The organism is Pseudonocardia halophobica, from assembly GCF_050948485.1.
In the GTDB taxonomy this organism is placed as follows: domain Bacteria; phylum Actinomycetota; class Actinomycetes; order Mycobacteriales; family Pseudonocardiaceae; genus Pseudonocardia; species Pseudonocardia halophobica.
The window spans coordinates 5953626-6008820 of record NZ_CP192046.1 but is presented as its reverse complement, the minus strand read 5'-3'; the positions used below and the strand labels follow the sequence as shown (position 1 = coordinate 6008820).

The window sequence follows — 55195 nt, the reverse complement described above, 5'->3', positions numbered from 1 at the left end:
GGATCGAGCCCGACCCGCGCCAGCGCCTCGGCGACGCGGTCCGCGATCTGCGACGATCCGCGCACCTCGAGGGCCTCTCCGACGGAGCGGCCGAGGGGCAGGTCGGGGTCCAGGCTCTGCAGCGGGTCCTGGAAGACGTACTGCACGGAGCCGGCGCGCCGGAACGCCCGCAGGGCTCCGCCGCGGAGGCCGCCGACGTCCGTCCCGGTGACCGAGACGGTGCCGCGGTCGATGCGGTTCAGCCCGAGCAGGCTGCGGGCCAGCGTGGTCTTCCCGGACCCGGTCTCGCCGATCAGCCCGACGATCTCGCCGGGCCGGACGGTGAGATCGACCCCGTGCAGGATCTCCCGACGGGCCCGCCCGCGGCCGAGCGACACGGCGAGGTCCCGGACGTTCACCAGGTCAGACACGGTGGGCCTCCCGGACGTGCTCGATGCCGAAGCGGGAATGCGCCTCGACGAGCGAGCGGGTGTACTCGTGCTGTGGTGCGCGCAGGACCTGCGCGGCCGTGCCGCGCTCGACGATCCGCCCGGAGCGCATGACCACCACCTCCTCGCACACCTGCGCGACGACGGCGAGGTCGTGGGAGACGAGCACGAGCGCGAGGCCGTGCCGTTCCCGCAGGTCGGCGAGCAGGTCGAGCACCTCGGCCTGGACGGTGACGTCGAGCGCGGTGGTCGCCTCGTCGGCGATCAGCAGGTCCGGGTCCCGGCAGATCGCGATGGCGATCAGGACCCGCTGCAGCATGCCGCCGGACAGTTCGAACGGGTACTGGCCGGCGACTCGGCCGGGCTCACGCAGCCCGACCTCGGTGAACAGCTCGACGGCCCGGTCGCGGGCTTCCCGCTTGCGCAGGCCGCCGCGGACCCGCAGCACCTCGGCGAGCTGGCGCCCGACGGGAACGGAGGGGTCGAGGTACGAGCCGGGGTCCTGGAAGACCGCGCCGATGCGGTCGGCGCGGTAGGGCAGCCAGCCCGCGGTGTCCAGTTCGGTGATCTCGACGCCGTCGAACCGAATCGAGGTGTCCGGGCCGGTGTGCAGCTCAGGCGGAAGGATGCCGAGCACGGAGCGGCAGGTCAGCGACTTGCCGCTGCCGGACTCCCCGACGATGCCGAGGGTGCCGCCGCGGTACAGCGTGAGATCGACGCCGGAGACCAGCGGCTGATCGAGGTGCCCCGGATCGAGGCTGATGGTGAGGTTCCGGACCTCAAGCAGCGGCACGGGCCTTCTCCTTCCGCGACGATCGTGCCGACACCCCGGTCACGTCCCGGAGCGTGTCGGCCAGCCCGTTGCAGGCCCCGACGGTGAGGATCACCATCAGGGCGGGGGCCAACGGCGCCGTCGGCCGCTGGAACAGGTACTCCAGCGAGGTGGCCAGCATCCCGCCCCAGGTGGGCTCCGGTGGCCGGATCCCGATCCCCAGGAAGGTCAGCGAGGACACGATGACCAGGCTGCTGCCCAGCGTCGCCGCGGTGGTCACGGCGACGGCGGGCAGCACCTTGGGCCAGACGTGGCGGCGCAGCACGAACCAGGCGGGCGCTCCGGTCAGCCGGGCGGCCTCGACGTACTGCGAGCCCGCCACCGGGAACGCCGCGGCCCGGGTGACCCGGTAGAACGCCGGCGACACGAGGATCCCGACGGCGAGCATCGCCTGGGTCAGCCCGTTGCCCAGCAGCGCGGTCATGGCGACGGCGAAGACGAGGAACGGCAGCGTCACGAACGCGTCCATGACCCGCAGCGTCGTCCACTCGAACGCGCGCCCGAGGTAGACCGACAGCAGGCCCGGAACCGTGCCGAGCACCAGCCCGACGACGACCGCCTCCAGCGCCGCGAGCAGCGACAGCCGCGCCCCCGCGAGCAGCCGGGACAGCTCGTCGCGCCCGAGGTTGTCGGTTCCGAGCAGGTGCTGTGCAGAGGGGCCCTGCAGCAGGGCGTCCTGGTTCTGCTGCAGCGGGTCGTACGGCGCGAGCAGCGGGCCGAACACCGCGAGGAGGGCCATGAGCACCAGGAACGTCACGGACACGGCGCCGATGCGGTGGCGCAGCACGGCCCTCATCACGACCCCCGCTGTGCGGCGGGCCGCAGCCGGACGAGCGCGGCGTTGACCAGCAGGTTGAACAGCAGCACGACGACGATCGCCACGACCAGCGTGCCCTGCACGACCGGGACGTCCCCGCGGACGGCGCCGTCCGCGGCGAACCGGCCGAACCCGGCCATCCCGAAGATGCTCTCGGTGACCACGGCCCCGCCGATCAGCATCGGGACGCGCAGACCGAGGACGGACAGGGCGGGCCCCGAGCCGTTGCGCAGCACGTGCCGCAACAGGATCCGCCGCGGCGGGAGCCCGCGGACGACCAGCCCGACGACGTAGTTCTCCCGCTGTGCGGCCACGAGCCCCGTGCGGAGCTGGCGGGCGATGTCGGACACCGCGTCCAGCGAGAGCGCGATCGCGGGCAGCGTGATCAGGGTGAGCCACGCGCTCGGGTCCTCCGTCGGCGAGACGTAGCCGGCCGACGGGAACAGCGGGATGAGCACGCAGAACACCACGATCAGCCCGATCGACACGACGAACGGGGGCAGGGTGGAGATCAGTGTGCAGAAGGCGGTCACGGCCCGGTCGACCCAGCTGCCCTGGCGCACGGCGGCGAGCACAGCGAGCGCAGTGCCGACGACGATGCCGATGACCAGGGCGAATCCGGCGACCGACAGGGAGACCTCGAGTCGCTGGCCGATCTGCTCGGCCACACCGACGCCGTTGAGCCAGGAGGTACCGAGGTCCCCGCGGACGACGTGGCCGAGCCAGCCGACGTACTGCACGAGCACGGGCCTGTCGAGGCCGAGCTGGGCGTTCACCCGGGCCACGTCCTCCGGCGTGGCGGCGTCCCCGAGCAGCTGCCCGGCCGGGCTCAGCCCGCTGAACGCGCCGAGCAGGAAGGTCACCAGGGTGGCGAGCAGGAACACCGGGACGGTCACGGCCAGCGTCCGGCCGAGCCGGGCGAGGAGAGCGAGACCCGGCCGCCGGCGCACCGGTGCCTGCGGCGCGACCGAGGTCGTGAGGGTCGGCTCGGCGGTGAGCGGTTCGGTCAGCTGAGCCGTCATGCCCGGCTCCCGGGCGCGGCCACCGTCACGCCCTCCCAGCGGTACTGCGAGAGGAAGTGCGGCAGGGGCGAGACGCGCGGGTTGCGCACGGCGATCCGCGGGCTGGTGCCCAGCGAGAAGCTGGGGGACATCTCGACGCCGAGCTTGACGGCGTTCTGCAGGACCTCGGGGTAGCGCGGGTCGTAAAGCGGCGTCCTGCGGACCTCGTCGAGCGCGGCGAGGAACTCCGGCGACGCCTCCTTCGAGGTGTTCATCAGCCCCTGCGGCCCGTAGACCACGCCCAGGTTCTGCACCGGCGACTCGCGCCCGACGGTGCCGTCGAGGGCGAACTGCGCCTTGCGGCCCAGGTAGACCTCCTGCTGCCAGGTCGACGAGCCCGGCGGCACGACCTTGATCGTGGCGTTCACCCCGACGGCCTGCAGCTGCTGCTGGACAAGCTCGGCGGTGGACTGCGCAACGGAGTTCACGGTGACGGTGAGGGAGAGGCTGCCCGGCGCGTAGCCCGCTGCCGCGAGCATCGACTTCGCCTTCGCCGGGTCGTAGGCGTACGCCTGGTCCAGGGCCTTGTTGTAGGCGACGTAGCCCTGCGGGAACGGCTGGTACGTGACGTTCCCGATGCCCCCGTTGGTGACGTCGAGGATCGCCTGCCGATCGACGGCGTACTTGAGGGCGTCGACGACGCGGCGGTCGGTCAGCGGTGCCAGCCCGGAGTGCACGTCGACCTGGTTGACGGTGAACGAGTCGACGACGTCGACCTCCAGGCCGGCCGCCTTGGCCTGTTCGACCTGCCTGCCCGTGATCGTGGCGACGTCCAGCGCGCCGGACTGCACCGCGGCGATGACGGAGGTCGGGTCGGTCCCGGCCGTGAGCTCGAGGCGCTCGATCTCGACGTCGCCCGCGTCCCAGTAGTCAGGGTTCTTGACCAGGGTGGCCTTGGACTCGGGGACGAAGCTCTCGAACTTGAACGGGCCGGCTCCGACCGGCGCGGTCGGGATCGCGCCGGGATCCTTCGTGAATGCGGCCGGGCTGACGATCGCGCCGGTCTTGCCCGCCAACAGGTTCGGGACCTGGTAGTCCGGCGCGACGAGGTGCAGCGTGACGTGCGTCGGGTCGTCGGCGGTGACGCCGGAGATCGTCGCCAGCTGGTCCTTGAGCAGCGAGTTCTCCTGCGTCTTGCCGCGGAGCAGGCTCTGCCGGACGGCGTCGGCGTCGAGCGGGGTGCCGTCGGTGAACGTCAGCCCGGGCCGCAGCACGAACGTCACCGCGGTGCCGTCCGCGTTGTAGGTCCAGGACTCGGCCAGGCCGGGCCCGGCCGTCCCCTTCTCGTCGAGCTGGGTCAGCGACGCGTAGACGAGGCTGATCGTGTTGATGTCGTTGCCGGTGCTGGACGTGACCGGATCCCAGCTGGTGGGCAGGTTGAAGCCCCACTTGAGGGTCTGCGAGGAGGCGCCGGCGTTCGCGCCCGCGCAGCCGGCCAGGGTGACGACCAGGACGGCGAGGGCGGCAGCGAGCCGGATGAGGCGGGACATGGGGTGTGGGTCTCCGGGATCAGGCGGGGACGCGAACGGAGGCCCGCTCGCGCGCTGTGTTCTCTGCGCGCTCTCGCGCGACGGCATGGGTGTTGCGGGGGATCGGTAGCCCGAGGTTGCCGCGCAGGGTGGTGGCCTCGTAGGAGGACCGGACCACCCCGCGGTCGCGCAGGATCGGCAGGACCTCGCCGGTGAAGCGGGCGAACTCGCTCGGCACGGTCACGTGGACGTTCAGCCCGTCCAGGGCACCGGCCTCGAACCACTCCTGGATCCGGTCCGCCACCGTCGCCGGGGACCCGACGAACGGCGCCGGCGTCGAGGTGCTGAACCGGTGCACGGTCTCGCGCAGCGTGAGGCCCTCCGCGCGCGCGACCTGCTTGATCCGGTCCGCCTGCGTCCGGAAGCTGTCGTTGCCGAGATCACCGAGCTCCGGGAACGGGGCGTCGAGGTCGTAGCGGCTGAAGTCGTGCCAGCCGAACGGGCGGCCGAACTGCGCCAGGGTCTTCGCGAAGTCCTTGTTCAGGCGGGTGTCCTGCTCGATCGCCCGGGCCTCGGCGTCGGTGTCCGCGATGACCGGGGTGATCCCCGGCATGATCACGATCTCGTCGGGGTTGCGGCCCTTGGCCCGCGCCCGGCTGCGGATGTCCCGGGCGAACGCCACCCCCTGCTCGACCGTCGCGGAGTGGGTGAAGATCCCCTCGCCGACGGCCGCCCCCAGGTCACGGCCCTCGTCGGAGTCACCGGCCTGGAAGATCACCGGCTGGCCCTGCGGCGACCGGACGATGTTCAGCGGGCCACGGACGTGGAAGTGCTCGCCGACGTGGTCGAGCCGGTGCTGGCGGGTCGGGTCCACGAACACGCCGGTCTCCGGGTCGCGCGGGAACGCGTCCTCCTCGTAGGAGTTCCACAACCCCTGGCAGACCTGCACGGACTCCAGCGCGCGGCCGTAGCGGGAGGGATAGTCGTAGTGCTCGTCGCGGCTGTAGTTGGCGGCGGTGCCGCCATCCCCGGTGGCCACCACGTTCCAGCCGGCGCGACCGCCGCTGATCAGGTCCAGCGAGGCGAGCCGCCGGGCGAGGTTGAACGGAGTGTTGTAGCTGGTGGTGAGCGTGCCGACCAGCCCGATGTGCGTGGTGGACACCGCCACCGCGGACAGCAGGGTCAGCGGCTCGAGCCGGTTCAGGTAGTGGGGCGGCGAGTCCGGCGTGATGAACTGGCTGTCCACGATGAACACCAGGTCGAACAACGCGTCCTCGGCCTGCCGGGCGCGGGCGATGTACCAGCGGATGTCGACGCTGGCGTCCCCCGGGATCTCGGGATGACGCCAGACGTCGTGCTGGCCGGGACCACCGGCGCCCATCAACACGGCGCCGAGCTTCAACTGTCGACCCATGGGTCGGTCCTCTCACACGGTGGAGCGCGCACGGACCGACCGGGTCCTCGTGAGGCGGGGACGACGGGCGGCGGGCGCGCGGATCAGAGCCGTCCGCCGCGGAGCACGGCGGGGCCGAGGGGTGGAGCGGGTCTGCGATCAGACGCAGAACGGCCCGCGACGACACGTCGCGGTCGAGGTGCGGCCGAGGTCGACCGCGAGCCGGCGCGTCAGGCCGGGGGCCCCGACACGGAAGGTGATCACGACGGCAGGGACGCCACCCGCGCAGGGGTTCGCCACGCACTGCTCGTCCGTCGTCACGCCAGGGATCGTGACACTCCGCTGCGCGGAACGTCCAACTCGGGAATCCGATCACAGTTGATAGAGAAGCTCTATCGGTCGTGCTGCACTGGCGCGGTGACTCATGCCGTGACCGCCCCGAACCGGACGCTCGACGTCGTCGCGCTGCGGAGCTTCGTCGCGGTCTGCGACCACGGCGGCTTCCATCGCGCCGCCGAGGTCCTGCACGTCAGTCAGCCGACCGTGAGTCACCACGTCCGGCGGTTGGAGGCCGCCTGCGGCCAGACCCTGTTCCGCAAGGTGGGACGGGCATCGCGGCTCACCGCCGCCGGGGAGGTGCTGCAGCCCGAGGCACGCCGGATGCTCGCGCTGCACGACCAGGTGCTCGCCCGGCTCTCGGCCCCGGCTCCGACATCGCTGACCCTCGGCTCCACCGAGCACGCCGCGGACCTGCTGCTCCCGCGCCTGACCGGGGTGCTCGGGGGCAACGTGCGCTTCCGCCTCGATCGCGGCGTGAACCTGCGCGCCGCGCTGGACCGCGGTGACCTGGACCTGGCGCTGGTCATGGGCGAGGCCGTGGACGACCGGTCCGCCGACGCAGGCGAACTCGACCTGCGCTGGTTCGCCGCGCCGGGGTGGCGGCCACCGGAGGGCGCGCTCCCGCTCGTCGCGCTCGACGAACCCTGCGCCGTGCGCGACCGTGCCCTGACCACCCTCGCCGCGGCGGCGCGTCCGGTCACCGTGGCCTGCGAGGCCGCCTACCTCGCCGGGGTGCTCGCGGCCGCCCGCGCCGGGCTGGGGGTCGCCCTGCTCGCGACCATGGACACCACCCCCGAGGGCCTGGTCCGCCGCGACGACCTACCACCCGTCCCCGCCCTGCCGATGTCCGTCCGCTGCCGTGTCGGGATGCCCGCCGAGACGCTCGCGGGCGTCGCCACCGCCGTCGGAACGGCGCTGATCGATTGACCGGTCCTTTCGGTCGGGGCAGCAAATGTCCGAACACATCCACAGGGCAGGAGCCGCAGACAGCGGTCGGGCTTCTCGGTACGGGAAGCGGCCCAGCTCGTGGAGTGACGCGAGCTGGGCCTGTGGTGTCGGGAACGGCTTCTGAAGGGTTGCCTTCGCCGGCGGACCGCCTCGGACGTGGCGGTCGGTCGGCGCGGACCGAACGGCGGGTCTTCCTACGCGACGAGTCCCTGCGTGGGGCTCGCCGCCGCAGGCTCGCCCTCGACGGCCATCGACATCGTCAGCTCCGAACCATGGCGACGCACCTGCGTGACGGGGAAGGCGCGGCGCACGGCTGCGTAAGCGGCCGCGTTCACCACGAGCATCTCGCCGACGAGCTCGCGGTAACCCAGTTCGGCAGCCCTGTTCCGGGCGGCCTGCAGCAGCCGGGTGCCGACGGCACAGCCCTGCCAGCGATCCACGACCTCGACGGCGAGCTCCCCGCGCCCGTCCTCGAGGTCCATGATCCGCACGATGCCGATCGGACAGTCCTGGACGAAGGCCGCGAGCGCGACGTGAGTACGGCCGTCGAGCGCGGTCAAGCTGCGGCGGGTGGCTGCCGAGAGCTCGGCGATCGGGGCTTGGAAGCGCAGATAGCGGCTGTGTGGGGACAGTCCGGCGAAGACCACGTCGACGACGTCGCCGTCGCCGCGGCCGAGCTCACGGATGCGGACGAGGTCGCCAACACCGGTAGCGGGCTCGGCATCGTGGCTGATCGCGGTGTTGTCGGCAGTGGCGGTGGTGGCAGCGTCCATCGAAGGTTCCCTCCTTGATTCCCGGGGCATTTCCCCGCGGGCTGAAGGGTGGGCGTGACCGCCCGCTCGCACCGTCGGTCGACCGGGCCCTTGGTTGGAGGGTCCTGCTGTCCCCCGATCGACCGAGCGCGCACGACAGACGTACGGATCCTCGATCAGGTCGTCAGGTTCTCCTGTCTGCCGCCGAGCGCGAGGTGGCCCCAGGTCTGTGTGCAGACCCTCCAGGCCGGCGACGACACCGTCGTGCGGGCCACCGGTCACCACAGGCGCCTCGACGGAGCACCCGTGGCTCTGGACTACATCTGGTTCATCACCCGCCGGGACGGCAAGGTCACGCACCTGCAGGACTACGCGAACCCGTATGCAGCGGAGCGGCGATGACCGGGTTCGCCGGCGGCCGAGGCGGGTACCTTCATGCGCGTCCGTGCACGGCCCGGCCGGGACCCGCCGACGCAAGGACCGAGGAGATTCTCATGCCGACGTCACGACCGTCCGGATCGGTGGGCCGCACAGCCGCAGGTTCTGATCGACCTACGGGCTCCGGAGCCGAGAACTCCGGCACCGAGGCGATCCGCGGCGTCGTCGACGACGTGCGCGAGCTGTTCCAGCAGGAGCTGCGCACCGCGGGCTCCAACACCGAGGCGATCCGCGGCTTCGTCGACGAGATGCGCGAGCTGCTCCAGCACGAGCGGCGCACCGCGCAGGAGGAGTTGGCCGGCAAGGCGCGTACTGCCTTCGAGGGGGTGCTGTTCCTCGGCGCCGCCGTGGTGCTCGGGGCCCTGGCCGCCGGCACGTCCACTGTGCTGATCATGCGGATGCTGGAGAAGGTTCTCCCCCCGACGATGGCGGCCGCGGTCGTGACGGTCGTTCTCGCCGCGGCCGCCGGGGTGCTCGCCGTGATGGGGCTCGCGGAGGTCCGACGCGCGCTGCCGTTCGTTCCGGAGCGGGCCCTCGACGAGCTGCGCGAGGAGATCCGCGAGGTGATGCCGGGCTGAGCGACCCCGGGCCGGCCGAGGAGCGTCCTCGCCCTATCCCGTCGAGTCCTTGGCGACCAGCACCTCGCCCTCGAGCCCGTCCGGGTCGCGGAAGAAGAGGCTGTGGACCCGACCGAAGTCGTTGACGGTGCCGTCGCTCGCGCCGGCGTCGACGAGTCGCCGGCGGATCGTCGCGAACGCCTCGGGTGAGGCCGCCTGGAGGCCGACGTGATCGATACGGCCGCGGCCCCACATCGGTGTCTGGCGCCGGGCCTCGGTGTTCCCGGGGATGACGAAGATGTTCAGCTCGGTGTGGGGGCCGATGCGGATGACGGTCATCGTCTCGCGACCGTCCTCGCCGTGCGGGCGGGTCGCGCCGACCTCGGCGTCGAAGACCTCGGAGTAGAAGCGTCCCAGGCGTTCGACGTCCTCGGAGATCCAGGCGATGTGGTTGACCCCGTCGAGCAACACTCTGTCCCCCTGTTCCATCGGTGTCGGATCAGCGCATGTCAGTCCCGGGCCCGGGAGGCGTCCTCGCCGCGGTGACGGTCGTCCTGTCGCCCGTGGTCCTGGCGGGATGCGTCGTACGGATCCGCCCGGCAGAGGGTCAGCCACGCAGCCGGGCTTGGTCCACCCAGGCGCTGACATCGATGCCGTGCCGGGCAGCCATCTCGATGAGGTCCTCCAGGCGCGCGCGGTGCCGCGCCGCCTCGTACGGCTGATCGGCTTCGACGGCGGCGGCGAGGCGCTCCTGGGCCGCCGTGATCTGTATCCGCAGCTCCTCGATCACGATCGTCTTCCTCCTTCCGTGCGACGACGTGCGCGTTCACTGTCGCGGATCGCGGCGGGAGGTCAGTCGGAGCGTGCCGACTGCCGGACCAGCACGTACGACTCGGACCGGGGAACGGTCGTACCGGCTCGTACCGCGGCGTCCGTCGGCAGTTCCTCGAGGAGGGCGTCCGCGCGGTCCGCCGCATCCTCGTCCGCCCAGGTGGTCACGAGCAACAGGCTGCCGCTCTCCCGATCGACGAGCATCTCGGAGCTGCAGAGACCGGAGCCGGCGACCATACGGTGCAGGAGCTCGTCCCGGACGAAGGCCAGCCCGGCGTCGATCCTCGCCGGCTCGAGCTGCACACGGGTCATCCGCACCGCCGCGCCCGGAGCGGGAACCGCGGGTCGTTCGGCGCCGACGACCTCGAAGCTCTCGGCGACCAGCTCACCACCCGCCGCCACCGCGGCGCTCTCACGGGCCCGGGTCAGGACGACCTCCGAGGAACGCTGCGGATCGTCCCAGTAGGACACCGCGACGATGACGCCGCCCTCCCGGTCGACGAGCGTCGTCAGGCCCCGGTTCCCGTCCACCGCCTCGACCGCTCTCCGATCGGACTCCTCGATGCGGGCGACGCCGGAACCGACCTTGGCCCGCGACCCGAAGATGGTGTTGACCCGCGCGTACATCAAGAGCCTCCTCGCGCCCCACCGCGATGTGGGACCAGCTCACTGTCGCCCTTGAGTGCACGCCTTCGACAGAAGGCGATAGACCCTGCTGATGTGCCGTGCACCACAGGAACGTGGTGACACCCGCGGCGGCCCGGGCGCACACGGATCCGACATCCGGGGCGGCCGGCCCGCGTGGAAGGGGTTCTCGCGGACCGGCCACCGGGTGACGGCCCCAGGGCACGAGGCCGTCGCGGTCGGGTCGCATCCGCGGACGCGGCGTTACCTGCCGTTGACCGACAGTTCGACCGCGAGATCTCGACCTGCCGGATGTCGCCAGGTCAGGGTCGTGTGGTCCGCTACGCAGGTGGTGGTTGAGCATGCAATCGAAGGCGGACGTGTCGACAGGCCTGAAAGGCAGCAGGCACCTGACTGCCGAGCACCACTCCGTCGGCACGGGGCGAAGGAGCCGGATCCGGGGGCACCACGGGCTCGGCAACACGGCAGAGGCGTGCTGCCGGCGCGAGGGACGCAGGAACTCGTGCGTAACACCGGCCGGTCGTGAGGACTCCGACCCTGCAGCCGGTCCGTGGGGACCGGTTGCTGGAGGAGGGCGGCACATGACGGAACCCGGGGCGCAGTATCGGATCCGCACGGCCCGGCCGGCGGAGATCGGCCGGCTGCGCGAGATCGAGGACGAGGCGGGCACCATGTTCGCCGGTCTGGACCTCGTCGACGACGCACTCGACGTGTCGTTCCCACTGGACGAGCTGGCACGGCTCCTGCGCGACGGGCAGGTGTGGGTCGCAGCCGACGGCGTGGACCGGCCGGTGGGGATGGTGATCGTGTCGGTGCGCGACCACGTCGCCCATGTCGAGGAGATGGACGTGCTGCCCGAGCACGGCCGGCGAGGGCTGGGGTCCCGGCTGCTCACCCGGGTCGGCGAGTGGGCGCAGGAGCGCGGATACGCCGCGATCACCCTCTCGACCTTCCGCGATGTTCCGTGGAACGGGCCGTTCTATCGCCGCAACGGCTTCCGTGATCTTCCTCGGGACGAGTGGAGTCCGGGCATGGAGGCGGTCCGGGCCGCCGAGGCGCGCCACGGGCTGCGGGTCGACGCCCGGGTCTTCATGAGGCGCGAGCTGCCCCGCAGCGACCGGCCCGGTATGCAGGTCCGGGTGGCCCGCCAGACCCGTCGGCTCGCCGAGGTCGTGGCGTTCTATCGCGACGGCCTCGGGCTGCCCGAGATCGACCGGTTCCGGGGCCACGCCGGCTACGACGGCGTCATGCTGGAGCTGCCCGGCACCGGCGCGCATCTGGAGTTCACCGCGACCGAGCACCTGCGGCCGCCGACCGCGCACCCGGAGAGCCTGCTGGTGCTCTACCTGGCCGACCACGCGGCAGTCGACCGTGTGCGCGTCCGGCTCGCCGTCGACCCGGTGCGCAGCGTCAACCCGTACTGGGACGAGGCCGGCGTGACCGTCGTCGACCCGGACGGCTTCCGGGTCGTGCTCGTCGCGGGCAGCTCGAGATGACGACGTCGTCGTCCGGCCACGAGCGGATCGTCCGGCTGGTCCGGCTCGCGGCCGGGCGTCGGTCCGGCCTGGTCACCTGTGTCGTGCGCCCCCGGAGGTCAGCGCGGTCGGAAGCCGACCAGCGGCAGCTCGCGGGCGAGCCGCCACCGTTGGGCCGGGGTCCCGCGGTAGGTCCAGCCGACGAGCGCGGAGAGGACCCGGTGCACGAGGGGTGCGACGAGCCGGTTGCGGTGCTCGTAGCCGCCGAGCACGACCACCGCCTCGTCGAGCTCGAGATCGCGGGCCCGGGCGCGGAAGGACCGCCGGCCGACGGTCACCGCGACCGGGCCCGAGGCGTGGATGTTGCGGTACCAGTCCGCCTCCCGCCCGAAACCGGACACGACCACGTACTCCCCGGTGTCACGGTCGTGGTGCACGACCTCGAGGACGGTGTCGTACCGGCGGCCACTGTGCCGACCGGTGTGCGTCACCTGCAGGAATCGTGAGCCGAGGAGTCCGCCGAGTCCGTGCGCGTAGAGATGTCGCGGCAGTCCGAGGAGCAGGCGGACCCAGGCGGGTGGCCGGGCGGGGCGGGCGTTCAGAGCGGGCCACCTCTCGGTCCGGGGGAGGGACGAGCGGAGGATAGGGGTCTGTCCGCCCCGACGCGGCACCAAGCGGACCGCTTCCCGGCGGGCTACGCCTGCGCGAGGTCCCGACTCCTCAGGCCCGGTCGTCGACCAGCTCGCGTGCGATGCGCTCGGCGGTGGCGGTCAGCCGGGCGACCCACTCGGGGAGCCGGTCGCGGCGGTAGCGCGCCGTGGGCAGTGCAATCGACAGGGCCGCACGTGCGGCGACTCCGCCGGCGGTCGGCGCGGGGATCGCGGCACCGATCGCGGTCACCCCGGTCTCGGTCTTCTGGTCGTTGACCGCGAAGCCCCGCCGGCGGACCCGGCGCAGGTCGCGCAGGAGGGCGTCGACGTCGGCGACGGGTGAGCCCGCGCGCTCGTAGAGCGCGCGCACCCGGTCCTCGTCCAGGGACGCGAGCACGGTCCGGCCGCCCGACGCCAGGTGTGCGGGCAGTACCCGTCCGGCCCGGTCGCCGACCCGCAGAGCCTGGTGGCCCTCGGCCGATGCCACGAACCGCGCCTGGTCGCCAACCACGACGATCAGGTTCGTGGTCTCGTCGATCGCCTCGGTGAGGGCCTGCAGGTGCGGCAGCGCGACGCGGCACAGCTCGGTGACCGGTTCGGGGGCGTCGGCCCGCCGCAGCACCGGGCCGGCGACGTAGCGGCGGTCCTCGCGCTGCTCGGCGAAGTCGCGGTAGACCAGCATCGCGAGCAGGCGGTGCGCGGTCGAGCGGGCCACCCCCAGTCGCTCCGCGGCCTCGCTGAGCCGTAGCGGCCCCTCCTGCGCCAGCAGCGCCGCGAGGTGCAGGGCGTGGTCCACCGACTGGATGCCGTAGACCGGCTTGTTCTTCACAGCAGAAGAGTAGCGATGCTCTGTGCAGAACGGCGGTAGCGTCCGGGGCGAGAGGACGCGGCGAGCGAGGAGAGTCCGGATGGCCCAGTTCTACGTCGACGGCTACGCGCCGGGGGACCCGTTCGTCTCCGCGCCGCACCCCGCGGCCGCCGAGCGCCCGCCGTCGGTGCCGGAGACCGCCGACGTCCTCGTCGTCGGGTGCGGTCCGGCCGGGCTCGTGCTGGCGGCGCAGCTGGCGAACTTCCCGGACATCGACACGGTCGTCGTCGACCGCCGGGACGGGCCGCTCGAGGTGGGGCAGGCCGACGGCGTCGCCTGCCGCACCGTGGAGATGTTCGAGGCGTTCGGGCTGGCGGACCGGCTGATCGGCGAGGGCTACCAGGTCAACGAGGTCAGCTTCTGGCGCCCCGACCCGGTCGACCCCGGGCGGATCACGAGGACGGGCCGCATCCCGGACGTCGAGGACGGGCTGTCCGAGATGCCGCACATGATCGTGAACCAGGCGCGGATGCTCGCCTACCTGCGCGACCACATGGCGCGCTCGCCCCGCCGCCTCGAGCCGTACTACGGCCTGCACCTGAGCGGGATCGAGATCGATACCAGCGGCACGGCGGAGTATCCGGTGACGGTCACCCTCGCGCACCTCGCCGGCGGCGAGGGGACCGGCGCTTCCTCCACGGTCCGCGCCCGCTACGTCGTCGGGTGCGACGGTGCCCGCAGCAGCACCCGGGCCGCTCTCGGGCGCGAGCTCGTCGGCGACCCGACCGACTCGTCGTGGGGCGTGATGGACGTCCTGGCGGTCACCGACTTCCCCGACATCCGGCGCAAGTGCGCCATCCGGTCCGTGGGCGAGGGCAGCATCCTGATCATCCCTCGCGAGGGCGGCTACCTGGTGCGGCTCTACATCGAGCTCGACAACGTGCGCGACGAGGAGATGCTGCTCGGGCGCAGCGTGACCCCCGAGAAACTGACCGCGGTCGCCAACCGCATCCTGCACCCCTACACGCTCGACGTGCGCGACGTCGGGTGGTGGTCGGTCTACACGATCGGCCAGCGCCTGTGCACCCGTTTCGACGACGTGCCCGACGGACCGGACGACGGACCGGGCGACGGGCCGGGCCGGCTGCCGCGGGTGTTCATCGCGGGCGACGCCTGCCACACCCACAGCGCGAAGGCCGGGCAGGGCATGAACGTGTCGATGGCCGACACCTGGAACCTCGGGTGGAAGCTCGGCGCCGTGCTGCGGGGGACCGCCCGCCCGGAGCTCCTGCACACCTACTCCGCGGAGCGGCAGCAGGTCGCGCACCAGCTGATCGACTTCGACCGCGAGTTCGCCGCCCTGTTCAGCGCCGCCTCCGGCTCGGCCGGCGGGGACCCCGACCCCGAGAAGTTCCAGCGTTACTTCCGCGAGCAGGGCCGATTCACCGCGGGGGTCGCCGTCCGGTACCCGTCGTCGATGATCACCGCGGCGGAGCCGGCCCAGCACCTCGCGCGGGGCTTCGAGGTGGGCACGCGGTTCCACTCGGCGCCGGTGGTCCGCCTGGCCGACGCCAAGCCGCTCCACCTCGGGCACGTGGCGCGCGCCGACGGCGCGTGGCGCCTCTACCTCTTCGCCGACCGGCGGCACCCCGGCGAGACGGACACCCCGTTGCGACGCCTCTGCGACCACCTGGCCTCGGTCGCGTCGCCCCTGCGCGGGTACACCCCGGAGCGCGCCGAGCCCGACTCCGTGATCGACGTCCGGGCGGTGTTCCAGCAGCACCACCACGACCTGGAGGTCACCGACCTGCCGGCGGTCCTGCTGCCCCGCAAGGGCCGGTTCGCCCTCGTCGATCACGAGAAGGCGTTCTGCCCCGACCCGAACGCCGAGGACGTCTTCGACCTGCGCGGTATCGACCGCGACGCGGGCTGCGTCGTCGTGGTGCGCCCGGACCAGTACGTCGCCCACGTGCTCGGGCTCGACGACCATGCCGGACTCGACGCCTTCTTCGCCGGAGTGCTCACCGAGGCGGGCTGACGGGCGAGGGGAGTAGCCGCCGGGAGACGTTGCTGAATCACCGGAGCGTGGCGGTTGCTCTTTCCCGACGGGACACTGCCGATGGTGTCGAGTCGTGGGGGACCGTCATGCGTGTGGCTGTCGTGGGAGCCGGGCCGACAGGGCTGTTCACCGCCATGGCGCTGGCCAGGCGCGGTCACCGGGTCACCGTGGTCGACCGGGACACCGGACCTCGGCCGGACGGGTCGTGGCCCCGGCGCGGGGTGATGCAGTTCCACCACCCGCACGCCCTGCGCGCCCAGGTGGCCGAGGCGCTGCAGGCGGAACTGCCCGACGTGTGGGAGGAGCTCCTCGCCGCGGGCGCGGAACCGGTGACCGTCGAAGGCGCGGACGGGTCCCGGACGTTGATGGCGGTGCGGTGCCGCCGGTCGACCTTCGAGCAGGTCCTGCGGGCGGCGGCCGAGCGCCAACCCGGAATGGACCTGCATACCGGGCACGTCGACGAGGTGTGCACCTCCCGCGGCCGGGCCACCGGTGTCCGCACCGACGGTGCGATCCTGGACACCGATCTGGTGATCGCGGCCACCGGTGCGCCGGCCGGCTCGGCCAGGACCGGCGCGCCCCGGCACGGGGCGGGGACTGCGGCATCGCCTACGTCTCCCGCCAGTACCGCCTGCGCCCAGGCGCGCAGCCGGGGCCGATGAACTTCCCGCTCGGCCAGACCGACGTCTACCCGGGCGGCTACCAGTCCATCGTGTTCCTGCACGACAACGGGATCTTCTCCACCGTCATCGCCCGCTCCAGCGACGATCGGGCCCTGGCCGCCCTGCGCCTGACCGAGGTGTTCGAGGCCGCCGCCGGGGCCATCCCGGCGCTGGCCGCCTGGACCGACCCCGGCCGGGCGCTCCCGTTCACACCGGTCCTGCCGGGCGGGCGCCTGCGCAACACCTACCAGGGCCAGCTCGACGACACCGGCGCCGTGGCCCTGCCCGGGCTGGTGTTCGTCGGCGACGCCGTGTGCACCACGAACCCCTCCGTCGGGCGGGGCATCACCACCTCGCTGCTGCAGGCCCGGCAGCTCCTCCACCTGCTCGACGACGACGCACACGACCCCGTCGGTCTCGGCCTCGCCTTCGACGCCTGGTGCTCCGACACCATCGCGCCGTGGTTCGAGGACCACCTCTACTGGGACGCCGAGCTGATCCGCCGATGGGCCGGCGCCGACATCGACCTCACCCGGCCGCTGCCCTCCGACCTGGTCGTCGCGGCCGCCCAGGCCGACCCTGCGCTGTTCCCCCTCATCGGGCCCTATCTCGGGATGCGGGCCCTTCCGGTGAGCCTGGACGCCGCGCGAACACGAGCCGCGGAGATCTACGCGAGTGGCTGGCGGCCACCGGTACCGCAGGGCCCCAGCCGCGACGAACTCGCCGACCTCGCCGCTGCGCACGGCGCGCGCACGAGCGGACGCTGACGGCGGACCAGCTCGTCCGCATCCCCCCGACCCGGCCGGCGTCACCCGGGCCGAGGCCGGGTGACGCCGTGCGACGTCACGGACGGGTCTCGACGGCCCCGCCGGTGGTCACCGACGGCTCCGTGGCCGGCGCCGCCTTGGCCGCCACGGCCTGGTGCACCCGTACCTCGCGGGAGAGGAGGACCGGGATGATCGCGAGCGCGAACACGATCGCGCCCACGATCCACACCGTGTCGAGCTGGGCGCGCCCCTCCGCCGCCGAGTTGATCCACTTGCCGCTCTGGTCGGTGAGGATCCAGCCCACCGCGACCTGCATCGCCGCCGACGCGCCGTTGAGCGTGCCGGTGACCTCCGGACGGGCGATGCCGGACCAGTAGCTGTTCACCGTGCCCCAGAACATCGGGTCGCAGAGGAAGGCGAAGGCACCGATGAAGAAGCCCCACAGGACCCAGCTGGAGTCGTGCAGCACCACACCGAGCGCGAAGCCGATCGCCCCGCAGGCCGGACCGAGGACCAGCCACGGCCGCGTCCGGCCGCCGAAGAACCGGGCCACCAACGTGCCGTTGACCAGCCCGAACAGCACGGGGACGGCGGCGATCAGCGGGCTCACCCAGGCGACGGTGTCGGGGTTGACCTTCTCGAGGGTGATCAGTCCGTAGGGGAGCCACGGCCCGGAGAGCCAGGTCGGGGTGGTCGCGAACGCCGTGGCGATGATCATGGTGAGCACGCTGCGGTTCTTCAGCGCGGTCAGGAGCTCGCGGAAGGTCAGCTTCTCCCGCACGGTCGCGCCGCGGTGCTCCTGCTGGATGAGGGCGATCTCCTCGGCGCTGATGCCGCGCAGCTTCTCGGGCTTGTTGGAGGTGAACAGCACGAGCATGATCAACGCCGGGATGCCGAGCGCGGCGACGATCAGGAACGCGTCACGCCAGGACAGGTGGTTGGCGAGCGGCAGCGCGATCGCCGGTGCGATCACGCCGGCCACCAGGCAGGAGCTCATCCAGACGGACGTGGCCCGGGCGTTGAGCGCTCCCGGGAACCAGACCGCGAGCAGTCGTTGCGACGGTGCCCAGAGGAACCCGAAGAAGATGCCGAAGAAGAAGTTGCGCCACCACATCTCCTCGTAGGTGTGGACGAACGCCATCGTCGCCGACAGCACCGTCACCCCCACGATGCAGATGACGAGCATCAGTTTCGCGCCGATGCGGTCGGCCATGATCCCGGCGAGCAGCAGCAGCGGGAAGTACCCGAGCAGGTAGCTCGCCGTGGCACCGGAGATCTGCGTGGGCGTGAGGTGGAGATCGGCGGACCAGAACGGGTTGAGCAGGCTGAACTTCGCGCTGTCGAGCCAGACGACGAAGTTGAGGAGCAGGATGCTGACGAGCATCAGCCCCCTGCGGCCTGCGAACAGGCGCATCGGAGGCGTGGCTGCGGTGAGCGACATGGGTGTCCTCGGGTCGTGCCGGCGACGTTGCCGGCGTGGGCTCACGGCCCGGGCGGCGCGGGAGCCGGTGTGCGCCCACACCCCGGCCGGGCCCCGGTCGTGCCGGGGCCCGCGCAGGTGACCGTCCGGGTGTCGTCCTCTGCGGACCGTGCGGCGCGGCGGTGGCGGCGCCCCGTTGCCGTCCGTGCGGACCGTTTCACTGTGAACTGCTTTGCACGCTGCAACAACGGAAGGTCGACCAGTCCGGCGGGTCCGCACATGGGCGGATCCACATTGCGCGGCCCGCCCGCCGGCTGTCCCGCGGCCGGCGGGCGCGACTGCGCGGCCTGGAACGACTTCCTGGTGCTCGGCGAGGCCCCGCCGGTACCGTTGTCGCCTGCCACGGCGTCGGACGACGTCGAGCCGCGACCAGCAGCGTGCGGAAGACGTGCGCGCCTCGGCAGCCGTGGTCGCAGGCCGCGCTCTGCAGGCGTCGACGTCGCCACGGGCGGCGCGCCGCTCACCCGCGGAGGCGGGCCACCGACCTCGGACGAGTTCTCGAGCCCAAGGCGAGATTCAACGAGGAGTCGGAAAATGCCTGACACCCCTCACGATGTCCTTGCTCTCGCACAGGACCGTGGCGCCCGGATGGTGGATCTTCGCTTCTGCGACCTCCCCGGGCTGATGCAGCACTTCTCCGTCCCCGTGGAGGAGCTGACCGAGGAAGCGATGGAGACGGGGTACGGCTTCGACGGCTCCTCGATCCGCGGCTTCCAGGAGATCCACGAATCCGACATGTTGTTGATGCCGGATCCGACGACGGCGGTGATGGACCCGTTCCGCGACGTGCCGACGCTGCAGATCCACTGCTTCGTCGCCGACCCCATCACGCGGACGAGCTATTCGCGAGATCCGCGGCATGTCGCCGAGAAGGCGGAGGCACACCTGCAGGCGACCGACTTCGCCGACGTCTCCTACTGGGGCCCCGAACTGGAGTTCTACATCTTCGACGGGGCGCGCTTCGATCAGAACCAGCACGAGGGCTACTACCACGTGGAGTCGGTGGAGGGCGTCTGGGCGTCCGGACAGCCGGGCAGCCGCGGCTACCGTCCCCGGTACAAGGAGGGGTACTTCCCGGTGCCGCCCATGGACCAGCACCAGGACCTGCGCAGCGAGATGGCGCTGACCCTCATCGACCTGGGCATCCCCGTCGAGGTCCAGCACCACGAGGTGGGCACCGCCGGCCAGGCCGAGATGGACATGCGCTTCTCGTCCCTGCTGCACATGGCGGACAACGTCATGAACTACAAGTACGTCGTCAAGAACGTCGCCTGGCGGGCGGGCAAGACCGCCACGTTCATGCCCAAGCCGGTGTTCGCGGACAACGGCTCGGGCATGCACGTCCACCAGTCGCTGTGGAAGAACGGGCAGAACGTCTTCTACAGCGAGGCCGGGTATGCCGGACTCAGCGACCTGGGCCGGTACTACATCGGCGGGCTGCTCCAGCATTCTCCCGCGTTGTTGGCGTTCTGTGCCCCGACGACCAACAGCTACCGCCGCCTGGTCCCGGGCTTCGAGGCGCCGATCAACCTCGTGTACTCGCAGCGCAACCGGTCGGCGTGCGTCCGCATTCCGATGTACGTGCAGAGCGCGAAGGCGAAGCGGCTGGAGTACCGCTCGCCCGATCCCACCGCGAATCCCTATCTCGCCTTCTCCGCCATGCTGCAGGCGGGCCTCGACGGGATCCGGAACAAGATCGAGCCGCCGGAGCCGATCGACAAGGACCTCTACGAGCTCGCGCCGGAGGAGATGACGGCGATCCGCCAGGTGCCCGCGTCGCTCGAGGCCGTCCTGGTGGCCCTGGAGGAGGACCACGACTTCCTGCTCGACGGTGGCGTCTTCACCGAGGACCTGATCGAGACCTGGGTCGACTACAAGCGGACCAAGGAGCTCGACCAGATCCGCCAGCGGCCGCACCCCTGGGAGTTCATGCTCTACTACGACCTCTGAGCTGCGATGACGCGACGTGCGGCTCCGACGGACGGCGGCCCGGGTCACGGGTCCCGGGTCGCGCCACCCGAAGGTCACAGGCGGAGTCGCAGGACGATCTCGCCGTCGTCGTCGATCTCACCGGTCGGCTCGAAGCCGAACCCCCGGTAGAACGGCCCCGGGTCGCCCGGACCCGGCTCGTAGCTGGTCAGCAGCACGTCGCCGCCCTCCGCCCGCACCAGGTCCGAGATCGTGGTGAGCACCTCCCGGCCGATGCCGCGCCGCTGGTGGCGCCGGTCGACGAGCAGCCGCCACAGGAAGTAGCGCTCGTCCGGCGGACTGTTCGGCGCGTTCCACGACAGCATCACGAAGCCGACCGGTTCCTCGTCGAGATACACGGCCCGGGCCCAGGGACGGGCCTCCGGCTCCGCGGCCGCGTCCTTCAGCGACTCGGCCACGGAGGCGACGAACCGCCGCTGGTCGCGCCGGACGCGGAGCGCGCGCACGGCCTTCCGGTTGTCGTCGGTGATCTCCCGTAGCTCCACCCGCATCGCGATCACCCGAGACCCGTCATCGGCCGGACGGCGTATCGTGCCGACGTCCGCTCGGTCCGTCACCGCCGTCGTGGCTCACCGGTACCTCCCTGCAGACGAACCCATGACGGCGACCTTCGCAGCTTCCGGCCCGGGCCAACTTCGGTCGATGGTCCCTCCTACGGGGACCATCGCCTCTGCTCGCGACGGACGGCGCACGCGCACCCTCACTCGGCGGAGCATCACGTGTCCTGATGCTGGCCGTCGCCACCGTCGGCTTCGCCATGAGCGCCGTGGGCCGACAGGGGAGACGCGATGACGAACAAGATCAGCCTGGATGCGGTGGCGCGTGAACAGCTGAAGAGCGCGGCCACCGGTTCGGCCGGCCGCAGTGCGCAGACCGTGTACGGCGGGCACGAGCACGTACTGCGGCAGACCGTCGTGGCGCTCACGGCAGGATCCGCCCTCGCGGAGCACGAGAGCCCCGGCGAGGCGACGGTGCACGTCCTGCACGGCCGGGTGCGCCTCTGCGCCGGCAGCACGTCGTGGGAGGGGCGGCGCGGAGACCTGATCGCCGTGCCGGCGGTCCGACACACGCTGGAGGCACTCGAGGACTCCTCCGTCCTCCTCACCGTGGCCAAGCAACGGACCGCGTCGCCGAACCCGTAGCCGCGGCGCGACGCCGACCGGAAGGAGCGTGCTGTGGGTGCGGAGCAGAACGACGCGGGGCCCACCTGGCCCGTCCTGCGGGTCGCGGACTGGACGGACACGCGGGACACCGTGCACATGTGGACCCAGATCGTGGGCAAGATCCGGATGGTGCATGCGCCGCTGGTCAACCACTGGTGGCAGGTGACGCTGTACGTCAGCCCGCGCGGGCTGACCACGTCGACGATCCCCTACGGCTCGGGTGCGTTCGAGATCGAGTTCGACTTCGTCGCTCATCGGCTCGAGGTCCGCAGCAGCGACGGCGGGACGGGCGGGCTCGCGCTGCGTCCGATGTCCGTCGCCGAGTTCTACGCCGAGACGATGGCCGTGCTGCGCCGGCTGGGTGTCGAGGCGCCGATCCGTCCGGTCCCGAACGAGGTGGACCCGGCCGTCCCGTTCCCCGACGACCACGCCCACGCCTCCTACGACGGCGAGGCGGCCGGGCTGTTCTGGCGGCAGCTGCTGCAGGCCGACCGATTGATCAGCGAGTTCCGGTCGCGCTTCGTGGGCAAGGTCAGCCCCGTCCACTTCTTCTGGGGCGCGATGGACCTGGCCTGCACCCGGTTCTCCGGACGCCCGGCCCCGCCGCACCCGGGAGGGGCGCCGAACTGCGGGGACTGGGTCATGGTCGAGGGCTACTCCCACGAGCTGTCCAGCTGCGGGTTCTGGCCCGGTGGTGGCGAGGAGGGCGCCTTCTACGCCTACGCCTATCCCGAACCCGACGGGTTCTCCGACTACCCCGTCGAGGCGGAGGGCGCGGCGTTCAGCCCCGAGTTCCAGCAGTTCCTGCTGCCCTACGAGGCCGCGCGCACCGCCGACGACCCGGACCGGGTGGTGCGGGGGTTCCTGCAGAGCACCTATGAAGCAGCTGCCGAGCTCGGCAAGTGGGACCGCGCAGCGCTGGAGGTCGACCCCGGCCGCTGGCTGGACCGCATGCGGTGAGGGGTGCGTCGCCGATTCGTCCTGACATGCGGACTGATGCGCATCGGTGTGGTGGGGGTACGGGGCCGGCGGGGCGGTGGTTCCACGCCCCGTAGCACGCCTCGGGCGTCCACTCGCACATCTCGGCGAGCAAGGTGAACCGGCTGACCGACCGCGAGATCCGCGTGCTCGGCTCGGCGCAGCTACGTTCCGGTCTTCTCGGACGTGCAGGTCCAGGCGATCCTCGCCGGGCGCCGGCACCCGCAGCGTCGCGACCGCCTCGGCGCCGGTGACCGGGAGCGGCGTTCGCCGGTCACCGAGAAGTGGGTCGAGTCGGGCCCGGCTGTCACATCCGGCGAGATAGAAGCGTCAAGAGGGGGAGCCCGCTCCACTGCACGTGGGGGGAGAGACGGGGTGGGCGGCCCGGCCCGCCACCGAGCGCCCTCGGTGGCGGGCCGGCGCTCGTTCCGGAGTGAGAACCTGTGCGACCTCGGCCAGTTCCTGCTGGCCGGCTGCCGCCCCGACGACCCGACCAGCTTCCGGCTCTCCCTCGACGGCGCCCCGGTGGGTCAGGTCGCGGGCATCTCGACGTTCTGCGAGGACACCACCCTCTCGGTGTACTCGGCGATCAGGATCCCGAAGAACATCCCGCTCGAGGTCGCCTGCCTGACCGCAGTTCGGCGCCACCCACGCCGTGGAGTCGATCGAGGAGGCCGGCGAGCTGGCTCGCTCGTTCACCGACGGACAGGGCGCGGACTCGGCCGTCGTGACCGTCGGCGTGACGACCGGCGACCACGTGGCACGCGGGCAAGAACATCCGCGGGGTGATCCACTACAACTGACGGCGCAGGCCCCGGCCCGCATCAGCCTGTCGATCGGCTGTCGGGCGGTAGGCGCGGAGGAAGACGCGGACACCGCCCGCCACGAGCTCGGCCAGCTCCTCGGGGGAGATCGGGAGCGTGCCGTAGAGCGTGCGGTTGTTGACCTGCGCGGTCACCAGGATGCCGAGGTAGGCCGCCGCCTCGACGGGATCGGGGATGTCGAGCAGTCCGCGTCCGGCGAGGTGCGCGAGCCGGTCCGCGAGCATCTGCTGTTGTGGACCGACCTCCCGCCAGCGCTCGAGCAGGTCCGGGAAGTGGGCGGCCTCCGCCACGACGAGGCGGACCATCGCGCTGCGCTCCCGGGTCTGGACCACCCCGGACGCGAAGGCGCGGCCGAACGCCGTGAGCGCGGCCTCGAGGTCGGGCGGGTCGGGGGGCAGGGTCTCGTCGAGCAGTTCGCGGAAGCGCGCCTCGTGGCCCGCCTGCGTCCGCGTCACGACGTCGAGGAAGAGGGTGCGCTTGTCGCCGTAGTAGTCGTAGACGGTGCGCTTGGAGACCCCGGCCTCCCGGGCCACGGCGTCGACGCTGGTCCGAGCGAAGCCGTCCCGCAGGAACAGCGTGAGCGCGGCGTTCTCGATCGCCGCCCGCTTGGCGGGCGCGCCCTCTCGCAGGCTCTTCACCGACGTCGACACACCCGTGGGTTGGGGCACCGGACGAATCTACACCGACGGGTGTATTTCTACACTGCACGGTGTAGTGTGTTTCGCCGTGCGGGCACGGGTACGGCGTGGCGCGACGGCGGACCGGCTCGAACCCGCCCTGGTCCGGCTCTGCGTCGTCGTGGTGGTCGGCTCCGTGGCCCCACTGCTCGACACGACGATCGTCTCGGTCGCCCTGGGCACGCTGAGCCGCACGTTCGGTGCCGACGTCAGCACGATCCAGTGGGTGATGAGCGGCTACCTGCTCGCCATGGCGATGGTCGTCCCGGCGACGGGGTGGGCGATGGACCGGTTCGGCGCCCGACGGGTGTGGATCTGGTCGGTCGTCGCCTTCGGTCTCGGCTCGGTGCTGGCCGGGGCGGCCTGGTCGGCGGGCAGCCTGATCGCGTTCCGGATCCTGCAGGGCGCCGGGGGAGGAGCGATTCTCCCGGTCGGCGCCGCCCTGCTCATGCGGGCCGCCGGGCCGCAGCGGCTCGGCCGGGTGACCGCGGCGGTGTCGGTACCGGCGCAGATCGCCCCGATCGCCGGCCTGCTGCTCGGCGGGCTCATCGTCGAGCTGCTGAGCTGGCGCTGGTGCTTTCTCGTCGACGTGCCCGTGTGCGTGGTCGCCGTCGCACTCGCCCGCCGTGTCGTGCCCGACGTCCCCGGGCAACCGGCCCAGTGCCTCGACGTCCGCGGGCTGGCCCTGCTCGGGCCCGCGCTGGGGGCACTCACCTACGGGCTATCCCGAGCCGGCTCGGCGGGCTTCGGCGACCGACTCGTCGTCGGGACGCTCGTGGCAGGGACCGTGTTGCTCGCCGTCTTCGTCGGGCATTCCCTGCGCACCTCGGGCACTCCGCTGATCGACGTGCGGCTCTTCGCGCGGCCGTCGTTCGGGGGAGCGACCACCATGCTCTTCCTGCTCAGCGCGTCGCTGTTCGGGTCGATGGTGATCGTCCCGCTGTACGTCCAGCAGGTGTGGGGCGCGGGCGCGCTGACCGCCGGCCTGGCGCTGGTTCCGCAGTTCGCCGGCACGCTGGTGGCGCTGCCCTTCGTGGGCCGGCTCGCCGACCGACTCCCCGCACGTGACGTCGTGCTGGGCGGGGTGCTCGTCGCGGTGCTCGGCACGGTGCCGTTCACCCAGGTCGGCCACGAGCCCGGCGTCGTCCTGCCGGCCGTCGCGCTGTTCGTCCGCGGAATCGGCGTGGGGGCGGCGTCGGTGACCCTGATGACCGCCGCCTACCGCGACGTCGCACCGGCGCAGGTACCGCGGGCGACGAGCGCGCTGCAGATCGGGCAGCGGATCGGGGCCCCGCTCGGGGCGGCCGTCCCCACGACGGTGCTGCAGCACCAGCTGGCCGGCGCGGGTGCGACGGCGGCCGCCTACGGCTCGACGTTCTGGTGGAGCCTCGCGCTCACCGCGCCCGCCCTGCTCCCGGCCGCGTTCCTCCGACGGACGGGCGTCGCACGACCTCGCGGACCGGCGGGCGCACGCCCGTGAAGGTCCGTGACCGGGAGCAGGGCGAGCCGCTCAGCCCGCTGCCGGACCGAGATGCCGGGCCAGGAACTCCTTGTCGACGCCGACCCAGCGGATGGTGCGGTGATCGCCCGGGTTGGCGTGCAGCGTCTTCTCCGCCGAGGCGAAGGCGTCGAACAGGGCGAGCGCGCTGTGGCGCTCGACGTGCTCGTCGTCCCACGGAAGCAGGAACTGTATCGGGACCGTGATCCGTCGGGCCGCTTCGAGCAGCGCGTCGGACACGAAGAACCCGCCGCCGAAGACGGCAGCGGTGATCCTGGGGTCGACCGCCGTGAGCGGCACCCCGATCGCGGTGCCCATCGAGATGCCGCCGCCGTAGCCGATCGGCGCTCCCGTGCCGATTTCGGGCAGTGCCTGGAGGGCGTCCAGGGTCGCCTGCCATTCCGGTACGGCGCGCTCCGCGAGTGAGGTGACGTACCGGAGGCTGACCGACTCGAACCGTGCGTCGTCGCCTGCCGCCCGGGCCTGTCCGAGGTCGGCGCGGCCTGCTCGTCCTCGGCCGTGCGCGGGCGGTCGCCGTGTCCGGGCGCGTCGATGGCGACCACGCTGTAGCCCCATGTGGTCACGGTGTCGTGGGCGCGGGCCTCGAGCGCCGGGGTCTTCTTGTGCAGACCGCCGCCGTGACCCATCAGCACCAGGGGCGCGTGAGCGGGGCCGGACGCCGGCGACCAGAGCACGCCGGGGACCTCGCCCACGACGAAGTCCCGCTCGACGACACCGTTCGACGACGTCGCGGAGGTGAAGCGCAGAGATTGCACAGGGTGTGGCCTTTCGGGAGTGCCGTGGTGGTGAGGCGCTCCCGGCGACCCCTACGTCGCTCGCCCGACCGTGACGACGAGGGGGAGCACCCACGTGCGGACAGCGTTCATGGGTCTCACCTCCCCGGGTGGTGTCACGGTCGCCTATACGGTATCGACCACTGTCGTCCGGCCCCACCGATTTTCGTCGCCGGGCAGCCGCGATGATCTCCCGTGTGCTGCCGGTGCCCCGGAACTGGTCCGAGCTGACGCCGACGTGGATGAGCGTCGCCCTGGGCCGGACCGTCACGCACGCCCGCGTCACCGATCTCGTCGACGGCACGAACTCCCGCGCGGTCGTCGAGCTGGAGTACGCGGGTCCCGCCGGGCCGGCTCGGGTGTTCGTCAAGCGGGAGGGTCGTCTGCTGAACCGAGTGGCCCTGACCGCACTCGGGGCGCGCGAGGCCGAGGCGGACCTCGTCCGGCAGCGTCCGGTCCTCCCGCTGGAACACCCCGCGTTTCATGCCGCCGCGACCGACCGCCGTCGCCTCGCCGCCGTGGTCGTCATGGAGGACGTCACGCTGCGCGGCGGGCGCCCGAACTCCGCGCTCGCGCCGCTGACCGTCGAGCAGGTCGCCGCCGGGCTGGGCGAACTGGCCCGCCTGCACGCGATGTTCTGGGACGCTCCGCTGCCGGCCTTCGTGCGTCCGTGGCGGCTCGGTCCGGCCTGGGCCCCCGTCGCCCGGGCCGGATTCGTCCGTGCGCTGCAGAAGCTGCGGCGAGCCGGGCACCCGCTCGACATCGGGGCCGGGGAGATCGAGCGCGGGTTCCGGGGGTGGGCGCGCATCGCCGCCACCGGCCCGCAGACGCTGCTGCACGGCGACCCCCACCCCGGCAACACGTACACGGTCGGCCACACCGTCGGCTTCTACGACTGGCAGCTGGTCCGCTCCGGCAGCTGGGTCCACGACGTCGGCTACTTCCTCGCGTCCAGCCTCACCGTCGCCGACCGGCGCGAGCACGAGCGTGCGCTGCTGGCCGGTTACCTCGACGCCCTCGGCCGTCGGCCCGCCGACGCCTGGCCGCTCTACCGGCGGACGCCGGTGTTCGGGCTCGGGGCGTGGCTGCAGACCTGGGCGGCGGGCACCTTCCAGCCACGCGACGTCTGCCTCGCGACGATCGAGCGCTTCGCCGCCGCTCATCGCGACGCCCGACGGGAGCCGGGCTGAGCACACGGGTCGGGCCGGCCGCTGTCAGACGTCCTCGTGGGGCCGGAGCGTGACGTCCGGTGCGTGGCCGTCCGTGAGGCCGAGGGCGCGGATCTCCTCCGGGACGTAGCCCAGCTCGGCCAGGATCTCCGGTCCGTGCTCGCCGAGCCGGGGCGCCGGGCGCAGGTCCACGGGGGTGGCTCCGGAGAAGTCGACGGGGAACCGGGCGAAGCGCAGCGGTCCCTCGCTCGGATGCACCACGTCCTCGAACATGCCCGTGGCACGCAGGTGCTCGTCGGAGAACAGATCGGGCACGGTGAGGACCGGCATCGCGGCGATGCCGCGCGCGTCGAACGCGGCCAGCCACTCCGCGGTGGGCCGCTTCCGCAGCTCCTCCTCGAGCAACCGGTACAGCTCGTCGACGTGCAGCGTCCGGGCGGTGATGGTGCGGAAGCGGGGATCGGCGGCGAGTTCGGGTCTGCCCACGAGCTCGAAGAACGCGCGCCACTGCGGGTCCGTGTAGACCATGACGCCGACGTGCCCGTCGGCGGTCCGGTACGGCCTGCGGTACGGGGAGTTCAACCGGGCGTAGCCGGCAGGCCCGCGCGGCGGGTCGAAGACGTAGCCGCCCTGCTGGTCGAGCAGGGTGAACGCGACCATCGTCTCGAGCATGGGCACCTCGATCGCGAGTCCCCGCCCGCTGCGCTCCCGCTGGTACAGCGCGGCGGCGATCGCCCCGACCGCCATCAGACCGGTCGCCTTGTCGGCGACCGGCGTGCGGATGTACGTGGGTCCGTCGGGTCCTCCCTGCACGGCGGCGAGCCCGGACGAGGCCTGGATGACGTCGTCGTACGCGGCCTTGTCCCGGTACGGGCCGCTGCTGGAGAAGCCGCGGACCACGCAGTAGACCGTGCGCGGGTTGGCGGCGTGGACGTCCTCGGCGTGCAGCCGGAGCCGCGTCACCGCCTCCGGCCGCATGTTGTGCACGAACACGTCGGCCCTGCCGACCAGGCGCAGCAGCGCGTGACGCCCTTCCGGCCGTTTGAGGTCCAGCGCGATGCTGCGCTTGCCCCGGTTGGCGTTGAGGAACACCGGGCCCAGGCCGGTGCCCCGCTCGTCCCCGACATAGCGGAGGACGTCGCCGGCGGGGGCCTCGACCTTGACGACGTCGGCGCCCATCTGCGCCAGCAGCAGCGTGCAGTACGGGCCCATGAACGTGGTGGTCAGGTCCACGACCTGCACACCTGCGAGCGGAGCGTCTGCTGCGGCATCCGGGGACATCCAGCGCCCGCCCCTCCCACGTCGGCCCGTCTGCCGACGAACGTACGGTGCGAATCTTCCCAGCGCGAGGTCGAGTGCCCGCGTCCCACTTCGGGACATGTGGCTCCGGGTGGCGCGCTGATCGTCTCCACGACACCCTGACGTCGTGAACCGTGCGCAGGCCAAGGCCGTCCTCGTCCGGCTGGCCGTCGCGGCGGAACGGGTGCTGGGCCGGGTAGTCATGGTCGTGGTGGTGATCCGGGGGCGGCGCCGGCCGCTCGTCCTGCCGTTCATCGGGCACGGGTCCACCGAGCGCGTCCGGATCGGGGCGCGCGTGGCGATGGGGCACCCCGACGCCGTCACCGAGGACGACCTCGCGCCCGGCCCGCGCTCGCGGCGGCAGGTGCTGCTGGCGAGCCTCAGTCGCTTCTTCACGATCGAGCTGCCCGGGGCGCGCGTCGCGATCAGTACGCCGGCCGGGGTCCGGCACGTCCGGGCGGACGTCGAGGGGTACGTGGACGCCGTCGTCGAGCAGCCGGGTCTGGAGCCGGGCTGGCACGAGGCCGAGCTGACCCTCGAGGCCGGGACGGCGGCGCGGGCGAAGGTCCTGGTCGTCGATCCGCGGGCGGACGTGGCCCTGGTCAGCGACGTGGACGACACGATCCTCGAGACCGGCCTGACACGGGGGCTGGCGTTCCTGCGGGCGACCCTGCTGACCGAGACCGCGGACCGCGCCCCGCTGCCCGGCTCGGCGGCGCTGTACCGGGCGCTGGTGGCGCCGCCGTCGAAGGTGTGCCGGCCGGTCTTCTACGTGTCGACCAGCCCGTGGAACCTGCACGGCACGCTGCTGGAGTTCATCGCGCTGCGGGCCTTCCCGCTCGGCCCGCTGCTGCTCACGGACTGGGGCCCGGGGCACGGCAACCTGTTCCGCATCGGCGCGCGTGAGCACAAGACCGGGCTGATCACCCAGATCCTGGACGAGCACCCGGGGCTCGGGCTGGTCCTCGTCGGCGACACGGGCCAGCTCGACCCGGAGATCTACGCGGCGGTCGCGGAGGCGCACCCGGACCGGATCCGCGCGGTCTACGTGCGCCGTCCCCCGGGGCGCACCCTGCGCCGGGACGCCGAGGTCCGGGCGCTGGCGGAGCGGGTGACCGCGCTGGGCGTGCCGATGCTGGCCGTGGACGACAGCGCCGAGATCGCCGAGCACGCGGCGTCGATCGGGCTGCTCGATCCCGCGGAGATCCCGGCGATCCGTGCCGAGACGACCGACGGCAGGCGCGGTCCGCTCTCCGTCGGCCTGCCGAGGGCCTGACCTGCGCGGCCCGTCGACGGTTCGACGCCCGGTGGCGGCCGGCCCGGGACCGGAGGATCCCGGGCCGGGGCCCGCTCAGCTCGTCATCGCGTCGAACATGCCGGGCTCGTAGGAGCCCGCCGGGGTGCGCGCGATGACGTTGATCCGGTTGGCCGCGTTGACCAGGGCGACGAGGGAGACGAGCGCGGCGGTCTGGTCGTCGTCGTAGTGCTTCCGGACCTGGGCCCAGGTCTCGTCGGACACGCCATGGTGGGCGTCGGCGAGCCGGGTGCCCTCCTCGGCGAGCGCCAGCGCCGCCCGCTCCGCCTCCGTGAACACCGTGGCCTCGCGCCAGGCGGCGACCAGGTTGAGCCGGACCGCGGTCTCGCCGGCGGCCGTGGCGTCCTTGGTGTGCATGTCGGTGCAGAAGCCGCAGCCGTTGATCTGGCTGGCGCGCAGGGACACCAGCTCCTGGGTGGCCTTCGGCAGCGACGACCGGTGGATCACCAGGGCTGCGTTGGCGAAGCGCTTGCCGAAGGCGGCGGCGATCTCGTTCTCGAACAGGTTGATGCGGGCGTCCATGACCTCGTCCTCACTCGTGGTGGCGTGTGCTGCTGCACTGGACGGACATCAGATGCCGGCGGGCGGGATCCCGTGACGGGACCAGGATGTGACGTGCGTCATGGAGATCGACCAATGTCCGGTGTCACGGAACGGCGGGCCGCGGCGTCTGGTGCGGGACACCGCGAGCGAGGAGGAGCACTCATGTCGACGGAGCACCAGGACCCGGCCGCCGCTGCGCACCCCGCCACCGAGACGTTCCTCGCCCACCGCAACCTGCTGTTCACCGTGGCCTACGAGATGCTCGGCTCGGCCGCCGACGCGGAGGACGTCCTCCAGGAGACCTGGCTGCGCTGGGCGACCGTCGACCTCGACGCGGTGCGGGACCGGCGCGCGTACCTCGTTCGGATCACCACCCGCCAGGCGCTCACCCGGTTGCGGACGCTGGGCCGGCGCAAGGAGTCCTACGTCGGCTCCTGGCTGCCCGAGCCGTTGCTGACCTCGCCGGACGTGGCGGAGGACGTCGAGCTGGCCGACAGCGTGTCGATGGCGATGCTGCTGGTGCTCGAGACCCTGACTCCGACCGAGCGGGCGGTGTTCGTGCTGCGCGACGTGTTCGACCTCGGGTACGACGAGATCGCGGAGGCCGTCGACAAGAGTTCCGCCACGGTCCGTCAGATCGCGCACCGGGCGCGGGCGCACGTCGCCGCGCGCCGCCCCCGCGGGATCGTCTCCCCGGCCGAGACCCGCAGTGCGCTCGACGCGTTCCGCCGCGCGGTCGAGACCGGCGACCTGCAGGGCCTGATCGACATCCTCGCCCCGGACGTCGTCCTCGTGGGCGACGGCGGCGGCGTCAAGCAGGCGGTGCTGCGGCCCATCGTGGGCGCGGACAAGGTGGCCCGCGTGCTGACCGCCGGGCTGGGCCGGGTCGCCGGCGCGGCGTCGTTGCAGTCGGTGCAGGTCAACGGCCACCCGGCGCTGATCCTCCGGCTCGACGGCGAGCTCGACAGCGTCGTGGCCGTGCGCATCGAGGAGGGCCTCGTGACCGGGCTCTACGCCGTGCGCAACCCGCAGAAGCTGTCGCACATGGAGCGGGAGACCGCGCTGCGGCGCTGAGCCGCGGGCACCGAGGGCCGACCGGCCCGTCGCGCCGGGACCGGCGACGGTGCCGCCGACGGTTCCTCCCGGGTCACCCTGCCGGGCAGGGACCGACGAGGGAGGAGCCGTGGGGACACCGACGATCGTCGTGGGGGTGGACGGGTCCGCGGGGTCGCGCACCGCTCTCGGCCACGCGCTCCGCGACGCGGCGCGGCGGAGGGCCCGGGTGCGGGTCGTCATGGCCTTCGAGGCACCCGACTTCTGGCCGGAGTTCGGCCGGACGGGCGGACCGCCGACGGCCGCCGAGATCACCCGCACCCTCGAGAGCAGTCTGCGCGAGGCGGTCGCCGAGGCGCGCGCGGACCTGGGCGACGAGGTCGCGGACGTACCGGTCGACGTCCTCGCCCTGCCCGGCTCCCCGGCCGCCGTGCTGCTGGCGCAGGCCGGGGACGCCGACGACCTGGTCGTGGGGCACCGCGGCCGGGGCGGCCTGGCGAGCACGGTGCTCGGGTCGGTCGGCCTGCAGTGCGTGCTGCACGCGCCCTGCCGGGTCACGGTGGTCCGCCCACCGCGGGCCGCACCCGCGCCGGCCGGGGACACGCCGTGACCGCGTCGCTGCGCCGGACCCTGGTCCGCGACGTCATGACGACGCGGGTGGTGTCCGTCCCGCCCGAGGCGGACTTCGACGAGGTCGCCCTGGTCCTGACCCGCAACGCGGTCCGCGCCGTCCCGGTGCTCGAGGGCAGCCGGCTGCTCGGGGTCGTCTCCGAGGCGGACCTGATGCGGACGGCCGAGTTCGGCGACCCGGCGGCGTCGTACGAGCGCTTCCGCCGGGCCGACCCGGCGCGGCCGGCCACGGCGCGCGCCCTGATGAGCTCGGCGGTGGTGACCGTGCGGCCGGACGCCTCGGTGGCGGAGGCCGCGCGGCGGATGCGGGAGCACGGCGTGGGGTGGCTGGCGGTGACCGAGATCCACGGCGCCGCCGAGCACGTGGTCGGCGTCCTCGGCCGCACGGACGTGCTGACCGTCTTCCTGCGGGACGACGCGGAGCTGCGGGCCGAGATCGTCGACGGCGTGCTGCGGCCCGTCCTCGCCGAGGACGCCGACGTCGTGTCCGTCGAGGTCGAGCGAGGCGTCGTGACGTTGTCGGGCCGCCTGCCGCGGTCCGGCCGCGCCCGGCTGGCGACGGCGTTGGTGGCCAGGCTGGAAGGGGTCGTCGCCGTCCGCGGCGACCTGGTCGACGACCGGGACGGGCAACTCACCGAGCCGGCCGCCGGACCCCGCTCCTGAGCGGTCTCTCCGGCCGTCGCCTGACGGGAGCTCGGGGCTCATGACCTGCACGGAGCGGGTACGACGGCCCTCCTCACCGCGCCGCGGGCGGGGGACGGTCGCGCGGAGACGCGAGGAGGAGAGCGCCGTGCACGAGTCGAAGCGCTGGACCGTGTCGATCGACATCGACGAGCACGAGGGCCGGACCCGGGCGGTGGCCCGGCTCCACCCGGACGAGACCCAGTCGGTGATGGGGGTCGGCCTGGCGCGGTTGAACCCGGCGGACCGCGACGTGCCCGAGATCGGCGACGAGCTCGCGGCCGCGCGGGCGCTGTCGGAGCTCACCCACCGGCTGCTCGGGATCGCCGCCGACGACCTGGAGCGGGTCAACCAGCCGGCCGTGCGGGGCGGATGAGCCCGTGACCGCGACCCCCCGACGGACCTTCGGCACTGCCCGTCCCGGGGGAACGGCCGGAGCGTGGCCGTCATGAGCGCATCGTCGACCCTGCCCGACGCCGACGAGGAGCAGCACGTCCTCGCTGCCCTCTACGGCGACGAGGCCGACATCGACACACCCGACACGACCGACACCGGCGACCCGACCGACACTACCGACACGCGTCTGCCCGGCGTTCCGAGCGCCTTCGACCCGCAGGCCGACGCCCCGGAGGAGGAAGGCCGCGATGCTCGCCGGTGAGCACGCCGGCCCGTCGCGGCCCCGCCGGCGGGACGGCCGGCGCCGCTCCGACCGGGTCGCCGACCTGGTCGCGTGGGTGGTCAGCGCGACGGTCCTCGTGCTGCTCGGGGCGTCGGTGCTGGTCGGCCTGGACGTCCACGGCGACCTGACGGACCGGGCGGCCGCCGAGGCGCGGGACCGCACCCCGATCACGGCGGTCCTCACCGAGGACGTGCCGGTCCTGCCCGAGGGCCGCAACCGCGTGCCGGCGGACGTCCGCTGGACCGACCGGACCGGCGTCGAGCACGTCGGCCGCACGGAGGTCGCCGGGCCGCGGCGGGCCGGGGACCCGGTCGACGCCTGGGTGACCGCGGACGGGCGGCTCGTGCGCGCCCCGCTGACCGGCACCGAGATCGTGTTCGTCACGGTGGCCAGCGCGGGCGCGGTGCTGGTGATCGGCGGGTTCGTCGTGGCCGCCCTCGCGCACCTCGCCGCCGGCGGGGTCGCCCGGCTGCGCGCCACCGAGTGGGAACGGGAGTGGGACGAGGTCGAGCCGCGCTGGCGGGACGGCCGATGATCACGGGGGCCGGCCTCCCGCTGCGGGCCGACGACGTGATGACGAGCCCGGTCGTCACCGTGCCGACGGACACCCCGATCGCGCCCGCCGCCGCGCTGCTGGCCGCGCACGGGTTCACCGCCGCGCCGGTGGTCGACGCGGACGGGCGGCTGCTCGGCCTCGTGACCGAGGCCGACCTGGTCCGCGACCGGTTCCGCACCGAGGGGCGCGAGCCGCGGATCGTCGACGAGGTCATGTCCCGCACGCCGCTCGCGATGCGCCCGGAGGACGAGCTCACCGACGTCGTGTCCCTGATGCTCGACTCGCACGTGCGGTCGGTCCCGATCGTCGACGACGGCGACCTGGTCGGGATCGTCACCCGGCGGGACGTCCTGCGGGTGGTCGCCCGGGGCGAGCGCGGCGCGAACGAGGTGCGGCGCCGGCGCGGACTGCCGGTGCGCCCGGTGCGACCGGCACGCACCCGCGGCCGGGTCGTCGTGGGCGACGACGGGTCGCCGGGCGCCGCCGCGGCGCTCCGGTTCGCGCTGGGCGAGGCCGCCCGCCGCGGGGTGCGGGTCGAGGTGGTGTCCGCCTTCGCCGTGCCCGCGCCGTGGCCGGTGCGGTACGGCGCGCCGCAGGTGCCGACCTCCCGGGACCTGGCCGTCGAGGTCGAGCGCGAGCTGCGGGGCCGGGCCCGCGCGGCGGCCGAGGAGGTGCGCGCCGAGCCGGGTGACGCGACACCGGAGGTGTCGGTCCGGGCCGTCCCGGGCGAGCCGGGGCAGGTGCTCAGCGGGGCCGCGGCGGGCGCGGACCTGCTCGTCGTCGGATCCCGCGGGCGTGGGGCCGCCGCGAGCCTGCTGCTGGGGTCGGTCGGGCTGCACTGCGTGCTGCACGCCCCCTGCTCGGTGACCGTCGTGCCCCCACCGGACCGCGCGGACGAGGACACGCGGCCCGCCCCCGATGCAGCGGAGGCGAGGCGGTGACCGCGCTGCGCCGCACCCTCGTCGGGGAGGTCATGACGACGGACGTCGAGGCGGTCGGCCCGGACGCGCCCGTCGCCCAGATCGTCGCCGCCCTCCGCCGGCGCGGGGTCCGCGCGCTGCCCGTGGTCGACGGGGAGCTCCTGCTCGGGGTGGTGTTCGAGGCCGACGTGCTCCGCCTCGCCGAGCACGACGACGTCGAGCCGCCGGTCGTCCACCGGCGCCGCCGGTGGCAGCACCGGCCGGAGGTCCCGCCGCACACGCGGGCACGCAACCTGATGACGACGGAGGTCGTCGCCGTGGACCCCGGGACCGGCGTGGCCGAGGCGGCGCGGACGATGGCGGCGCACCGGCTGGGGTGGCTCCCCGTCGTCGACGAGCCCGCGGCGGACCTCGCCGAGCGGCCGCCGCGCCTGCGGGGCGTGGTGGGCCGCGCGGACCTGCTGCGCGTGTTCGAACGGCCGGACGACGACCTCGTGCGCGAGGTCCGCGACGAGGTCCTCGGCCGCATCCTGCTGCTGGATCCCGGGCAGGTGGAGGTCACGGCGGCCGGCGGGGTCGTGACGCTGGAGGGCCGGGTGTCCACGCACGCCGACGCCCTCGTCGCCGTCGCCCTGACCCGTCGGCTGGAGGGAGTCGTCGACGTGGTCGACCACCTCGGCCATGACGTGGACGCGCGAACCCTCTGAACACCGGGTGCGCGGCGCCGGCCGAACACCGGGCGGCACGGCAGAGTCGGCCCCGACCGCGTATCGATCCAGTGCAGACGCCCCGGAGAGAAGCGGTCGGGGCCGGCGGCACTGGCCGGCGTCGAGCCGGCCAGCGACTTGGGCTGGCCGGCATCGCCGCGATGGCCGCGGCGACCGGGGGTTGGAGGCGCTGGCCTTCACCGGCGGGGTCGGCGAGCACGAGGCCGGGGTCCGGGCCCGGACCGCCGAGCGGCCGGCGCTCGTCGGCGTGGCCGTCGACCCGGCCCGCAAGGATGCCGGCGAGGGCGAGATCACCGCCGCCGGGGCCGCCGTGCGCACCCTCGTCGTCCCGGCGCGCGAGGACCTCGAGATCGCCCACGGCACCCGCGCGGCCCTGGGACGCCGACGCGCCGCCGAGGCGCCGCCCGGGTGACGCCGACAGCGCTGCCGCCCGATCTCCGACGCGCCACACTGGGCGGATGGAGCGCCCCGCCTTCGTGCTGCACGACCACCGGCGGCCGCGGCCGCACTTCGACCTGCGGCTGGAGGAGGACGGGGTGCTCCGGTCCTGGGCCGTACCCCGCGGGCTGCCCGACGACCCGCGGCGCAACCGGCTCGCCGTCGGCGTCCCCGACCACGGCCTCGACCATCTGGGCTACACCGACGAGCACAAGACCATCGCCGACACGGGGTGGTGGGAGGAGCACGACCGGGACGAGCGGCGGATCGTGTTCACCCTGCACGGGCGCACCGGCTCCCGGCGCTACGCCCTGATCCGCACCGGCGAGGACTGGCTGCTCCACCTCACCAAGGAGCAGCCGGAGCACTGACGGCCACCAGCGGGGCCCGGCACGACATGGGTGGGCCGGGAGCGGGTAGGCCGCGGCGGGAGGAGGTCCGATGACGGGGACCGGGAACGCGCGCGAGGCGATGGTGGCGAGGCTCCGTGGTGCGGGGATCACGGACCCGCGGGTGCTCGCCGCGATGGGGGAGGTGCCGCGGGAGCGGTTCGTGCGGCCGGAGCTCGCCGACGACGCCTACGGCGACCACCCGCTCGACATCGGCCGCGGGCAGACGATCTCGTCGCCGTGGATCGTGGCGTTCAGCGTGGTCGCGCTGGAGCAGCCGCCGTCGGCGCGAGTGCTGGAGATCGGGACCGGGTCCGGCTACGCGGCCGCGGTGCTGTCCCGGTGCGTCGGCGAGGTCGTGACCGTCGAGCGCGACCCGACGCTCGCCGCGCGGGCCCGCGAGGTGCTCGCGGAGCTCGCCCCGAACGTGGAGGTCCGCACCGGGGACGGGATGCGCGGCGCCCCGGACCGGGCGCCGTTCGACGGGATCGTGGTCACCGCACTGGCCCCCGGGGAGATCCCGCCCGACCTGCTCGACCAGCTGGCCCCGGGCGGGACGATCGTGTGCCCGGTCGGCGACCAGCGCGTCGGCACCCTGGTCCGCTACCGCGACGGCCGGACCGAGGAGCTGGCCGACGTCAGCTTCGTCCCGCTCGTCCCGGGCAGCCCGGAGGCCTGAGGTCGGGCCTGAGATCGGGGCCGGCAACGCCGGGCCCGACACGACACGGGCGGGACGAACCGCCCTCTCGGGGCTGCCGAACGTGCCGGCCGGCGGATCGACGGGCGGTGGCGCGTGCGTACCTTCGGGGACCCGGCGACGGCTCGGTGTCGGACGAGGAGGCGCCGGACCTACCCGGACGGCCGCGAGGCCCCGCGTCCGTACATCCGGATCGTGCCCCAGCCGAGCTGACGGCGCGTCGAGCCGGAGCCCGGCCGGTGCGGGCCGCTGCCGGACGGTGAAACGTTCGTCGATCACGGCCGAGCATGTGGCCATGGACATCTCGGCCGAGGACGTGCTCGCCGTCCACCAGCTCTACGGGCGGCAGAGCCATGCGATCGACTCGGGCAGGGCCGCCGACTGGGCCGCGACCTTCACGGCGGACGGGGAGTTCCACTCGCCCAGCTATCCCGACCCGGCCATCGGGGCCGCCGAGCTGACGGCGTTCGCCGAGCGCTTCCACGCGGGCTGCGTCGAGTCCGGTGAGGTGCTGCGGCACGTCGTCAGCACGGTCGAGGTGATCCCGGGTGGGCCGGACACCCTGACGTCCCGGGCCTATCTGCAGATCGTCGGCACCCCGACCGGTGAGCCCTCGCGGCTGCACCGCCTGACGACCGTCGTGGACGACCTGGTCCGCACCCCGGCCGGGTGGCGGATCGACCGCCGCGTCGTCCTGCGCGACGACCGATCCGGCGACTGATCCGGCGGCTGACCCGGCGGCTGACCCGGCGACTGATCCGGCGACTGATCCGACGCCGGCGGGGTCCCGCCGGACGTGTGCGGGCGGCCCGGCAGACTGCGGGGCCGTGAGTGATCCGACCGTCGTCCTCGTGCACGGAATGGGCTGCAACGCCGCGTCCTGGACCCCGGTGGTGCGCGAGCTCGCCCTGCGCGGGCACCGCGTGCTCGCCGTCGACCTGCCCGGGCACGGGTTCTCCGCCCGGGTCCCGCGCGGCTACCTCGGGCCGCAGGACCCGGCGGCGCTGGCCGCCGAGCCCAGCGGGATGCAGGGGATCGGCACGGCGGACGACGTGGCCGCCGTCGTCGACGTGCTGCGGCGGGCCCGCGAGCACGGGCCGACCGTGCTGGTCGGGGTGAGCCGGGGCGGGCTGACCCTGACCGCCGTCGGCAACGCGGCGCCGGATCTGGTGGACCGGCTGGTGTACGTGTCCGCGCACTGCCCGGTGCAGGCGGGCCCGGCCGAGTACGACGCATCGCCGGAGAACGCGGAGAGCCTGTTGGGCTCGGTGACCGGCCTGATCTGCGCCGACCCCGCCGCCGTCGGGGGGCTGCGGCTCAACTGGCGCACCGCGGACCCGGCGATGCTCGACGCCCTGCAGGCCGCCCTGCTCGCCGACGGCACCCGGGACGAGCTGCTCGCCTACCTGCACACGCAGGACCCGGACGAGACGCTGCTGATCGACGAGGACCGCGTCCGCGCCGACGCCGCCACCTGGGGCCGGATCCCGCGCAGCTACGTGCGACTCACCGCGGACCGGGCGCTGCCGCCCGCGCTGCAGGACCGCTACATCGCCGAGGCGGACGCCCTCACCCCGGACAACCCGTTCGACGTGCACGAGATCGCCACCAGCCACCTCGGCGTCCAGGTGCACCCCGAGCCGCTCGCCGACGTCCTGCACACCATCCTGACCCGCTGACCTCCGCACGGCGCGCACGGGCGCCGCGTCGACCGCAGTCCGAGAATGGCCTCCCGAGATGACGGCGGATCGGCCGTCGAAGAAGGCCGCCGGGTGCAGGCATGCTGGTGTCGCCGGAACCGATGCAAGGAGCGACCGTGTACGTGCCGACCCACTTCGCCCCCGCGGACGAGGACGTGCAGCAGCTGCTGGACCACCACGGCGCGGCGGACCTGGTCACCGCCGGCCCGGAGGGTCTGGAGGCGACGATGCTGCCGTTCGTCCACGACCGCGAGCGGGGCACGCTGCTGGGCCACCTCGCCCGCAACAACGACCACTGGCGGCGGGCCGACGGGCAGCAGGGCCTGGTGATCGTCCGCGGCCCGGACTCCTACGTCAGCCCGACCTGGTACGCCTCCAAGGCCGAGCACGGGCGCGTCGTCCCCACCTGGAACTACGTGACCGCGCACGTCCACGGCACCGTGACCGTGCACGACGACGTCGACTGGCTCGCCGACGTCGTGCGGCGGCTGACCGACCTGCACGAGGCGGACCGGCCGGCCCCGTGGCGCGTCGACGACGCACCGGAGAAGTTCTTCCGCGGCCAGCTGCGCGCGATCGGGGGCGTCGAGGTCCGCATCGAGCGGGTCGACGCGAAGTTCAAGCTCAGCCAGAACCGCCCCGCCGCGGACATCGACGGCGTCGTCGAGGGCCTCCGAGACGTCGGCGACGTCCGGGGCGCGGACGCCGTGGCCGCCCACCGCCCGGTCGCATGAGGTAAGCCTCACGTGAACTGTCGTTCACCGGCTCGACGCGCGCGGGCAAGCGCGTCTCGGTCGTCGCCGCGGACACGGTCGAGCGGGTGGCGCTGGAGCTGGGCGGCAAGTCGGCGAACATCGTGCTGGAGTCGGCGGACCTGGCGAAGGCCGTCAAGGTCGGCCTGGGCGCCGCCTGGCAGGACAGCGGGCAGACCTGCACCGCGTGGACGCGGATGCTGGTGGCCCGCGGCGAAGCAGTCCGAGATCGTCGAGCAGCTGGTCGCGGCGGCGGCGAAGCCACGGTGGGCGACCCGACGGACGCCTCCACCCGGATCGGCCCGATGTCGTCGGAGACCCAGCGGCAGCGGGTGACCTCGTAGGCCTGGCCGGCGCGGTGTTCGGCGAGCCCGACCACGCCCTCGCGCTGGCCCGGCGGCTGCGCACGGGGCAGGTGGACGTCGACGGCGGCACGTTCACCATCGTCGCCCCGTCCGGCGGCTACAAGCAGTCCGGCAACGGCCGCGAGCTGGGCCGCTGCGGCCTGGAGGAGTTCCTGGAGACCAAGTCCATCCAGCGCCGACCGTCAGGCGAGGAGGGCGGCGGCGATGCGACCCCGGGACGACGGATAGGCACGGCGGCGCCACCGGCGTACCGTCGTTCGCCGCCCAGCTCACGGGAGCGGGCGACCACCACTGGGGGAACCACCACTCCGGAACCACCACTCCAGAACGACCGTTCCGGGATCACCACGCCAACTGAAGATCGCCGATGCCACTCGGAGTTCCGATGACCATCAACTTCACGATGTCCGACGAACAGAAGAAGCTGCAGCACGAGGTGCGGGCCTTCGCCGAGAACGTCCTCAAGCCGGTCGTCGCCGCGGCCGACGCGGAGCCGGACCCGCTCAAGGGCTTCCAGATGACGAAGCCGGCCTACGTCGAGGCGTACAAGGCCGGGATCGCGATGTGCATGCTGCCGAAGGCGTACGGCGGAGGTGGTGTGTCGTGCGTCGACCTGACGGTCGCGGCCGAGGAGCTCTGCGTGGTCGACCCCGGGTTCGCCTGCACGGTCCTGTGCAACGGCCTCGGCCTGATGCCGATCGCCTGGTACGGCTCGGACGAGCAGAAGGACCGGTTCCTGCGGGCGGCGACCTCGGACCCGACGGGGGAGTACCTCGGTGGGTGGACGGCGAGCGAGCCGCCCGGCAACCCGGCCGGCACCGCGAACTTCGACATCCCGCTGCCGCGTCCGGCCGGTGTCGGCCTGATCGCGGAGCGGGACGGCGACCACTTCGTCGTCAACGGCCGCAAGTACTGGCCGTCGTCGGCGGGCTGGGACGAGCGGGGCGTCAACGCCGGCACGCTCATCGTCCGCAGCGACCCGGACAAGGGCGGCACCGAGGGCCTGTCCGCGCTGGTCCTGGAGCGGGACACCCCGGGGGTCACCTATCACACCCTCGACAAGACCGGCCACCGCCTCGCCTCGAACGCGGAGATCGTCTTCGAGGACGCCCGCATCCCGGCCACGAACCTGCTGCCCGGGGCGGAGGGCAACGGCGACCTCGTCATCAACCGCAACTTCGCCTGGTCCGGCCCGATCGCGGCGATCGCGGCGGTCGGCATGGCCCGCGCCGCCTACGAGATGGCCCTCGAGTTCGCGCGGGGCAACACGGCCGGTGCGCTGAAGCCGATCATCGGCTTCCAGAACGTCGGCTACGTCCTCGGCGACGTCGCGGCGAAGATCGAGATGGGCCGCTACTTCTCCTGGCGGGCGGCGGACTACCTCGACAAGCACGACCAGCACGCCGAGCTGGTCGGGGCGATGAACAAGATCCAGGTCACCGAGATGATGTTCGACTGCGTGTACAAGTGCATGCAGATCGTCGGCGTGAACAGCCTGGAGCGGAAGGCTGGCTTCGGCAAGATCCTCCGCGAGGCCTCCGTGCTGCCCATCTACGACGGCGGCAACATGGGCATGCAGCGGCGCCGCGTGCACGGCATCCTCGCCGACCCGCTCTTCAACCCGCGAGCGATCATGGAGGACGAGTACGTGGAGTTCGGCAAGCACCACGAGACGATCGACACCGTCGTCGTCTGACGCTCCCGGACGGTCCGGCCCGGCCCCGCAGCGGCGGGGCCGGGCCCGGGCGCGGACGTCAGCGGCGGTCGAACGCCGGGTAGCCGGCGGCCGCCTCCTCGTCGCACTTCTGCCGGTACTGCCCCACGCCGCCGATGTAGGACAGCAGCCGGCGGGGCTTGCCGGGGACGTTGGAGCCCAGGTACCAGGAGTGCGTCTTCGGGACCAGGGTCGCGGAGGCGATCTCCTCGTGGTGGGCCACCCAGGCCTCCTCGCCGGCCTCCGTCGGCTCGATCACGGTGGCGCCCCGCTCGCGCAGGTCGCGGATCGCGGCGGTGATCCACTCGGTCTGCTGCTGCAGGCAGGTCGTCATGTTGCACAACGCCGCGGACGGGGCGAGCGGCACGGCCGTGGTGAGCATGTTGGGGTAGCCGTGGACCATCAGCCCCATCGTGGTGCGGATGTCGCGGCCCCAGTCCTCGGTCAATGACCGCCCGCCGCGGCCGCGGACGTCGATGCGGGTCAGCGCGCCGGTGCCGGCGTCGAACCCGGTGGCCAGGATGATCACGTCGAGCTCGTGGACGCTGCCGTCGGCGAGCTCGACGCCCTCGGGCCGGATCCGGGCGATCGGGTTGTCCTTCACCCCGACCAGCTCGACGTTCTCCCGGTGGTAGACCTCGAGGTAGTTGGTCTCGAGCGGGACGCGGTGGGTGCCGAAGCCGTAGTCGGTGGGCACGAGGACGTCGATCAGCTGCTGGTCCTCGAGCCGCGCGCGCATCTTGTCGCGGACGAACTCCGAGACCGCCTCGCTGACCTCCTCGACGAAGAACATCTCGCCGAAGCTCGCCAGCCACAGCTTGAGCGACCCGTCCTGGTAGATCTCCTCGAGGATCTCCTGCCGCTGCTCGGGGGTGCAGTCGGCCCAGGCGTGCTCGAAGTCGTACTCGAACCCGGTGAACGTGTGCGGGATGGTCGTGCGCAGCTCCTGGAAGCGGCTCTTGTACCAGCGCTGCTCGGTCTCGCCGTACTTCGGGTTCTTCATCGGCAGCACGTACTGCGGGGTGCGGGCGAAGACCGTGAGGTGCTCGACCTCGCTCGCGATCGTCTGGATGACCTGGATGCCGGTGGCCCCGACCCCGACGACGCCGACCCGCTTCCCGGCGAGGTCGACCGCCTCCTTCGGCCAGCGCGAGGTGTGGAAGATCGGTCCGCGGAAGGTGTCCTGGCCCTCGAACAGGGCCTCCATCGGCGCGGAGAGCATGCCGCCGCAGGTGACGAAGAACTGCGTGTCGATCGTGTCGCCGCGGTCGGTGCGCACGGTCCAGCGGCCGCGGTCCTCGTCGTAGTGGGCGCTCACGATCCGCGTCGAGAACCGGATGTCCTCGCGCAGGCCCAACCGCTCGGTGACGTACCGCAGCCACTGCTCGACCTCGGGCTGGCCGGGGAACTTCTCGCTCCAGCTCCAGTCCGTGTAGAGCTGCTCGGAGAACAGGTACTGGTAGATGTAGCCCTCGGAGTCGAACCGCGCGCCGGGGTAGCGGTTCCAGTACCAGGTCCCGCCCACGTCGCTGCCGGCCTCGTAGGCCCGCACGCGCAGCCCCTGTTCGCGGAGCTGGTGGAGCTGGTAGAGCCCGGCGACGCCGGCGCCGAGGACCACCGCGTCAAGTTCCAGCGGGGCCGGGGAACCGTCGGCCGGCGGTGCGGTGTCGGGTGCGGACGTCATCGTCATCGACCTCTTCCGTGTGTCCTGCCTGGGTGGCCCGGACATCGTGGGCGGTGTCCCACCCACCGGACGTGTCCCAACAACGGACACGTGCCGACGTCAGTCGGTGATTCCGTACTGGCGGATCTTGCGGTACATCGTCGAGCGGGCGATCCCGAGCGCGGCGGCCGCGGCCTTGCGGTTCCCGGCCGCCGTGCGCAGCGCCGAGACGATCGCGTCCCGCTCGATCTCGTCGACCGGGCGCAGCGCGCTGCGCGGGGTGCTCTGGCAGTGGGCGGGCAGGTCCTGGGCCTCGATCACGCCCACCGGGCGCCGGGCCACCGCGGCGGCGAGGACCTCCCGGAGCTCGCGGACGTTCCCGGGCCACCGGTAGCGGGACAGCAGGCGGACGGCCTCGGCGGAGAGCCGGACGTCGCGGTGGGGCGCCAGCTCGTCGAGGATCCCCCGGGCCAGCCCCGGGATGTCGGCGGTGCGATGACGAAGTGGCGGCACCGTGACGCAGCCGCGCAGGACCGCCAGGAGCGAGCGGTGCACAGAGGGGGCAGGCCCGGCCGCGGGCGCGGCGGTCGCGGCGAGCCGGGGCAGGGCGTCGGCGTGCTCGCCGAGCGCGTCGACCAGCAGCTCCACGGTCGCCGGCGGGAGCCGGTCGACGTCGCAGAGCACGGTCAGGGTCCCGTCCCCGGCGTCCGCGACGGCCCTGGCGACCTCCCGGGGGTCGGCCTCGATCGTCCGGGCGGCGACCCGGGTGACCCGGCCGCGCGGGTTCCCCTGCAGGTGCAGGTCGCTGAGCAGACTGAACCGGCCGGCGCCGGGCTCGCCGAGCACGAGGACGGGGTGGCCCGCGTCCAGCTCGGCCCGCGCGGCGGTGGCCGCGGCGCACCACGCCGGTGACAAGGCGGTGCCCCGCGGCCCGGCGGCACCGAGCGTCGCCGTGGGAGCGGGGTGTCTTTCGACCTCGTCGAGGAGCGTGACGACGCCGATCATGCCCGCGACGTCGTCCCCGACCGCGACGGTCGAGCCGCGGAGCCGCACGCGCGCGCCGGAGGGCAGGTCGACCCGGTGGTCGACGGAGGTGTGCCGGCCCGCGAGGAAGCGGAGGTGGTCGTGCAGGGCCTCCTGGTCGCCGGCGGCGATCAGGGTCTGCATCGACGTGTTGGCCACGACCACCCGCGGCCCGACCGCGACGACCGCGCCGCGGGTGCGGGCGTCGACCCGCGAGTAGACGTCGAACAGCGCCTGCTGGGCCTGGTCGCGGTCCTGGAGCAGGTTGTGCTCGATGCGCCGGGCCGCGGCGCGGACCAGCGAGTGCATGAGCGGCGTCGAGTGGTCGGCCAGGCAGCTGATGTCCAGGACGCCCTCGATCCGGCCGGTGAAGGGGTCGCGGACCGGCGCGCCGGCGCAGGCGAAGGACTGCAGGGTGCCGACGAAGTGCTCGGCGCCGACGATGTGCACGGACTCGCCGAACTCCAGGACCGTGCCCACGCCGTTCGTGCCCACCGTTCCCTCGGCGTAGCCGAAGCCCTGCGCGAAGTAGACGCGGTCGAGGATCCGCCCGATCCACCGGCTGCTGTCCCTGCGGGCCAGGATCCGGGCCCGGTCGTCGGTGAGCGCGACGCACATCGGGACGTCCGCGATCTGCTCCGAGAGCTGGTCGATCACCGGCCGGGCGCACCGCACCAGGCGCGACGCGAGGTCGAGCTCGGTGAAGTACTGGCTCTCCACCGAGTCCGGCGCCACCCCGCCCGCCACGCTGCGCCGCCACGAGGCCGCCACGTGGTCGGGCACCCCGCGGCGCTCCGGGGCGCCCCCGCCTTCCAGCAGGTCCGCCCGGGCGCTCGCGAGCAGCAGGCGGCGGTCGGGCACGTCGTCCATCCCGCGAGCACCTCCTCGTGTCCCACCTCACATCGTGCGCCACGGGGCAAGGGCGTGGCGTGTCCCAATTCGGGACACGGCGGGTCGCGGGACACCGTCGAGAGTGGGGCGGCACGGTCCCTCGACGAGGAGCTGGACATGATCGACAACCCGTTCTACTCGCACGAGTTCCACGGCGACTACGACCTGGTCCCGATAGGCCGGCTCGACCTGGAGGAGGGCGGCAGCATCCCCGACTGCCGGCTCGCCGTCGCCACCTTCGGCGAGCTGAACGAGGCCCGGGACAACGCGATCCTCGTGACGACCTGGTACTCCGGCAGCCACCAGATCTGGCGCGACGTCTACATCGGCCCCGACCACGCGCTGAACCCCGACCGGTACTTCGTCGTGGTGGTCGACCAGATCGGGTCCGGCCTGTCGACCTCCCCGCACAACGCCGACGGCGAGAACGCCGGCATCGCCATGTCGGCGTTCCCGCACGTCCGGATCGGCGACGACGTCGTCGCCCAGGAGCGGCTGCTGCGCGAGCACTTCGGCGTCGAGACCCTGCACGCGGTCGTCGGCGGGTCGATGGGCGCCCAGCAGGTCTACGAGTGGGCCGTCCGCTTCCCCGAGAAGGTCGGACGGGCCGCGGCGATCGCCGGCACCGCGCAGAACACCCCGCACGACTTCCTGTTCACCAAGGCCCTCAACGAGGCGATCACCTCCGATCCCGGCTTCGCCGACGGCGAGTACACCTCGAACGCCGAGGTCGTCGCCGGGCTCGAGCGGCACGCCGGGATCTGGGCGGTCATGGGCCTCTCCACGGAGTTCTGGAAGCAGGAGGCCTGGCGGGCCCTGGAGTTCGAGAGCAAGGAGGCGTTCCTCGAGGGCTTCCTCGAGCCGTACTTCACCGCGATGGACCCCAACGACCTGCTGTGCATGGCGTGGAAGTGGCAGCGCGGCGACGTCGCCCGGCACACCGGCGGCGACCTCGACGCCGCCCTGGCCCGCGTCACCGCGCGGACCTTCGTGATGCCGATCGACGAGGACATGTTCTTCCCCGTCCGGGACTGCCGCGCCGAGCAGGAGCGCATCAAGAACTCCGAGCTGCGGGTGGTCGAGGACGTCCACGGACACCTCGGCCTGTTCGGCGTGGCCCCCACCTACATGCCGCAGATCGACCGGCACCTCGGCGAGCTCCTCGACGGACCCGCCTGACCGACACCTCGAGAGGACCCACCATGAGCAGCTCCATGCGCGGACTCGCCTTCCTCGGCGAGGGCCGGATCGGACTCGTCGAGCGCGAGATCCCGGCCGCCGGCCCCGGCGAGGCCGTCGTCCGCACCACCGCCTCGCTGATCTGCACCTCCGACGTCCACACCGTGGCCGGTGTCCTCCCCGTACCCGCGGGGCGGTTCCTCGGCCACGAGAGTGTCGGCGTCGTGCACGCGATCGGCGACGGCGTGACGTCGGTCCAGGTCGGCGACCGGGTCGCGGTCAACGCCGTGACCCCCGACGGCACCTGCGACTACTGCCAGCGCGGCCTGAGCTCCCAGTGCGGCGGCCCGCTCGGCGGCTACCGCTACACCGCGCAGAAGGACGGCAACCTCGCCGAGTACTTCCACGTCAACGACGCCGACTACAACCTCGCCCCGATCCCCGACGGGCTCGCCGACGAGGTCGCCGTCTACGCCTGCGACATGCTCTCCACCGGCTTCGTCGGCGCCGAGAACGCTCACATCCCGCTCGGTGGCACCGTCGCCGTGTTCGCCCAGGGCGCCGTCGGGCTCTCCGCGACGATGGGCTCCCGCCTGCTCGGGGCCGGGATGATCATCGCGGTCGAGGGCCGGCCGGACCGCGCGGCACTCGCCAAGCAGTTCGGGGCGGACGTCGTGGTCGACCCCTCGGGCGGGGACGCCGCGGAGCAGATCGTGGAGATCACCGGCGGCGGCGTCGACTCGGCCATCGAGGCCCTCGGCTCCCAGGTGACCTTCGAGGGCTGCCTGCGGGCGACCCGCGCCGGCGGCACGATCTCCAACCTCGGCTACCACGGCGAGGGCGGCCCGACCCTGACCATCCCGCTCGACGCGTTCGGCCTCGGCATGGCGGGCAAGCACATCACCACCGACCTGTGCCCCGGCGGCCGGGAGCGCATGCAGCGCCTCATGCGGCTACTCGCCACCGGCAAGGTCGACCCCACCCCGATGACCACCCACCGGTTCGGCATCGCGGATGCGGAGGAGGCGTTCGCGGTCATGCGGGACAAGCGGGACGGGGTGATCAAGCCGCTGATCACCTACTGAGTGCGGGGCGCCCCCGGCTCGGCGAAGGTGTCGGCCACCCAGTCGGCGATGTACGTGCTGACGTGCGGGAGGTGGTCGAGGCCGATGTGCTCGGCGGCGCCCTCCTCCGGGGTGAAGACGCGCAGCTCCCGCCTGGGGGAGTTCACCGCCTGCTCGTAGGAGCGGTGGGCGTACTCCAGCGGGATCTGCCGGTCGTTCGCGCCGTGCGCGATCAGGAAGGGCACGGTGATCTTCTCGACGACGCCGTCGAGGTGCACGTCGTCGGCGAAGGAGATGAAGGTGTCGAGGTCGTCGTGCCCCCACACCCACAGGACGTGCTCCCAGTAGTGCGGCACGGGGCGCTCGCCCTCGCGCTCGAGCCGGCGGCGCTGCACCGCGCCCCAGTTGTGGTTGGCACCCCAGGCCACGCAGAGCGCGAACCGCTGCTCGAACGCCGCGGCGCGAGGGGCGTAGTAGCCGCCCAGCGACCAGCCGACGATCCCGATCCGGGAGGCGTCGACGTCCGCGCGCTGCTCGAGCCAGTCGACGGCGGCGCCCGCCCAGGCCTCGGTGTCGATGCGGGCGGTGAGGCCCTGCAGCCGCAGGGCCTCACCGGTCCCGGGCTGGTCGAGCATCAGGCAGGAGATGCCGCGGGCGGCGAGCTCCTCCCAGTGCGCGGAGCCGTACATGTGCTCCTTGGTGGAGTCCAGGCCGTTGACCAGCACGATCACCGGGGCGGGCCCGTCGTCCGTGGCCGGGGCGGCGCTGAGGTAGCCGGGCAGGGTGGTGCCCTCGTAGGGGATCGCGACCCGGCTGACCCGCGGGTCGCGCAGGTCGAACGACTTCTGCGCCAGCTCCAGCACCCGGCGGTAGGTCGGGACGCGGTTCGGGTCGGAGTGCGCGAGCATGCGCTCGGCCTGGCAGAGGTAGTTGGTGGCGCGGAAGTACAGCTGCCCCGCGGTGCGGGTGTGGCCGGCCTTCTCGGCGGCCTCCGCCTGCGCGACGAGCTGGTCGGTGAGCGCCGTCCAGGCGCGCAGGAAGTCCGGCGTGCCGGCGTCGGAGCCGTGCGCCGCGGCCTCGCGGATCGGGCGGCAGGCGCGGTCGATCTCGTCGATCAGACCGCCGGAGTTGAGCGCGGCGACCACACCCAGGTTCCACACGTAGTTGCCGGGGAAGTACTCGAACACAGCAGGTCCTCTCAGGGGCGCTTGCGGGTGCGGGGGCGGGGCCGGGCCGGTCGCACCGGCGGCAGATCGAGGCCGGCGACGACGGTGTTGCGGATCGTCCCGATGCCTTCGACGGTCATCTCGACGACGTCGCCGGGGCGCAGCGGGGGCGGGTCCTGCGCGCCGCGCCGGCCCCACAGCTCCGCCAGGCACCCGCCGTTGCCGCAGGTCCCCGAGCCGAGGACGTCCCCGGCCCGGACCCGGGTGCCGCGCCCGGCGTAGGCGACGAGCTCCTCGAAGGGCCACCCCATGTTGGACAGCAGGTCCTGGCCGATCTCCACGCCGTTGACCGCGACCCGCATGTCCAGGGCCAGGAACCCCTCCGCGTCCCGGTCGGGCTCCAGCTCGTCGGCGGTGACCAGCCACGGGCCGAGGGTGGTGGCGGAGTCCTTGCCCTTGGCCGGGCCGAGGCCGACCTTCATCTCGCGGCGCTGCAGGTCGCGGGCCGACCAGTCGTTGAGGATCGTGTAGCCGAAGATCTCCACGTCCTCCGGCGCGGGGCTCGTCGCGTCCCGGCCGACCACCGCAGCCACCTCGAGCTCGAAGTCGAACAGCTGCGAGCCGGGCGGGACCGGGACGTCGTCGTGCGCCCCGACCAGCGCGTGCGGGTTGGTGAAGTAGAAGGTCGGGGCCTCGTGCCACTCCGGCACGACGCCCGCCCCGTCGCCGACGGACGCCACGACGCCCTCGACGTGCTCCTCGAACGCGACGAAGTCCCGCACGGTCGGCGGGTCCAGCGGCGGCAGCAGCCGGACCTCGTCGAGCGGGACGGCCGGCCCGTCGAGCACCGCTGCGCCCGCCTCGATCGCCGCCGGCAGCCCGGCACGGACGAGGTCGAGGACCGTGGTGCCCTGCGGCAGGGGGTGCACCGTCGCGGCGGCGACGACGCCGGCGAGGACGGTGCCCTCGTGGGCGCTGCCGTCGTGGATGTAGGTCGCGAACCGCATCGCGGCCCCCTCAGACCGGCGGGGCCACGAACAGGCCCTTGTCGACGTCGTTGAACGACCGGGAGGCCACGAACTCGTTCATCGCGTTGGCCGTGCCCCACTGGTCGGACACCTCGGGCCGGGTGAAGTCGTAGAGGTGCGGGTGCCAGGTGTCCTCGTCGATCTGCTCCAGATCCGTCGTGTACTCGACGGTGTTGCCGTGCGGGTCGAGGAAGTAGCTGAAGGTGTTGTTGCCGGCCAGGTGCCGGCCGGGACCCCAGATCTTCTCGACACCCGCGCGCAGCAGCCGGCCGGTGCCGCGCATGTACTCGTCGATCCCGCGCAGCTCGAACGACGCGTGGTGCAGCGACGGGTGCGGGCCGCGGGCGATGGCCATGCTGTGGTGCCAGGAGTTGATCCGCAGGAACCACATCATCTCGCCCATCCGCGGGTGCATGAGCGTGTCGGACAGGCGGAACCCCAGGTGGCGCTCGTAGAAGACCCGCGTGCCCTCCGGGTCCGCCGAGTTGATCACGACGTGCGACAGCCGCACGGGGATCGACTCGCCGGCCTCGACGGTGCGGTGCGTGCGGATCGCGACCTCGGCGCTGACCTCGACGGTGCGGCCCTCGTTGTCGAAGAACCGGAACCCGTAGCCGCCGCCGGGGGTGTCGAGCACGCCGGGCTCGCGGACGAGCTGCACGCCGGCGGTGGCCAGGCGGGCGGCGAGGGTGTCGACGTCGGCGGGGGTCGCCGCGCCGAAGGCGATGAGGTCGATGCGCTTGTCGGCGGCCTGGCGCAGCCGCACCACGTACTGCTCGGGGGAGCCCTCGGCGGCGAGGAACGCGATCCCGGTGTCGGTGTGCTCGATGGTGAGGCCCCACGCGCCGGTGTAGAAGTCCTGCTGGCGTGCCAGGTCGGGCACGGCGAGGTCGACGTGCCGCAGGTGCGTGATGAGTCGGTCGGTCACTTGTGTCTCCTCAGGCGGGTTCGGTGACGAGCGCGGCGATGCGGCCCATGAGGCCGGGGACGTCGCCCTGCTCGTGGTCGAGCAGCCACTGCCCGAGCTGGACGGAGGCCTCGACGACGGCGGCGGCGCGGGCGTGCCGGCGCGCGGTGAAGGCGTCCCAGAGGTCGTCGTCGAGCGTGTCGGCGGCGAGCAGGAGCTCGGCGAGCACCGCGGCGTCCTCGAGCGCCTGCGCCCCGCCCTGGGCCAGGGTCGGCGGGCAGGAGTGCGCGGCGTCGCCGATCAGGACCACTCGGCCGCGGTTCCACGGCGCGGGCAGCACGTGGGTCTCGAACCAGGTGTAGTTGACCCGGCCGGGGTCGTCGAGCGTGGCGAGGATGTCGTCCCACGGGCCGTGGTAGACCGAGGCGAGCTGCCGCATGGTGGCCAGCCGCTCCGCGGGGGACAGCGCGCTGCGGTCCTGCGCGTCCTCGACGACGTAGGCGTAGAGCGAGTCCTCGCCGGTCGGGCAGTAGCCCGCGATGTAGGAGGGTCCGCCGTAGAAGAGGTCGGTGCGGGTCACCGACGCCGGCCGCGGGCCGAGGGCGCGCCAGATGCCCATCCCGGTGGGACGGGTCTCCAGCTCGACGCCGAGCATCCGCCGGACCGACGAACGGATCCCGTCCGCGCCCACCACCAGGTCGTAGCGGGCGGCGGTGCCGTCGGAGAACTCGACGTCGACGCCGGCACCGTCCTGGCGGAGTTCCGCGGCGGTGGTCCCGAAGCGAATCTTCACGCCGGCCTCGCCGGCGCGGTCGTGCAGGATCCGGGCGAGGTCGGGGCGCGGCATGCCCAGGGTGGCCGGCAGGTCCGGGCCGCCCGTGCGGGCGTCGGGGATCTCGACCAGCAGGGCCCCGGCGGGGTCGGGGGCGCGCAGGCCGAGGCTGTCGAAGCCGTAGCCCTTCTCCTGCACGCGGTCCCAGACGCCGAGGTCCGCCAGCTCGCGCAGGGCGTTGCCCTGCAGCGTGATCCCGGATCCGACGGCTGCGATGTCGGGGGTGATCTCGACCAGGTCGACCGCGACCCCGCGGTCGGCGAGGTGGATCGCGGTCGCGGTGCCGGCGAGGCCGCTGCCGACGACGAGGACGGTGTTGACGGCGGGCATGGGGACTCCTTCGTCCGCGGGGCGGGTGCTACTTGACGGCGACGGGCGCGACCGGAGCGCCGACAGCTCCGGTCACGGGCAGCGGGTCGGCGGTCAGGAAGAACTCGTGGGTCCCGTCGGCGGCGCAGTCGGCGGCGAGGGCGTCGAGGTCCCACATCTCGCCGAGGAACAGCCCGATGTGCGGGATCGCGACCTGGTGCAGGGGCTGGAAGGCCTCGTCGAACTCGTTGGGCCGGACCTCGAAGCCCCAGGTGTCGGTGGCGATCGCGGCGATCTCGGTGCCGTGCAGCCAGTCCGCGGTGGTGAACGACAGCCCGGGGGCGGGGCCGCCGGCGAAGTCGCCCCAGCCCTTCCCCTCCGCGATCTCCCGGCGGGCCCGGGCCAGGCGCCCGGTGCGCACCAGCAGCAGGTCGCCGCGGCCGACCTGCACGCCGTGCGCCGTGCTCGTCTCCTCCAGGTGCTCGACGGTGATCGCGAACCCGTCCGGCAGCTCCCCGTCGGTGCCGATCGCGCGGCCGACGTCGAGGAGCACCCCGCGCCCGGCGATCCGGCCCGACGCGGTCTCGATGCCGGTGACCCGGTCGCCCTCGCTGGTCACGACGTCGCCGGCGCGGCGGCCGTTCCACGCGACGCCGTGGTCGAAGATGTGGCCGAGCCCGTCCCACTGGGTCGAGGCCTGCAGCGGCATGAACACCACGTCGTCGGCACCGCCGAGGCCGTGCGGGAAGCCCTGGGTGCCGCGCTCGGCCTCCAGGCCGGTGTCGAGCATGGTGTGCACGGGGTTGGTGCGGCGCCGCCAGCCCTTCTGCGGGCCGTCCGCGTCGAAGCGCTGGGCCAGCGGGAAGCTCACGCCACGGCGGATCAGGGCGGCGCCCTCGCGGCGCTTGGCCTCGTCCAGGAAGTTCAGGGTGCCCAGCACGTCGTCGGCGCCCCAGCGGCCCCAGTTCGAGCAGCGCTTCGCCGCGGCGGCGATGGCCCCCTCGGGATCGGTGCGGTCCAGCATGTCGGTTCCTCCTCGAGCGACGCCGTCCACGGTCGGCGATCCGCGCGCATCAGGGAAGACGAATTAGGTGATGTGGGATATCAGTGCGGTGGATACGCTGCCGCCTCGTGAACCTGGTGAGCCTGGACCTCAACCTGCTCGTGACGCTCGACGCGCTGCTCGAACACCGCAGCGTCAGCCGGGCCGCCGAGCAGATGGGGCTCAGCCAGCCGGCCGTGTCCGCCCAGCTCGCGCGGCTGCGCCGGCACTTCGGCGACGACCTGCTGGCCCGCTTCGGCAACCAGTACCGGCTCACGCCGCTCGCGGTGCAGCTGCGCCACCGGGTACGCACCGCGTTGTCCGGGGTCGAGCGGGTCTTCGCCGCCGAACCGGACTTCGACCCCGCCACCACCACCCGCGAGTTCTCGCTGATCATGACCGACTACGCCGTCGCCGTGCTGGGACCCGAGCTGGTGGCGTGCCTGCGGGAGGAGGCGCCCGGCGCCCGCCTGCGGTTCACCGCCAACACCCCGCAGGTGGTCGACCAGGTCATGCAGACCCTGACCAACGCCGACCTGCTGCTCATGCCGCACGGCTTCGTCGACGCGCTCCCGCACACCGACCTCTACCTCGACGACTGGGTCTGCCTGGTCGCCACCGGCAACCCGGCCGTCGGGGAGGAGCTGGCGGTCGAGCAGCTCCGGACCCTGCCGTGGGTCGTCACCTACCACGGCCCCACGGCGTCGACCCCGGCCGTGCGGCAGATGCGGATGCTCGGGATCGAGCCCGACGTCCAGGTCGTCACCGAGAACTTCCTGACCGTCCCCGGGCTGGTCGCGGGTTCCGACCGGGTCGCATTGCTGCAGCGCCGGCTCGTCGACCGGATCCCCGCGGAGTTCGGGGTGCGCGCGCTGCCCTGCCCCGTCGACGTCGCCCCGCTCGTCGAGGCGATCTGGTGGCACCCCATGTACGACGACGACCCGGAGCACCGGTACCTGCGCGACCTCCTGACCCGGGTGGCGGGCCGGGTGTAGCGCCCATCCAGGTCGGGGTGCCGGCCGCGCTGCTCCTGCGCCGCCACGACCAGCCGCTCGACCTCACCCGGGACCGAGCCGGGCGACGGTCACCCCTCGGCGGGGACCGGGCCGAGCCGCAGTCCCGACACCCGGCCGCCGGTGAACTCGGCCTCGGCCTGCCCGGCCGCCGCCGGCCCGTCGTGCATCCGCAGGGTCCAGGTGGCCCGGTCGCCGGCCACCTGCTTGCGGGTGGGGTCGATGGTGAACGTGCCGTCGATCAGCGCGGGGATGTGCTGGCGCAGGGGCACATCGTCGCGGTCCCGGAACGGGGTGGCGGACACCAGCCGGGCCTCCTCGGTGGTGGCGGCGCGGACGGCGTCGGCGTCCCGGGCGTCGACGGCGTGCTCGAAGGCGAGTGCGGCGAGGAAGCGGTCCGCCTGCTCCCGGCCCTTCGCCTGCAGACCGTCGAGGAACAGGACGTCACGGTTGAGCTTCGACGCCGAGCCGATCAGGCGGGGCAGGACGGTCGACGGCATCTCGATGATCCGGACCGTCGTGTGGATGTAGCCGCGGTCGGGGAGCAGGTCGCCGTCGGCGAGCATCCGGTCGATCGTCTCGATGAACCCGAGCTCCTGGTGCAGCGACAGGTTGCCGGCCAGCCCGTTGCGCCGGTCGCCGATCTCGATCAGGGTCCGCGGCTCCCGGTCGATGGCCGGCGCGTTGATCTGGACGACCCACAGCTCGTCCGGCCGGGTGGCCAGCAGGTCGCGCACCGGCGGGTTCTGCGAGAACAGCCCGTCCCAGTACGTGCCCCCGTGGGTGCGCACGGCGCGGAACAGGGTGGGGATCGCGGCGGAGGCGATCACCGCGTCGGCGGTGATGCGGTCCTGCCGGCTGTTGAAGGCGCGGAAGCGGCCGGAGAGGACGTCGACGGCCCCGAGCAGCAGCATCGGGGCCTCGCCCGCGCTGTCGACGGTCAGCGCGTCGAAGTCGACGTGCCGGGAGAGCAACGCCCGGAACTGGTCCATCCCGCCGAGCGCGCGCGGGATCGCGTAGGGGCTGATCCCGGGGGCCAGCCCGAGCCCCTGCAGCGCACCCGCCGCGACCATGCCGACGTTCTGCAGCCGCGCGATCGGGGAGCGCGCCGAGTTG

Annotated in this window: 59 protein-coding genes and 1 pseudogene (2 of these 60 only partly in view); 33 read left to right on the top strand and 27 right to left on the bottom strand. The window is 73.1% G+C overall.

Features of this window, described 5'->3' with window-relative positions; translation table 11 throughout:
- The 7 genes from ACQP04_RS28665 to ACQP04_RS28635 all read right to left on the bottom strand — a co-directional run.
- Positions 1-410, bottom strand: partial view of an ABC transporter ATP-binding protein gene (locus ACQP04_RS28665; protein WP_433503648.1) — the 5' portion only. Its footprint begins 448 nt before the window's first position; 410 of the gene's 858 nt are visible here — the first part of the coding sequence; it begins with the start codon at positions 408-410; its stop codon lies off the left edge, out of view.
- On the bottom strand, positions 403-1221 hold the full coding sequence (locus ACQP04_RS28660) for an ABC transporter ATP-binding protein (RefSeq protein ID WP_433503647.1): 819 nt from the start codon (positions 1219-1221) through the stop codon (positions 403-405). The genes ACQP04_RS28665 and ACQP04_RS28660 overlap by 8 nt, the downstream gene beginning before the upstream one ends.
- Positions 1208-2056 carry an ABC transporter permease gene (locus ACQP04_RS28655; RefSeq protein WP_433503646.1) on the bottom strand — a complete coding sequence of 283 codons (849 nt, stop codon included), beginning with the start codon at positions 2054-2056 and terminating at the stop codon, positions 1208-1210. The genes ACQP04_RS28660 and ACQP04_RS28655 overlap by 14 nt, the downstream gene beginning before the upstream one ends.
- Positions 2056-3099, bottom strand: a complete 1044-nt coding sequence (locus tag ACQP04_RS28650) for an ABC transporter permease (protein ID WP_433503645.1) — start codon at positions 3097-3099, stop codon at positions 2056-2058. The genes ACQP04_RS28655 and ACQP04_RS28650 overlap by 1 nt, the downstream gene beginning before the upstream one ends.
- A complete protein-coding gene (locus tag ACQP04_RS28645; RefSeq protein ID WP_433503644.1) occupies positions 3096-4628 on the bottom strand; it encodes an ABC transporter substrate-binding protein in 1533 nt (510 codons plus the stop codon). Before ACQP04_RS28645 ends, ACQP04_RS28650 begins: the two co-directional genes overlap by 4 nt.
- A gap of 19 nt (positions 4629-4647) precedes the next feature.
- Positions 4648-6021: an NtaA/DmoA family FMN-dependent monooxygenase gene (locus ACQP04_RS28640; RefSeq protein WP_433503643.1), complete on the bottom strand. Its 1374-nt coding sequence runs from the start codon at positions 6019-6021 to the stop codon at positions 4648-4650.
- Positions 6022-6159: 138 nt separating this feature from the next.
- A complete protein-coding gene (locus ACQP04_RS28635) occupies positions 6160-6321 on the bottom strand; it encodes a hypothetical protein (RefSeq protein WP_433503642.1) in 162 nt (53 codons plus the stop codon).
- 108 nt (positions 6322-6429) lie between these two features.
- Here ACQP04_RS28635 and ACQP04_RS28630 point away from each other — a divergent pair, with 108 nt between their 5' ends.
- Positions 6430-7266: a LysR family transcriptional regulator gene (locus ACQP04_RS28630; RefSeq protein WP_433503641.1), complete on the top strand. Its 837-nt coding sequence runs from the start codon at positions 6430-6432 to the stop codon at positions 7264-7266.
- Positions 7267-7481: 215 nt separating this feature from the next.
- On the opposite strand, the gene ACQP04_RS28625 is transcribed toward ACQP04_RS28630, so the two are convergent.
- Positions 7482-8060, bottom strand: a complete 579-nt coding sequence (locus tag ACQP04_RS28625; protein ID WP_433503640.1) for a GNAT family N-acetyltransferase — start codon at positions 8058-8060, stop codon at positions 7482-7484.
- Between the two features lie 500 nt (positions 8061-8560).
- Between ACQP04_RS28625 and ACQP04_RS28620 the strand changes: the two genes are divergently transcribed.
- Positions 8561-9055, top strand: coding sequence for a phage holin family protein (locus ACQP04_RS28620; RefSeq protein ID WP_433503639.1), 495 nt, complete (start codon positions 8561-8563; stop codon positions 9053-9055).
- A 33-nt stretch (positions 9056-9088) separates the two neighbouring features.
- Here ACQP04_RS28620 and ACQP04_RS28615 read toward each other — a convergent pair whose 3' ends face one another.
- The 3 genes from ACQP04_RS28615 to ACQP04_RS28605 form a co-directional block, all read right to left on the bottom strand.
- Positions 9089-9505 (bottom strand): VOC family protein, encoded by a 417-nt coding sequence (locus ACQP04_RS28615; protein WP_433503638.1) that lies wholly within the window; start codon positions 9503-9505, stop codon positions 9089-9091.
- A 136-nt stretch (positions 9506-9641) separates the two neighbouring features.
- The gene (locus ACQP04_RS28610) at positions 9642-9824 is read right to left on the bottom strand and encodes a hypothetical protein (protein ID WP_433503637.1); all 183 of its coding nucleotides are present in this window, start codon (positions 9822-9824) and stop codon (positions 9642-9644) included.
- Positions 9825-9886: 62 nt separating this feature from the next.
- Positions 9887-10492: a hypothetical protein gene (locus ACQP04_RS28605; RefSeq protein ID WP_433503636.1), complete on the bottom strand. Its 606-nt coding sequence runs from the start codon at positions 10490-10492 to the stop codon at positions 9887-9889.
- A 599-nt stretch (positions 10493-11091) separates the two neighbouring features.
- Between ACQP04_RS28605 and ACQP04_RS28600 the strand changes: the two genes are divergently transcribed.
- The gene (locus tag ACQP04_RS28600; protein ID WP_433503635.1) at positions 11092-12006 is read left to right on the top strand and encodes a GNAT family N-acetyltransferase; all 915 of its coding nucleotides are present in this window, start codon (positions 11092-11094) and stop codon (positions 12004-12006) included.
- Positions 12007-12104: 98 nt separating this feature from the next.
- Here the strand turns inward: ACQP04_RS28600 and ACQP04_RS28595 are convergent, their stop codons facing one another.
- Entirely contained in the window at positions 12105-12656 is a 552-nt protein-coding gene (locus tag ACQP04_RS28595) for a nitroreductase family deazaflavin-dependent oxidoreductase (protein WP_433503634.1), read from the bottom strand.
- 49 nt (positions 12657-12705) lie between these two features.
- A complete protein-coding gene (locus ACQP04_RS28590) occupies positions 12706-13464 on the bottom strand; it encodes an IclR family transcriptional regulator (protein WP_433503633.1) in 759 nt (252 codons plus the stop codon).
- Positions 13465-13543: 79 nt separating this feature from the next.
- On the opposite strand from ACQP04_RS28590, the gene ACQP04_RS28585 reads away from it, so the two are divergent.
- The 3 genes from ACQP04_RS28585 (at position 13544) to ACQP04_RS28575 (ending at position 16931) form a co-directional block, all read left to right on the top strand.
- Positions 13544-15481 carry an FAD-dependent monooxygenase gene (locus ACQP04_RS28585; protein ID WP_433503632.1) on the top strand — a complete coding sequence of 646 codons (1938 nt, stop codon included), beginning with the start codon at positions 13544-13546 and terminating at the stop codon, positions 15479-15481.
- A 113-nt stretch (positions 15482-15594) separates the two neighbouring features.
- A complete protein-coding gene (locus tag ACQP04_RS28580) occupies positions 15595-16164 on the top strand; it encodes an FAD-dependent oxidoreductase (protein ID WP_433503631.1) in 570 nt (189 codons plus the stop codon).
- Positions 16161-16931, top strand: coding sequence for a hypothetical protein (locus ACQP04_RS28575; RefSeq protein WP_433503630.1), 771 nt, complete (start codon positions 16161-16163; stop codon positions 16929-16931). The genes ACQP04_RS28580 and ACQP04_RS28575 overlap by 4 nt, the downstream gene beginning before the upstream one ends.
- Before the next feature lie 76 nt (positions 16932-17007).
- On the opposite strand, the gene ACQP04_RS28570 is transcribed toward ACQP04_RS28575, so the two are convergent.
- Complete coding sequence (locus ACQP04_RS28570; protein WP_433503629.1) at positions 17008-18372, bottom strand: MFS transporter; 1365 nt, start codon at positions 18370-18372, stop codon at positions 17008-17010.
- Positions 18373-18945: 573 nt separating this feature from the next.
- On the opposite strand from ACQP04_RS28570, the gene glnA reads away from it, so the two are divergent.
- Positions 18946-20361 carry a type I glutamate--ammonia ligase gene (glnA, locus tag ACQP04_RS28565; RefSeq protein WP_433503628.1) on the top strand — a complete coding sequence of 472 codons (1416 nt, stop codon included), beginning with the start codon at positions 18946-18948 and terminating at the stop codon, positions 20359-20361.
- Between the two features lie 74 nt (positions 20362-20435).
- Here the strand turns inward: glnA and ACQP04_RS28560 are convergent, their stop codons facing one another.
- Positions 20436-20891 carry a GNAT family N-acetyltransferase gene (locus ACQP04_RS28560; RefSeq protein ID WP_433503627.1) on the bottom strand — a complete coding sequence of 152 codons (456 nt, stop codon included), beginning with the start codon at positions 20889-20891 and terminating at the stop codon, positions 20436-20438.
- Between the two features lie 297 nt (positions 20892-21188).
- On the opposite strand from ACQP04_RS28560, the gene ACQP04_RS28555 reads away from it, so the two are divergent.
- The 3 genes and pseudogenes from ACQP04_RS28555 to ACQP04_RS28545 form a co-directional block, all read left to right on the top strand.
- The gene (locus ACQP04_RS28555; RefSeq protein ID WP_037045868.1) at positions 21189-21542 is read left to right on the top strand and encodes a cupin domain-containing protein; all 354 of its coding nucleotides are present in this window, start codon (positions 21189-21191) and stop codon (positions 21540-21542) included.
- Positions 21543-21575: 33 nt separating this feature from the next.
- Positions 21576-22523, top strand: coding sequence for a DUF5996 family protein (locus ACQP04_RS28550; protein ID WP_433503626.1), 948 nt, complete (start codon positions 21576-21578; stop codon positions 22521-22523).
- Between the two features lie 456 nt (positions 22524-22979).
- Positions 22980-23307 (top strand): annotated as a pseudogene (locus tag ACQP04_RS28545) (alcohol dehydrogenase); the annotation flags it as partial.
- A 27-nt stretch (positions 23308-23334) separates the two neighbouring features.
- Here the strand turns inward: ACQP04_RS28545 and ACQP04_RS28540 are convergent.
- Positions 23335-24033, bottom strand: coding sequence for a TetR/AcrR family transcriptional regulator (locus tag ACQP04_RS28540; protein ID WP_433503625.1), 699 nt, complete (start codon positions 24031-24033; stop codon positions 23335-23337).
- 58 nt (positions 24034-24091) lie between these two features.
- On the opposite strand from ACQP04_RS28540, the gene ACQP04_RS28535 reads away from it, so the two are divergent.
- Positions 24092-25522 (top strand): DHA2 family efflux MFS transporter permease subunit, encoded by a 1431-nt coding sequence (locus ACQP04_RS28535; protein WP_433503624.1) that lies wholly within the window; start codon positions 24092-24094, stop codon positions 25520-25522.
- Between the two features lie 30 nt (positions 25523-25552).
- On the opposite strand, the gene ACQP04_RS28530 is transcribed toward ACQP04_RS28535, so the two are convergent.
- Positions 25553-25858 carry a hypothetical protein gene (locus ACQP04_RS28530; protein ID WP_433503623.1) on the bottom strand — a complete coding sequence of 102 codons (306 nt, stop codon included), beginning with the start codon at positions 25856-25858 and terminating at the stop codon, positions 25553-25555.
- A gap of 661 nt (positions 25859-26519) precedes the next feature.
- On the opposite strand from ACQP04_RS28530, the gene ACQP04_RS28525 reads away from it, so the two are divergent.
- Positions 26520-27524 carry a phosphotransferase gene (locus ACQP04_RS28525; RefSeq protein WP_433503622.1) on the top strand — a complete coding sequence of 335 codons (1005 nt, stop codon included), beginning with the start codon at positions 26520-26522 and terminating at the stop codon, positions 27522-27524.
- A 24-nt stretch (positions 27525-27548) separates the two neighbouring features.
- On the opposite strand, the gene ACQP04_RS28520 is transcribed toward ACQP04_RS28525, so the two are convergent.
- Entirely contained in the window at positions 27549-28745 is a 1197-nt protein-coding gene (locus tag ACQP04_RS28520) for a CaiB/BaiF CoA transferase family protein (protein WP_433503621.1), read from the bottom strand.
- Between the two features lie 184 nt (positions 28746-28929).
- Between ACQP04_RS28520 and ACQP04_RS28515 the strand changes: the two genes are divergently transcribed.
- Complete coding sequence (locus ACQP04_RS28515; RefSeq protein ID WP_433503620.1) at positions 28930-30078, top strand: App1 family protein; 1149 nt, start codon at positions 28930-28932, stop codon at positions 30076-30078.
- A 75-nt stretch (positions 30079-30153) separates the two neighbouring features.
- Here the strand turns inward: ACQP04_RS28515 and ACQP04_RS28510 are convergent, their stop codons facing one another.
- Positions 30154-30639, bottom strand: coding sequence for a carboxymuconolactone decarboxylase family protein (locus tag ACQP04_RS28510; protein WP_433503619.1), 486 nt, complete (start codon positions 30637-30639; stop codon positions 30154-30156).
- 183 nt (positions 30640-30822) lie between these two features.
- Between ACQP04_RS28510 and ACQP04_RS28505 the strand changes: the two genes are divergently transcribed.
- The 17 genes from ACQP04_RS28505 to ACQP04_RS28425 all read left to right on the top strand — a co-directional run bounded on the left by ACQP04_RS28505 (position 30823) and on the right by ACQP04_RS28425 (position 41944).
- Positions 30823-31734 carry an RNA polymerase sigma-70 factor gene (locus tag ACQP04_RS28505; RefSeq protein WP_433503618.1) on the top strand — a complete coding sequence of 304 codons (912 nt, stop codon included), beginning with the start codon at positions 30823-30825 and terminating at the stop codon, positions 31732-31734.
- Positions 31735-31843: 109 nt separating this feature from the next.
- The gene (locus ACQP04_RS28500; RefSeq protein ID WP_433503617.1) at positions 31844-32323 is read left to right on the top strand and encodes a universal stress protein; all 480 of its coding nucleotides are present in this window, start codon (positions 31844-31846) and stop codon (positions 32321-32323) included.
- Positions 32320-33006 carry a CBS domain-containing protein gene (locus ACQP04_RS28495; RefSeq protein WP_433503616.1) on the top strand — a complete coding sequence of 229 codons (687 nt, stop codon included), beginning with the start codon at positions 32320-32322 and terminating at the stop codon, positions 33004-33006. The genes ACQP04_RS28500 and ACQP04_RS28495 overlap by 4 nt, the downstream gene beginning before the upstream one ends.
- 127 nt (positions 33007-33133) lie before the next feature.
- The gene (locus ACQP04_RS28490; protein WP_037045876.1) at positions 33134-33400 is read left to right on the top strand and encodes a DUF1876 domain-containing protein; all 267 of its coding nucleotides are present in this window, start codon (positions 33134-33136) and stop codon (positions 33398-33400) included.
- A gap of 72 nt (positions 33401-33472) precedes the next feature.
- A complete protein-coding gene (locus ACQP04_RS28485; protein ID WP_433503615.1) occupies positions 33473-33682 on the top strand; it encodes a hypothetical protein in 210 nt (69 codons plus the stop codon).
- Entirely contained in the window at positions 33669-34238 is a 570-nt protein-coding gene (locus ACQP04_RS28480; protein ID WP_433503614.1) for an Rv1733c family protein, read from the top strand. The genes ACQP04_RS28485 and ACQP04_RS28480 overlap by 14 nt, the downstream gene beginning before the upstream one ends.
- Positions 34235-35200 carry a CBS domain-containing protein gene (locus ACQP04_RS28475; protein WP_433503613.1) on the top strand — a complete coding sequence of 322 codons (966 nt, stop codon included), beginning with the start codon at positions 34235-34237 and terminating at the stop codon, positions 35198-35200. Before ACQP04_RS28480 ends, ACQP04_RS28475 begins: the two co-directional genes overlap by 4 nt.
- The gene (locus tag ACQP04_RS28470) at positions 35197-35886 is read left to right on the top strand and encodes a CBS domain-containing protein (protein WP_433503612.1); all 690 of its coding nucleotides are present in this window, start codon (positions 35197-35199) and stop codon (positions 35884-35886) included. The genes ACQP04_RS28475 and ACQP04_RS28470 overlap by 4 nt, the downstream gene beginning before the upstream one ends.
- Positions 35887-36067: 181 nt before the next feature.
- Positions 36068-36319, top strand: a complete 252-nt coding sequence (locus tag ACQP04_RS28465; RefSeq protein ID WP_433503611.1) for a hypothetical protein — start codon at positions 36068-36070, stop codon at positions 36317-36319.
- Between the two features lie 46 nt (positions 36320-36365).
- A complete protein-coding gene (locus ACQP04_RS28460; RefSeq protein ID WP_037045880.1) occupies positions 36366-36716 on the top strand; it encodes a DNA polymerase ligase N-terminal domain-containing protein in 351 nt (116 codons plus the stop codon).
- Positions 36717-36786: 70 nt separating this feature from the next.
- A complete protein-coding gene (locus ACQP04_RS28455; RefSeq protein ID WP_433503610.1) occupies positions 36787-37413 on the top strand; it encodes a protein-L-isoaspartate(D-aspartate) O-methyltransferase in 627 nt (208 codons plus the stop codon).
- A 313-nt stretch (positions 37414-37726) separates the two neighbouring features.
- Complete coding sequence (locus tag ACQP04_RS28450) at positions 37727-38152, top strand: nuclear transport factor 2 family protein (protein ID WP_433503609.1); 426 nt, start codon at positions 37727-37729, stop codon at positions 38150-38152.
- Between the two features lie 106 nt (positions 38153-38258).
- Positions 38259-39110, top strand: a complete 852-nt coding sequence (locus ACQP04_RS28445) for an alpha/beta fold hydrolase (protein WP_433503608.1) — start codon at positions 38259-38261, stop codon at positions 39108-39110.
- Between the two features lie 137 nt (positions 39111-39247).
- Complete coding sequence (locus ACQP04_RS28440) at positions 39248-39865, top strand: FMN-binding negative transcriptional regulator (protein ID WP_433503607.1); 618 nt, start codon at positions 39248-39250, stop codon at positions 39863-39865.
- A gap of 17 nt (positions 39866-39882) precedes the next feature.
- On the top strand, positions 39883-40227 hold the full coding sequence (locus ACQP04_RS28435) for an aldehyde dehydrogenase family protein (protein ID WP_433508455.1): 345 nt from the start codon (positions 39883-39885) through the stop codon (positions 40225-40227).
- Between the two features lie 14 nt (positions 40228-40241).
- Entirely contained in the window at positions 40242-40637 is a 396-nt protein-coding gene (locus ACQP04_RS28430; RefSeq protein WP_433503606.1) for an aldehyde dehydrogenase family protein, read from the top strand.
- Positions 40634-41944, top strand: a complete 1311-nt coding sequence (locus ACQP04_RS28425; protein WP_433503605.1) for an acyl-CoA dehydrogenase family protein — start codon at positions 40634-40636, stop codon at positions 41942-41944. The genes ACQP04_RS28430 and ACQP04_RS28425 overlap by 4 nt, the downstream gene beginning before the upstream one ends.
- Before the next feature lie 58 nt (positions 41945-42002).
- On the opposite strand, the gene ACQP04_RS28420 is transcribed toward ACQP04_RS28425, so the two are convergent.
- The gene (locus ACQP04_RS28420) at positions 42003-43646 is read right to left on the bottom strand and encodes a flavin-containing monooxygenase (protein WP_433503604.1); all 1644 of its coding nucleotides are present in this window, start codon (positions 43644-43646) and stop codon (positions 42003-42005) included.
- Between the two features lie 99 nt (positions 43647-43745).
- Positions 43746-45518 (bottom strand): sigma-54-dependent Fis family transcriptional regulator, encoded by a 1773-nt coding sequence (locus ACQP04_RS28415; RefSeq protein ID WP_433503603.1) that lies wholly within the window; start codon positions 45516-45518, stop codon positions 43746-43748.
- Between the two features lie 138 nt (positions 45519-45656).
- Between ACQP04_RS28415 and ACQP04_RS28410 the strand changes: the two genes are divergently transcribed.
- On the top strand, positions 45657-46718 hold the full coding sequence (locus ACQP04_RS28410) for an alpha/beta fold hydrolase (RefSeq protein WP_433503602.1): 1062 nt from the start codon (positions 45657-45659) through the stop codon (positions 46716-46718).
- A gap of 23 nt (positions 46719-46741) precedes the next feature.
- Positions 46742-47803, top strand: a complete 1062-nt coding sequence (locus tag ACQP04_RS28405; protein ID WP_433503601.1) for a zinc-binding dehydrogenase — start codon at positions 46742-46744, stop codon at positions 47801-47803.
- On the opposite strand, the gene ACQP04_RS28400 is transcribed toward ACQP04_RS28405, so the two are convergent.
- Genes ACQP04_RS28400 through ACQP04_RS28380 form a run of 5 tightly spaced genes read right to left on the bottom strand, consistent with a single transcriptional unit; the run spans position 47797 to position 53048 of the window.
- Entirely contained in the window at positions 47797-48969 is a 1173-nt protein-coding gene (locus ACQP04_RS28400) for an alpha/beta hydrolase family protein (protein ID WP_433503600.1), read from the bottom strand. The two genes, ACQP04_RS28405 and ACQP04_RS28400, sit on opposite strands and share 7 nt — an antisense overlap.
- Positions 48970-48980: 11 nt before the next feature.
- Positions 48981-49955, bottom strand: a complete 975-nt coding sequence (locus ACQP04_RS28395; RefSeq protein ID WP_433503599.1) for a fumarylacetoacetate hydrolase family protein — start codon at positions 49953-49955, stop codon at positions 48981-48983.
- 10 nt (positions 49956-49965) lie between these two features.
- A complete protein-coding gene (locus ACQP04_RS28390) occupies positions 49966-50904 on the bottom strand; it encodes a VOC family protein (protein WP_433503598.1) in 939 nt (312 codons plus the stop codon).
- Between the two features lie 10 nt (positions 50905-50914).
- Positions 50915-52045 carry an FAD-dependent monooxygenase gene (locus ACQP04_RS28385; protein ID WP_433503597.1) on the bottom strand — a complete coding sequence of 377 codons (1131 nt, stop codon included), beginning with the start codon at positions 52043-52045 and terminating at the stop codon, positions 50915-50917.
- Between the two features lie 28 nt (positions 52046-52073).
- Positions 52074-53048, bottom strand: coding sequence for a cyclase family protein (locus ACQP04_RS28380; RefSeq protein ID WP_433503596.1), 975 nt, complete (start codon positions 53046-53048; stop codon positions 52074-52076).
- Between the two features lie 107 nt (positions 53049-53155).
- Here ACQP04_RS28380 and ACQP04_RS28375 point away from each other — a divergent pair, with 107 nt between their 5' ends.
- Positions 53156-54061 carry a LysR family transcriptional regulator gene (locus ACQP04_RS28375; RefSeq protein WP_433503595.1) on the top strand — a complete coding sequence of 302 codons (906 nt, stop codon included), beginning with the start codon at positions 53156-53158 and terminating at the stop codon, positions 54059-54061.
- 89 nt (positions 54062-54150) lie between these two features.
- On the opposite strand, the gene ACQP04_RS28370 is transcribed toward ACQP04_RS28375, so the two are convergent.
- On the bottom strand, positions 54151-55195 hold the 3' portion of the coding sequence (locus ACQP04_RS28370) for a patatin-like phospholipase family protein (protein WP_433503594.1). It continues 236 nt past the right edge of the window; only the last 1045 of its 1281 coding nucleotides appear in the window; its start codon lies beyond the right edge, outside the window — the gene reads right to left on this strand; the stop codon is at positions 54151-54153.

Excerpts from the sequence above, each read along its gene's own strand:
- ACQP04_RS28655 (WP_433503646.1), bottom strand. The coding sequence starts at position 2,056 with ATGAGGGCCGTGCTGCGCCACCGCATCGGCGCCGTGTCCGTGACGTTC.
- ACQP04_RS28650 (WP_433503645.1), bottom strand. The coding sequence starts at position 3,099 with ATGACGGCTCAGCTGACCGAACCGCTCACCGCCGAGCCGACCCTCACG.
- ACQP04_RS28645 (WP_433503644.1), bottom strand. The coding sequence starts at position 4,628 with ATGTCCCGCCTCATCCGGCTCGCTGCCGCCCTCGCCGTCCTGGTCGTC.
- ACQP04_RS28640 (WP_433503643.1), bottom strand. The coding sequence starts at position 6,021 with ATGGGTCGACAGTTGAAGCTCGGCGCCGTGTTGATGGGCGCCGGTGGT.
- ACQP04_RS28625 (WP_433503640.1), bottom strand. The coding sequence starts at position 8,060 with ATGGACGCTGCCACCACCGCCACTGCCGACAACACCGCGATCAGCCAC.
- ACQP04_RS28605 (WP_433503636.1), bottom strand. The coding sequence starts at position 10,492 with ATGTACGCGCGGGTCAACACCATCTTCGGGTCGCGGGCCAAGGTCGGT.
- ACQP04_RS28600 (WP_433503635.1), top strand. The coding sequence starts at position 11,092 with ATGACGGAACCCGGGGCGCAGTATCGGATCCGCACGGCCCGGCCGGCG.
- ACQP04_RS28585 (WP_433503632.1), top strand. The coding sequence starts at position 13,544 with ATGGCCCAGTTCTACGTCGACGGCTACGCGCCGGGGGACCCGTTCGTC.
- ACQP04_RS28575 (WP_433503630.1), top strand. The coding sequence starts at position 16,161 with ATGAACTTCCCGCTCGGCCAGACCGACGTCTACCCGGGCGGCTACCAG.
- ACQP04_RS28570 (WP_433503629.1), bottom strand. The coding sequence starts at position 18,372 with ATGTCGCTCACCGCAGCCACGCCTCCGATGCGCCTGTTCGCAGGCCGC.
- glnA (WP_433503628.1), top strand. The coding sequence starts at position 18,946 with ATGCCTGACACCCCTCACGATGTCCTTGCTCTCGCACAGGACCGTGGC.
- ACQP04_RS28560 (WP_433503627.1), bottom strand. The coding sequence starts at position 20,891 with ATGCGGGTGGAGCTACGGGAGATCACCGACGACAACCGGAAGGCCGTG.
- ACQP04_RS28555 (WP_037045868.1), top strand. The coding sequence starts at position 21,189 with ATGACGAACAAGATCAGCCTGGATGCGGTGGCGCGTGAACAGCTGAAG.
- ACQP04_RS28530 (WP_433503623.1), bottom strand. The coding sequence starts at position 25,858 with ATGGGCACCGCGATCGGGGTGCCGCTCACGGCGGTCGACCCCAGGATC.
- ACQP04_RS28525 (WP_433503622.1), top strand. The coding sequence starts at position 26,520 with ATGATCTCCCGTGTGCTGCCGGTGCCCCGGAACTGGTCCGAGCTGACG.
- ACQP04_RS28510 (WP_433503619.1), bottom strand. The coding sequence starts at position 30,639 with ATGGACGCCCGCATCAACCTGTTCGAGAACGAGATCGCCGCCGCCTTC.
- ACQP04_RS28505 (WP_433503618.1), top strand. The coding sequence starts at position 30,823 with ATGTCGACGGAGCACCAGGACCCGGCCGCCGCTGCGCACCCCGCCACC.
- ACQP04_RS28485 (WP_433503615.1), top strand. The coding sequence starts at position 33,473 with ATGAGCGCATCGTCGACCCTGCCCGACGCCGACGAGGAGCAGCACGTC.
- ACQP04_RS28480 (WP_433503614.1), top strand. The coding sequence starts at position 33,669 with ATGCTCGCCGGTGAGCACGCCGGCCCGTCGCGGCCCCGCCGGCGGGAC.
- ACQP04_RS28475 (WP_433503613.1), top strand. The coding sequence starts at position 34,235 with ATGATCACGGGGGCCGGCCTCCCGCTGCGGGCCGACGACGTGATGACG.
- ACQP04_RS28460 (WP_037045880.1), top strand. The coding sequence starts at position 36,366 with ATGGAGCGCCCCGCCTTCGTGCTGCACGACCACCGGCGGCCGCGGCCG.
- ACQP04_RS28455 (WP_433503610.1), top strand. The coding sequence starts at position 36,787 with ATGACGGGGACCGGGAACGCGCGCGAGGCGATGGTGGCGAGGCTCCGT.
- ACQP04_RS28450 (WP_433503609.1), top strand. The coding sequence starts at position 37,727 with ATGGACATCTCGGCCGAGGACGTGCTCGCCGTCCACCAGCTCTACGGG.
- ACQP04_RS28425 (WP_433503605.1), top strand. The coding sequence starts at position 40,634 with ATGACCATCAACTTCACGATGTCCGACGAACAGAAGAAGCTGCAGCAC.
- ACQP04_RS28420 (WP_433503604.1), bottom strand. The coding sequence starts at position 43,646 with ATGACGTCCGCACCCGACACCGCACCGCCGGCCGACGGTTCCCCGGCC.
- ACQP04_RS28415 (WP_433503603.1), bottom strand. The coding sequence starts at position 45,518 with ATGGACGACGTGCCCGACCGCCGCCTGCTGCTCGCGAGCGCCCGGGCG.
- ACQP04_RS28410 (WP_433503602.1), top strand. The coding sequence starts at position 45,657 with ATGATCGACAACCCGTTCTACTCGCACGAGTTCCACGGCGACTACGAC.
- ACQP04_RS28405 (WP_433503601.1), top strand. The coding sequence starts at position 46,742 with ATGAGCAGCTCCATGCGCGGACTCGCCTTCCTCGGCGAGGGCCGGATC.
- ACQP04_RS28395 (WP_433503599.1), bottom strand. The coding sequence starts at position 49,955 with ATGCGGTTCGCGACCTACATCCACGACGGCAGCGCCCACGAGGGCACC.
- ACQP04_RS28385 (WP_433503597.1), bottom strand. The coding sequence starts at position 52,045 with ATGCCCGCCGTCAACACCGTCCTCGTCGTCGGCAGCGGCCTCGCCGGC.
- ACQP04_RS28380 (WP_433503596.1), bottom strand. The coding sequence starts at position 53,048 with ATGCTGGACCGCACCGATCCCGAGGGGGCCATCGCCGCCGCGGCGAAG.